The following is a 56,336-nucleotide window of genomic DNA, read 5'->3' as shown; positions in this document are numbered from 1 at the left end:
GGCGTTCGCTGAGTGGCGGGTATTCGGGGCCGTGATTCGAGCGGTGGTGCTCCAGGTAGTTCCGATAGGAATTGTCGCCCATCAGGTCCTGCATGTACCACGCGATGCCGCGGCATCCGCGCTTCAGCAGCCCGAACGCGGCGGGGACGCCCGCTCGAACCGTGATGGTTCGGGCGGGACGCCCTGCAGTGCTGCCGGTCATCAGTGGCGCACCGTCTCCGGCTGCCGTTCGGCGGGGAGTGCGGCCCACTCGCGTTCGACGGCCCGCTCGGCCTTCGTGGCGATCACCCCGGAAGGGGCGAATCGACGGGAGGGTACGGGCGGGTCCTCGTGGTTCTCGCCCCCGCCGTTCCGCAGGGCTCGGCTGGTCGCGGCGAGCGACGTGATCAGCACGATGATCGACAGGGTGACGAACACGATGGACAGCGTGCCCTGCACGAACGTGTTGCGCACGACCGCCTCCATCGCCTCGACGCTGCCTGCCGTGCCCAACGAGGTCTCGCCGGCATCGAGGGCGTTGCGGAATGCGATGTGGTTGGCCCAGTACCCCACCTGCGGCACCGGCGAGAAGATCTTGTACATCGAGGCGGTGATCGTGACGATGGCGGCGAATCCCAACGGCAGGGCGATGATCCAGAGCCACCTGAAGTAGCTCCTGCCGCGCTTGGCGACGATTGCGAGCACGACGGCGAGTGCGATGACCGCCAGCAGCTGGTTGGCGATGCCGAACAGGGGGAAGAAGGTGTTGATCCCCCCGAGCGGATCGGTGACGCCGAGGATCAGGATGAAGCCCCATCCGGCGACCATGATCGCGGTGGTGATCCAGACGCCCGGCCGCCAGGCCGTGTCCTTGAACCTGGGAACGAAGTTGCCGATCGAGTCCTGCAGCATGAAGCGCGCGACACGGGTGCCCGCGTCGACGGCCGTGAGGATGAAGAGCGCCTCGAACATGATCGCGAAGTGGTACCAGAAGCCCGCCATGGCCGCGCCGCCGAAGACCTGCTGCAGGATGTGCGCCAGGCCGAGCGCGAGCGTCGGTGCGCCGCCGGTGCGGGAGATGATCGACTCCTCGCCGACGGCCGCAGCCGTCGAGGTGAGCATGTCGCGCGTGAGGTTGACGCCGGCGAGGCCGAGCGAGTTGACGAACGCGACCGCGCCCTCGACGGTTCCACCGGTCGCGGCGGCCGAGGCGTTCATCGCGAAGTAGATGCCCCGATCGAGGGAGATCGCGGCGACGAGCGCCATGATCGCCACGAACGACTCCATCAGCATGCCGCCGTAGCCGATGAAGCGCGTCTGGCGCTCCTTCTCGATGAGCTTCGGTGTCGTGCCGGATGCGATGAGGGCGTGGAATCCCGAGAGGGCGCCGCACGCGATCGTCACGAACAGGAACGGGAACAGGGGTCCGGAGAACACCGGGCCGAGCTCACCGCCGGCGAACTCGCTGAACGCGGGCACCGTGATCTCGGGGCGCACGAGCACGATCGCGCCGGCGAGCATCACGATGACGCCGATCTTCATGAAGGTCGACAGGTAGTCGCGCGGGGCGAGCAGCAGCCAGACCGGCAGGATCGCGGCGATGAAGCCGTAGATGATGATGCCCCAGGCGATCGTCGTGCGGTCGAGGTGGAAGAACTCGGCGCCCCAAGGGGTGGCGGCGACCCAGCCTCCCGCGACGATCGCGGCGAGGAGCAGGACGAAGCCGATGATCGACACTTCGGTGATCTTCCCCGGACGCAGGTAGCGCAGGTAGACGCCCATGAAGAGCGCGATCGGGATGGTCATCGCCACGCTGAAGACGCCCCATGGGCTCTCGCCGAGCGCGTTGACGACCACGAGCGCGAGGATCGCGATGATGATGAGCATGATCAGCAGCGCGGCGACCATGGCGGCGGTGCCGCCGATCTTGCCGAGCTCGTCGCGGGCCATCTGGCCGAGGGTGCGTCCGCCGCGGCGCATCGAGAAGAACAGCACCAGGTAGTCCTGCACGGCGCCGGCGAGGATGACGCCGACGATGATCCAGATCGTGCCGGGTAGGTAGCCCATCTGCGCGGCGATCACGGGACCGACGAGGGGGCCGGCGCCGGCGATCGCGGCGAAGTGGTGACCGAACAGCACTCGGCGATCGGTGGGCACGAAGTCCTTGCCGTCACCCTTGACCTCGGCCGGCGTCGCGCGACGGTCATCCGGTCGTGTGATGTAACGCTGGATCACCTTCGAATAGAAGCGGTAGCCGATCAGGTAGCTGCAGACGGCGGCGAACACGAACCAGATCGCGTTCACGGTCTCGCCGCGAACGAGGGCGATCATCACCCACGCGACGCCGCCGAGCAGGGCCACGGCCGTCCACAGGAGGACTTTCGGCCAGGTCCACTTGCGCTCGCGCTCGCGCTCGGCCTCTGGCAGTGAGGTCGGTGGAAGGCTCGAATCTGGTTCGCGTTCGTCGCCGGGGGCTTCGATCGTCGTTCGCCGGAGCTCTGAAGTCATGGGGGAACCTCCTGGGGTCGCGTCGTTGCGTACGCTCACGCTACGAAGCGGCCGGTGGCTTCGACGGCCCAGCACGGTCAGCGGCCGCTTGGTGCGGCAGGCGGGCGATTTCTGCGACGAACGGCGGCCCAACGCGACGTTCCGGGCGGCGGTCGGATGCCGCGGCCGTCATGCCCTCGGCACACCTCATCGAGATCCCGATCGGGAGCCGGGCTCGTCGGCTAGGTTTCGTCACTTGGATAAGCATGCTGTATGATTCTGTTTACCGAATCATGAAGCGGCGGGAGGGTGATCTCATGTCAGACGCCGCAACGCTCGTGCGTGCCGCTCGCCGCAGCCGCAACCTCACGCAACGTGAGCTTTCCCGGCGTGCCGAGTTGTCGCAGCCGCGCGTTGCGCTCACCGAGCGGCACCGCACCGATCCGCGCTTCGACACGGTTGCGCGTTTGCTCGCCGGCAGCGGTCACCGTCTGTACGCGGCACCCACGACCCGCGACGATGTCGCAACGGTGGCGGCCGATATCCGCTCCGCGCTCCAGCGCGACGAACCCCGACTCGCGCTCCGTCTTTACATCCAGATGAACGACAACCTCGTCGCCGAACGCGGCCTCGTCCGCGGCGTGCTCGCCGTCACGGAACCGGAACTGACCGGCGTGAAGGTATGGGATGCCGCGATCGCGGCGCTCGTGGCCTATCGACTCAACCAAGAGGCTGTGCCGCTGCCGGCGTGGGTCGACGAGGAGCGACGTTCGTTGCAGCGTGCTGGATCGCTTCGCGTTGATCCTGCCGATCCGGTCCCACAGCCGTCGGAGGTGCCGCAGGAATTCCTCGATCGTGGCGTCTTGGTGTGGCGCGACACCTTGGAGAGCGTATGACGACACTGTTCACGCGAGACGACCTGATCGACGGGCTGCGCGATCTCGTCCGCGAGCTCAGGGTCGCCGGCCAGCCCACCGGCCTGCGCATCATCGGCGGATGTGCGTTGGCGCTGCGGCACTACGAGCGCCAGACGACCGTTGACATCGACGCATTGCGCGTCAATCCCGGCGTGCCAATCGGCCCGGGCGCGACACCGACGACATCCGAAAGCTGCTCGCCATCTGCGAGATCGAGACTGTCGAGGCGGCGGACGACCTCTACAGCGAGTTCTTCCCGGGCGATTCCCTCACCGATCGAGCGTGGGGAATGGTCGAGCGGATACTCGTTGAGGGCCCATAGGTGAAGCCGCATTCGCCAGGTGCGATCTCCATCTGAGTCCGGGGCTCGCCGGGGAGAGCTGGCCCGGCCAGACCGCCAGCTCCCCGCCGGTGCGGTCGGCCCGGCAGGCGCACGCGCGGGGGCTGAGGGAGCGCAGGGCAAGTCAGGTCGGCTGAGCCGAGCCTGCTGACTCCGCCTCTTCCGATGCTGGGACTCGAGCCGACGACCCACTACCGTGAGTCCATCGACACCCCATTCCCCCCGATCCTCGGACGCTCCGGCGAGCTCGACCGCCTGGGCGTCCTCGTCGCGGGCGGCCGCAACGGGCGCGGCGGCGCGCTCCTCATCCGCGGCGATCCGGGCATCGGCAAGACAGCGCTGCTCGACGGGGCCACCAGTGCCGCGCAGGGCGTGCGCGTGATTCGCGCCGACGGTTACGAAGCCGAGTCGGCGATGCCGTACGCGACACTGCAGCGCATCGGTCGGCCGTTCGCCGAGAGCCTCGCGAGCATCCCGCCGCGCCAGGCGGCGGCGCTGCGCATCGCGGCCGGCCTCGACGACGGTCCGCCGCCGGATCGGTACCTCGTCGGCCTCGGGATGCTGTCGCTGCTCGCCGCCGCGGGCGAGGTCGAGCCGGTCGTCTGCGTTATCGACGATGCGCACCTCGTGGATCCCGAGTCGCTCGAGGTGCTCGCGTTCGTCGCCCGCCGACTGGAGGCCGAATCGATCGCGCTGCTGCTGGGGTCGCGTCCCGATCCGCGGGTCGACGTCGTCGTGGCGGGCATGCCGGTGCTCCACCTCGGGGGCCTCGACGCGCTGCCGGCGGTCGAGTTGCTGAATCGGTCGGCGACGTCCACGATCGACCCCTTCCTCGCCACACAGATCGCCGAAGAGACCGGCGGCAACCCGCTCGCCCTCATCGACCTCGCCCGGGAGTTCACGGCCCGCCAGCTCACCGCATCGTCCGTAGCCCAGGCGCCCATGCCGGTCGGGCAGCGGCTCGAGACGCACTACCTCCGCGAAGTCGAGGCGCTCCCTCCCGGGGCCCGGGTGTGGCTGCTCGTCGTCGCCGCCGAGTCCACCGGCGACCCGGTGCTCATCGGCGAGGCGGCCGCCCGGCTGGGTCTGGCGGCGGATGCCGCGGCCGACGCCGAGCGCGCCGGCCTCGCGTCGGTGCGCGACGCCGTGGTGTTCAGGCATCCGCTCGTTCGCGCTGCCGTGTACAACGGCATGCCCGACGCCGACCGCCGGCGCGTGCACGAGACGCTGCGAGAGGTCGCGGCCGATCACGGGCGAGCGGATGCCGCGGCGTGGCATGCCGCTGCGGCGACCCTCGGCACCGATGAAGCCGTCGCGCACGATCTGGAGCGTGTCGCTGATGCCGCAGGCGGGCGGGGCGGAACGGCGTCCCGCGCGCGGCTGCTCACGCGGGCCGCGGAGCTGACGCCCGAAGGGCCCAACCGCGACGCGAGGCTCCTGGCTGCGGCCGAGGCAGCCGCAGCCGCGGGCGCGGCGCAGCTCGCCCTCGACCTGCTCGACCGCATCGACGCCGAGCGCCTCGACCCCGTGTCGCTGGGGCGGGTGCTGTCGTTGCGCACGCTCCTCGCGCTCTTCGTCGCCGATCCGGCCGGCATCATCAGCGGAGCGGCCGTCATGCTGCGCGCGGCCGACCTGTTCCACGGGTTGGTGCCGGAACTCGAGCAGCGCACCCTCGTGCGTGCGTTCGAGTTGGCGCTCACGGCGGAGTGGGCGATGGAGGGAACCTCGCTGACGGAGCTGGGGCATCGGCTTGCCGCGGGCGCCGAGGTTGCCGGCGGTCCCCGGGCGATCGCGCTGCGCGCGCTCGGCGCACACATCCTGCTGCCCTACGAGGAGGCCGTGCCGGTGATGCGCGAGGCGGTCACGATGCTGGGTGAATCGGATGACGCGCAGCTGCTCGACCTCGGCCACTTCGGCATCGCATTGACGATGGCGCTGTGGGACGAAAGGATGTGCGTCGAACTCCTCGAACGCACGGCTCACGCGGCGCGGGATGCGGGCCTGCTGCGTGACCTCGACACGACGCTGTGGTTGCTCGGACTGGTCGAACTCGTACGGGGCGACCCCGCGGCATCCGCTCGGTACATCGAGCAGGTGCGCGAGCTGCGGCGGGCGATCGGCTACGACGCCGAGCAGGTCGTGAACGCGTCGTACCTCGCGTGGGCCGGCGCCCCGACCGAGCTCATCGAGCAGATCGCGCAGGCCGTGCTCGCCACGGGATTCGCCGGGGCGTGGACCGTGGCGATGACCGGGCTCAGCATCAGGGCGATCGCCGGCGGCCACTACCGCGACGCGTTCGATCGGCTGCAGCCGATGATCGATCGGCCGTTCGTGCAGGTGACCTACCAGCAGCTGCCCGACTACGTCGAAGCCGGTGCGCGAAGCGGCAAGCCCGCTGCCGTGCGCGCCGCAGCCGACCGGCTCGCCGGGTTCGCCGCGGCGAGCGGCACGCCGTGGATCCGTGGCGTCTCGGAGCGCAGCATCGCGCTGCTCGCGCCCGACGACGAGGCCGAGCCGCACTACACGGCGGCGATCGAACACCTCGGGGAGTCGACCGCACCGGGGGAGCTCGGTCGTGCACATCTCGTGTACGGCGAGTGGCTGCGTCGTTCGAAGCGGCGACGCGAGGCTCGGGAGCAGCTCAGGCTCGCGCTCGGGATCTTCGAGCGCGTCGGCGCGCCGGCCTTCGCCGACCGCGCGCGACGGGAGCTCGAGGCGACGGGCGAGCGCGTCGCACGGCACGCACCTGGCGAAGCGGATGCCGCGGCGCTCACGCCGCAGGAGGCGACGATCGCGCGCATGGCCGCCGAGGGCCAGACGAACGCCGAGATCGGCGCTGCCCTCTTCATCAGCGTGAACACCGTCGACTACCACCTGCGCAAGGTGTTCCGGAAGCTCGAGGTCACCTCGCGGCGACAGCTCTCGGAGCGGTTCCCCGGGCGCTGACCACGCGCCGCCGTGCCACTCGCCCGCGGCACCGGCCCACCTGGACGTCCACGCCCGCCATCCCCGTCACGACACGACTACGTACCCCACGTGGTTCGAGCACCCCGCGCGCGGCGGGACCATCGAGGCATCCGCGACCCACGCAACGAACGGACGCACCGGGAGGCGCTCATGCCCTACGTCATCGCCGATGACGGCGCGCGCATCTTCTACAAGGACTGGGGGTCGAGCGGCACGCCCGTGATCCTCAGCCACGGCTGGCCCCTGAACGCGGATGCCTGGGACGCCGCCGCGCGGTTCCTCGCCGAGCACGGTCACAGGGTGATCGCCCACGACCGGCGTGGCCACGGCCGATCGAGCCAGACGTGGAACGGCAACGAGATGGACACCTACGCCGACGATCTCGCGCGCCTCATCGAGCACCTCGACCTCACCGACATCACGCTCGTCGGCCACGCGACCGGTGGCGGCGAGATCGTGCGCTACCTCGGCCGGCACGGCAGCAGCCGGGTGGCGAGGCTCGTGCTCGTCTCGGCGGTGCCGCCGCTCATGCTGCGCACCGACGACAACCCCGAGGGCCTGCCGATCGACGTGTTCGACGGGATCAGGGCCGGCGAGGCATCCGACCGCTCGCAGCTGTACCTCGACCTCGCCGACGGGCCGTTCTTCGGCAACAACCGCAACAACGACGTCTCGCAGGGCGTGCGCGACGCGTTCTGGCTCCAGAGCATGGCCAGCGGCCATCGCGGCGCCTACGAGTGCATCGCCGCGTTCTCGGCCACGGACTTCCGCCCCGATCTCGCGATGGTCGACGTGCCGACTCTCGTGATCCACGGATCCGACGACCAGATCGTGCCGTTCGAGGTCGGCGGCAAGCGCTCCGCGGCGGCGATCGCGGGCGCGGCCCTGACCGTGTACGAGGACGGCGCGCACGGACTGCCCGACACGGAACGCGACCGGCTGCACGCCGACCTGCTCGCGTTCATCGATTCCTGAGCACCCCACCCCACCCTGAAAGGACACCGATCATGACCGACCAGACCGACACCACCGCCCCGAACCCCGACGCCCCCGACACGATCGTGCTCGTGCACGGCCTCTGGATGACTCCGCGCAGCTGGGGCAACTGGAAGGAGCGCTTCGAGGCGAAGGGCTTCACCGTACTCACGCCCGGGTACCCGGGCTTCGAGATCGAGGTGGACGCGCTGCGCGAGAACCCCGACCTCATCGCGAAGCTCACCGTGCCCGACACCGTCGACCACATCGCCGCGCAGATCGAGGCGTTGCCGAAGCCGCCCATCATCATGGGGCACTCGTTCGGCGGCACGCTCACCCAGCTGCTGCTCGCGCGTGGGCTCGGGGCATCCGCCGTCGTGGTGGACTCGGCACCGACGGAGGGCGTGCGCGTGAACCCGCTGTCCCAGGTGAAGTCGCTCTTCCCGGCGCTGAAGAACCCCGCGAACCGGCACAAGGCGGTCGGGTTCACGCCCGAGGAGTTCCACTACGCGTTCGCGAACACGCTGTCGCGCGAGGACTCCGACGCCGTGTGGAAGGAGTTCGCCATCCCCGCGCCCGGCAACTGGGTGTGGGCGTACGGGCTCATCGCGAACTTCAAGCCCGGCAGGCAGGAGACCTGGGTCGACTACTCGGCCGATCGCGCGCCGCTGCTCTTCATCGGCGGCAGCGAGGACCACATCATGCCGCCCTCCGTGAACACGTCGAACGCGAAGCACTACGCGAAGTCGCCCGCGCTCACCGAATACCACGAGTTCCCGGGCCGCTCGCACTGGATCTGCGCCGAACCGGGCTGGGAAGAGGTCGCCGACTACGCGCTCGACTGGGGCCTGGCGCACGCGAAGGCGACGGCCGCGGCGACCGCGTAGCCTCGCGACTGACGGCGTTCGGCGCGCCGCTTCCAGCTCGCGCTCGACGGGGCGGGTGCGACCGCTATGTTCGTCCCATGCGCCCGAACGCCGCCGTCGTCGCAACGGCCTCCGTGATCGTGCTGGCCCTCACCGGATGCTCTGTCGCCGCCGCTGAATCGACGCCGACACCGCCGGCATCGGAGACCCCCACGCCCGTGGCATCCGTCCCGCTGACCTGCGACGACCTCGTGCCGGCCGACCTGGTCGCCGACACGCTCGAGGGTGCCGATGGCGTGCCGGTCGAGCCGGTCGTCGCGGCGTACCAGGGCGCCGCCTTCGACAGCATCCTGCTCGAGGGGGTCGGCGGCCTCGCCTGCTCGTGGCGCGTCGGCAGCGGAATGCCTGAGTACAACGCTCCCAGCGACTGGGCGTACCTGAGCGTCGAGGTGCTGCCCGGGGCCGCCGCCCAGTACGCCCCACTACTGGACGGCGAGGGCCTGTCGACCGAGACGCGGCAGATCGCCGGCATCGAGGCATCCTTCTCGTTCGCCGACCCTGGATGGGCCATCTCGGCGCCAGTCGCCGACAGCTGGGTGCGCACCATGATCGTGGCCGCTGCGCGCTCCTCGACCGGCACGCGATTCGGCACGCTCGGGGGCCCCGTCGTGATCGATCGGCTCGCGGATGTCGCCGCGTCGGCGTTCACGGAGCTCGAGCAGGCGGATGCCGCGCAGCTCGCTGGGCCGGCCGTCGAGCTGCGGCAGGGCGACGCGATCTGCGACGGCGGCCTCGATGAGCAGGGGATCGTCGCCGCGATGCAGCTGCCGGCCGGGTCGACGGTGGAGTACGTCATGAGCGAACCGATGGCCGAGGCTCCGAGGTCCTTCGACGAGGCCGTGCACGCCGCCGCTCGCACCTTCACCTGCGAGCTGCAGGTCGACGGGTCGACGTGGGTCACGATCTCGACGGCGCGCGGCTTCGCGCCGCTGTTCGACCGCCTCCTGGCACCCGACGCGGATGCGGGATTCACCGCCTCGGAGCTCGCCGATGCCCCTGCCCACGCTCGGGCCGTCGCCAACTCCGAGGGCGGTCGGGCGTCGAGGGCGTTCCTGACCGACGGCCACACGTTGTACCGGATCCAGGGCTATGGCGCGCAGGCGGTCGCCCAGGCGATCATCCACCAGACGTACTGAATGCCACGGTCGCTCTTCCGATCGATCGACCGGATGAGGTGCGGCATCCGTCAGACAGTGGCAGCCTCGGGGACATGAGCGATACGAACGACTTGGATGAGTTGCGCCGCCGCGCCGAACGCGGCGACACCGACGCGATCGACGAGCTGGTGGAACGGGCGGGAGAACGTGGGGACGTCGCCGAGTTGAGGCGCCTCGCCGATCGGGGGAGCCGTGATGCTGCCGACCAGCTCGTGCAGCTCGCCATCGACGCCGACGATCGAGACGAGCTCCGCCGTCTTGCGGCCGCTGGCAACCGTGACGCCGCCGACGCGCTCGAGGAACTCGAGGAGGAGGACGAGGAGGAGTAGGGCGTGACCATACCACGATTGTCGATGGCGCCCATTGTTCGCAGAGAGGATGCCGGTGGATGCCTCAGAGCCGAGTCGTCACGGGCGAGACGTCGATGAGCACCTTGCCGACGGTGCTCGCCTCCACCGCATCGTGGGCCTCGGCGGTGCGTTCGAGCGAGAAGCGCGTCAGTGGGAGCCCCGCCTCCTCGCCCACGGGGAGGGCACCGTCGGCGAGCGCGCGCTCGATGTCCTCGGCGGCGGCCGCGAGGGGCGCCTCACCGACCGTGTAGAGCAGCAGGAACTGGTACCGCGCGTTGAGCGAGAAGTGCCTCCGCACGTCGAGCGTCATCTCGCTGCCGCCGTCCGTCGCGTACACGGAGATCGTGCCGTGATTGGCGATGACGCTCGCGTTCAGTGAGGCGTTTCGCGCCGGCGACACCTCCACGACGATGTCGACGCCGTCGGGCTCGATGGAGCGGATAACCTTGGCAGCGTCGCCTTCCCGGTAGTTCACGATGTGGTGGGCGCCGGCCGCGGTCGCGAGGGCGGCCTTCTCGGGCGAGCTCACGGTCGTGATGACCCGGGCGCCCGACCACCGCGCGAGCTGGATCGCCGCATGCCCGACGGCACCGGCGCCACCCGCGACGAGCACCGTGCGGCCGTCGAGCGTTCCGGGCCCGAGTCGCGCAGGGCCGCCGTCGGCGACGGTGAGGGCGCGATGTGCCGTTATCGCGGGAACGCCGAGGGATGCGCCGATCTCGAAGCTCGCGGCATCCGGGAGGTGGACGACCCGCTCGGCCGGCAGCACCGTGACCTCCTGCGCCGTGCCCGTGGCACGCTCATGGGCGGCGAGGAACACCCAGACCCGGTCGCCGACCTCGAACCCGGCCACCCCGGCGCCGACCGCGTCGACGATGCCCGCGCCGTCCTGGTCGGGAACCACCTCGGGGAACGGCGTCGGCCTGCCGGGTCGCGCGCCCGCCCGGGCCTTCCAGTCGGTGGGGTTCACCCCGGACACGACGACCTTCACCCTGACTTCACCCGGGCCGGGTTCGGGGATGGCGCGCTCCACCAGGTGCAGGACGGACGAGTCACCGGTCTGCGAGTACACGATTGCTCTCATGCTGGAGGCAACGCCGCGGGGGCGGTCGTTCTTCCGGGCTCACGCCTCGGAGGGCGAGACCGCTCGCTACAGGCCGAGCTCGAGGTCGTCCAGCGTCGGCTTCATGTCCAGGCGCCCGCGGCGGCCGCCTCGGTCAGCACCGCACGTGCGTCGCGCGGAGGGCGTCCGAGCGCTTCCGTCACGCCGTCGGTCGTAGACTCGTTGCGGCCGTCGAACACCTCGCGGCACAGTTCCGTGAGCAGTGTTGCGACCTCCGGTCCCTGCTCCGCGGCGACCGCGGCGTGGAAGTCGTCGAAACCCACTGGGAGGTAGGTGATCTCACGCTCGGTGATCTCGGACAGCATGGTCGCCATCTCAGCGAAGGTCAGCAGCTCGGGGCCGGTCACCTCATACACGCGCCCCTCGTGGCCTTCACCCGTGAGTGCCTCGACGGCGACCGCCGCGATGTCGTCGACGTCGATGAACGGCTCGCGAATGCTCCTCGCAGGAAGCGCCAGCACCCCCGTGAACACCGCGTCGCGCAGCACGCCCTCGGTGAAGTTCTGGGTGAACCAGCTCGCTCGCACGATCGTCGCAGGGACGTGCGCGTCGAGCAGGATGTCCTCGCAGCGGCGCGCGCCATCTTCGCCACGCCCGGACAGCAGGACGATGCGTTGCACCCCGGCCTCGTGTGCGACCTGCGCGAGTCGGGTGATGGCGACATCCGACCCGGGAGCCGCAAGGTCGGGGACGTAGGCCGCGTACAGGCGGTCGACACCGTGCAGCGCGGCGGCCCACTGGTCGGGTCGCTCCCAATCGAAGGCCGGGTTCGTGTCGCGGGCCAGGCGCCGCACGATGTGACCTCGCGAGTCGAGCAGATCTGCGACGCGACGGCCGGTCTTTCCGGTGGAGCCGATCACGGCGATGGTGGGTGACATGGGGTTTCCCTTCGGTTGGTTGTACGTCCACGCTCGCTGCTTTCGAGCGGACGAACAATCGCCGCGAGTGCGGATATCTATGCTGATCGTCCGGATGTCGGGACTTCTGGCAGCACGGCATGGCATCGTGGACGCATGGTCAACCCCCGCATCCCGGTCGCCGACGATCACCTCGGCGGTGGCCTCCATCTGCTGCGGTTCAACGGCGCGCTCTACTGCCGGGCCGACCTCTCCGCGCCGTGGGGCGTGGAGTTTCCCGAGCTCGAGGGCTTCATGATGCTCCCGGTTGTGCTTGCCGGCAGATGCATCCTCGAGATTGGTGGCGAGCGGCACACGCTCGAGGCCGGAAGCGCGGCCCTCATCACCCGGGGCGCACCGCACCGACTGCTCAGCGCGACGCACGCGGCGAGTACTCCGCTATTCGACATCCCGGTGGAGCAGGTCAGCGAGACGTTCGAGCATATGCGCTTCGGTGGTGGCGGTGATCGCACCCAGATCGCCTACGCCGCGATGCGGGTCGACGCGCCGCTCACCGCTCGCCTGATCGCCGAGTTGCCCGGCCTCATTCGCGTCGACGCCTGGGACGATCGGGAAGCGGGCTCCTTCCAGACGGTCCTGCGACTGCTCGCGCGGGAGGCGGAGGACATCCAGCCGGGCGGGGAGGCGGTCATGACACGACTCGCGGATGTGCTCGTCATCCAGGTGCTGCGTTGGTGGTTGCAGAACGCCGAGGTGCCTGCGACCGGATGGCTCGCCGCGCTCCGTGACCCGCACGTCGGGCGCGCCCTCGGTCGCATGCACGCTCGTCCCGACCACGACTGGACCCTGGTCGAGCTCGCGCGGGAGGCGAACATGTCACGATCGGCGTTCGCCGAGCGGTTCACGACGCTCGTCGGCGAGCCCCCGATGCGCTACCTCGCCGGTTGGCGGCTCGAGCAGGCGCATTCGGAGCTCACCCGCACCACCGACCCGATCGCATCGATCTCGAGTCGCGTCGGCTACACCTCGGAGGCTGCGTTCAGTCGCGCATTCAAGCGGCACCACGGTACGACGCCCGGGGCCGTGCGGCGAGCGAGCCCGCCGGTCGGGCCTGGGGCGCTTCGCCCGAGCAGCGCAGTGTTCGGCTGAGCGCCTCGATCAGGATGCCGCGGTCCAGGGAACCTGGTCGCCGCTCGAACGCGGCCCTCCGGCGAGCGTAGGCTGATCGCATCCGTCATCCGCAAAGGCGCGGGATGCCGCGCGAGAGGGCAGGCCTCATGGAACTTACGACCGAGAAGATCGCCCGCGCGTTCTCGAGCCACCGCTTCGAGCTCGCGCTGCCGCACCTCGCCGACGACGTCGTCTGGACGCTCGTCGGCGGCGACCCCCTGATCGGGCGGAAGGCCGTGAAGAAGGCCTGCGAGCGCACCGCCGCGGACCTCGCCGACGTCACGACCGAGTTCCAGCGATTCCGCACGGTGGTGGGCGAGGACAGCGTCGTGGTTGACAGCCTCGCCAGATACACCGAGGCGGGGGGAGACGTGTCGATCGTCGCGTCGTGCGATGTCTACGACTTCGACGACGGACGCATCACCGAGATCGTCTCCTACACCGTCGAACTTCCCAGCTGAGGGGGTCGGAGTCATGGCCGTTGGCCAGGGCTTCGGATGCCGCGACAACTCTGTTGCAATCGCGGATGCTTGACCCATGGGTGCATCGACTCGTGCTCCAGGGCCGCCGCCCAGATGGGTGCGGCAGGTGAGCGCGCCGTCGGCTCTGGCTCTCTCCGGGCGCCGTTGGTTCCCCCTCTGGGCGATCATGCACCACGACGGACGACGGAGCGGAACGCACTATGCCACTCCGGTCGCCGTGATCCCGACGCTGTCGACCGACACCCTCCTCATCGGATTGCCATGGGGCCCGAAGACCAATTGGGCCAGGAACGTCCTGGCGGCCGACGGCGCCACCGTGACGTGGAAGGGGCAGGTCCAACAGGCGACGGAACCTCGCCTGATCGGCCCGGAGGACGCCGCTGCCTTGGCCAAACCGCTCTTCAGGGGGTAGTCGGCCGGTTCCCTGCGGCCATCGTCCTGACGCGGCCGTAGCGTCGGACCGGCGCGCCGGCGTCTACGAAGCGAGCGCACTGCCGCCGGCGGCAAGGCGCATGAGATCGGTGTTGAAGTCGACGTCCGATGCGGCCCGTTCGGCGCGGCTCGCGTTCCCGGCGAACTGATGCTGGTACTCGGCCCAGGCGCTCTCGGCGATGGCAGTGCCGACGCCGCTGCGCAGCAGCAGCACCAACTCGGTGGCGGCGCGTTCGATGCGGTCGCCGAGCGCCGAGGAGCCCCAGTCCTCGGGTGCCGCGAAGAGCGACGTCGGCGTGGGCATTGCGCGCAGGAACGCGAACAGAGGCCGCATCTGCTCGTCGACGACCATCGCATGCCGGGCGCTGCCTGCGGTGGCGGCGAGGATGACGGGCGTGGCGATGAGCAGGTCGTTGTCGAGCACGTCGGCGAACGACTTGAACAGGCCGCTGATCCCGGCCTTGTACACCGGGGTGCTCGCGATGACCGCGTCCGCGGCCGCGAGCCGTTCGATTTCCGTCTGCAGGCGCTCGCCCGGGTATCCCGAGACGATCGCCTGGGCGATGTCCACGGCGAGCGGCCCCAACTCGATGACCCCGACGCTCGCGGGCACGCCGGCATCGCTGAGCAGGTCGATGGCCTTCTGCGCCGTCCGGTCGGCAAGCAGCCGGGTCGAGGAGGGCTCGCTCACGCCCGCGCTCACGATGACGAGTCGCACGGGTGATGCCGGTGCGCTCGCGCCCGCCGAGGCGGTGTCGAACGGGCGGGGTGCTTCGGCGGTCATATGTGGATCCTCTCGGGTGTCGTCTCCGTGGTTGCGCCGTCCCGGTGGGCGCCGTCGAGCAGCGCGAGGCTGAGGTCGCGCAGCACCACGAGCTGTTCGGGGTCGAGTGCGCGGGTCATCGCCCTGGCGACGCGGCGGGCGTGGGCCGCGCCGACCCGGCGCTGGGCCTCGATCCCGGTGGCGGTGAGACGGATGCGGCAGGCCCGCGCGTCGGTGGGGTCGTCACTGCGTTCGACGAGCCCGCGCTGCTCGAGCCGGGCGACCAGCCGGGACATCCCCGGCTGGGTGAGCAGCACGTCGTCGCACAGTTCACTGATCCTCAGGCCGTCCGATGCGGTGGAGAGCGCGTAGAGCACGCCGTACTCCTTGGGCAGCACCTCCACCCAGATGTCGGCCTCGGTGAACTCGCGCTCCATCGTGGCCTGGGCGCGGAAGAGCGCCTCCCATGCCTCGTTCGCAAGTCGGATGTCGCCGGCCACGGTCAGACCGCCAACGGGAAGTGCGCCTCGAACTCGGAGTCGCTGTCCTGGTAGGGCGAGGTTCCAGAGAGGTTGTCGCCCCGGTTCGGGTTCGGACGCGGCTGGCGCGGCGCCTCGTCGCCGTACTTCGCGGTGACGAGCGTGGCGTGCACCGGGGCATCCGGAACTCCGGGCGCGCGACGGGCGGCCATCTCCTTGCGGAGCACGGGGACGACCTCGGTGCCGAGCAACTCCACCTGCTCGAGCGCCATCTCGACGGGCAGCCCCATGCTGTCGAGCGCGAAGAGTTGGCGCTGGTAGTCGCCGAAGCCCTCCTGGAACGTGAGGGTCTTGTCGATGACCTCCTGCGGGCTGCCGACGCTCAACGGCGTGCGCGCAATGAAGTCATCGAGCGAGCTGCCGCGGAACAGCGGGTAGTTCTCGAAGTAGGGGCGGAACGTGTTCACGGCGTCCTGCGAACGATTGGCGATGAACGCCTGGCCGCCGAGGCCGACGATCGCCTGCTCTCTCGTGCCGTGCCCGTAGTGCTCGAAGCGCTCGCGGTAGAAGTCGACGAGCGGCTTGAAGTGGAAATTGGGGGCGAGGATGTGGTTCGCGAAGTAGCCGTTGCCGTAGAACGCCGCCTGCTCCGCGATCTCGGGGGTGCGGATCGACCCGTGCCACACGAACGGCGGCACGTCGTCGAGGGGCCGCGGGGTCGAGGTGAATCCCTGGAGCGGAGTGCGGAACTTGCCCTCCCAGTTGACCACGTCCTCGCGCCACAGCCGATGCAGCAGGTTGTAGTTCTCGAGGGCGAGCGCCACGCCCTGGCGGATGTCCTTTCCGAACCACGGGTACACGGGCACTGTGTTGCCGCGACCCACCATGAGGTCGAGCCGTCCCTTCGCGACGTGCTGGAGCATCGCGTAGTCCTCGGCGACCTTCACGGGGTCGTTCGTGGTCATGAGGGTGACGGATGTGCTCAGGATGATCCGCTTCGTCAGCGCCGAGATGTGGCCGAGCAGCGTGGTGGGCGAGGACGGGATGAACGGGGGGTTGTGGTGCTCGCCGAGCGCGAAGACGTCGAGTCCGACCTCGTCGGCCCGCTGCGCGACGCGCACGATGTTGTCGATGCGCTCCGCCTCGCTCTGCGTGTAGCCCGTGACGGGGTTGGGCGCGATGTCGCCGACGGTGAAGATTCCGAATTGCATCGGGGCCGCCTTTCTGCGGGTGATGTCCGATGCAACAACATGACTGCGCATGTATTCCCCGGCGGCGTCACCCGAACCCGGCGACTCGCTCAGCCGACGATGGCGCCGGCGCTGATGTTGATCTCGGAGCCGGTGATCGCGGCCGCCCGATCGGATGCCGCGAACGCGGCGACGTTCGCGACATCCGCGAGCGTGGCCGTGCGGCCGATCATGGTCGGCTCGGCAAGCGAGGCGATGAGCGCGTCACGTCCCTCGAAGTCGCCGGGGATCGTCTCGGGGATGCCGCCCGTCGTCAGCCCGACCACGCGGATTCCGTGAGGGCCGAGCTCGGCGGCGAGCTGCTTGCGGAGCATCTCGACTGCCGACAGCGCGACCTGGAAGCCGCCGATCGAGTAGTCGCGGATCGGGTCGCCTTGGCCGCCGAACGTCAGGATCACGCCCGATCGCTGCCGGATCATGTGTCGCGCCGCGGCCCGCGACGTCAGGAATGTCGTGCGCACCGCGTTGCGGATCGGCTGCTCGAAGTCGGCGAGTGACATCTCGACGAGCGGCGTTCCCTGCACGTCGTCGATGGAGATGAGGTTGATCGACACGTCGATGCTCCCGGCGCTGGCAGCGACCGCGTCGGCATGCGAGTCGACCGCCGGCTCGTCGAGTGCGTCGACGACCGCGATCTCGACGGCGCCGCCGGCCGCCCGGATCTCGTCGGCGACGGCCTCGAGGTGCGCCGGCGCGCGGCTGGCGAGGTGCACCGTGGCGCCTTCGCGAGCGAATCCGAGGGCGACGGCCCGCCCGATTCCCCCGGCTCCGTACACGATCGCGTTCTTGCCCTGCAGCAGCATCTCGTCACCTCGCAGCTCGAGTCATCCTCAGCGTAGCGATTGGGGGCAGACGCGGTGAACGGACGCGCTACGACGTCTCCCCGCGGACGATGCTGACCAGTGCAGCTGCATCCGGCTGTGCGGTCGGCAGCTCCTGTTCTGGCGCGGCCTTACTCCGTATCGCCTTGAGTTCGGCGACGAACAGTTCCATCAGGGCTGGCATGTCGATGGAGATCGAGCTCAGGCGAGGCGAGACCAGCTGACCCAGGTCCGTACGATCGACGCCGACGATCGCGACGTCCTCAGGGATGTTCCGTCCGAGGCGGCGGACCGCGGCGACCACCGCGATCGCAACGTCGTCGTTGTAGCAGCAGAAGCCGATCGGCCCGCCGTCCGTTCGATCGAGCACCGCGGCGACCGCTGTGATTGCAGCGTCGATGTCGAGTGGAACGCGGATCTCCGTCGGCGCGGGCAACCCTCGCTCGTCTGCCTCTCGCCGTATCCCTTCGCGACGCGGTGGGCCGAACGGATCGAGGCGATGGTCCGCCAGTGCCGCGTAGACGAGCGTGCGCGGTCCCTCACGAACGAGCTCGCGCACCTGGAGCCGACCGATCAGGATGTCGATCGGATCCCTGTCTTCACCCGCTCCCGTCGCCGGAACCTTCGCGGGGATGATGCGGATGCCTGCGGCCTCGAGCCGTGACCTCTGCGACGACGCGAGCACTCCGAGGTCGACGACGGCAGTCGGACGAAGATCCAGCACGGAGGTCAGGGTGCTTTCCTCATCCGGACGTCCGAAGCGCACGACGACGCTCAGGCCCTCCGTCGCCGACGCGTTGGTGATGCGGTCAACCGAGTCCTGCAGGTGAGGACCGAAGGTCGCATTCGGCACGAGCACCACCACGATCTCGCTCAGGCCTGTCGCCAGAGCACGACCAGCTCGAGACGGACGGTAGTCCAGCAGCTCGGCTGCAGCGAGCACCTTCGCTCGCGTCTCCGCTGGGAAGCGGATGTCGCCGTTCAGCACCTGGCTGACGGTTGAGCGCGATACTCCCGCCTCACGAGCGACGTCGAAGCTCGTTGCTCGTCGAACGGGCGAAACCTCGGCACTCATGGATCCATTGTGTCACAACTCCGTTGACACGTGACACTGAATAGCCTACGGTCGGTGTCACGCGTTACTAACACGTGACACTTGGCAGTCCGCTCAGGACGATCATCGACAAAGGAGTCAGCGATGGCGAAGGATTCGACGCGCACGTCAGCAGAACAGGTGAGGGCAGCAGTCGCTCTCGCCAACGAGGATTCATTGACAGCGACGTTGGCCGCCGATGCGGTCGGTGAGGCCGTCGCCGACCACAGCGGCCAGAGGCTCACCGTCCGGGAGCGGCTGGCGTACGGCATCGGCGACGTCGGTGGGAACCTGATCTTCGCGCCGATCTCCGCGTTCCTGCTGTTCTATTTCACCGACACCGTCGGCATCGGCGCTGCCATCGCCGGCACGCTGTTGCTCTTCGGAAGGATCATGGACGGCACGATGGACCTGATCCTCGGCACGTTCATCGATCGCACCACCACGAAGTGGGGCAAGGCTCGCCCGTGGATCCTGTTCAGCACGCCGGTCGTGGTGATCTCGTTCATCCTGCTCTTCAACGTTCCTGCCGGACTCGACGAAACCGGTCGGCAGGTCTACGCGTTCGTCATGTACTTCCTGTGCCTCGGCGTCGGCTTCGTGGGCTCGAACCTCGCGTACCACACCTTGCTTTCGGTCATCACCTCGAACTCCAAGATGCGCGTCTCACTGACGGTCATCCGCACGTTCTTCGCACTCTTCACCACCCTCGTCGTCAACTTCGTCACCATCCCGATCGTGACCTCGGCGGGCGGCGGTCAGGCGGGCTGGACGGTGGTCTCGATCATCTACGGCGCCATCTCCGCCGTGACGTTCCTCATCGTGTTCTTCGGCACCAAGGAGCGGGTGAGGACCACCCTCGAGAAGGACGACGGCCACAAGCTTCCGGTCAGGCAGACCGTGCGGCTGCTGCTTGGCAACCCGTACTTCTTCCTGGCTTTCGGGTTCTTCTTCCTCAACTACCTGCTCGTGGGCACCTCGAGCGTCGGCATCTTCTTCGCCAAGGACGTGCTCGGCGACCCGAACGTCTACAGCTTCCTGGGCCTGGTGCAGATCGCCCCGCTCCTGATCGGAATGTGGTTCATGCCGGCGATCATCGGTCGCGTCGGCAAGCGGAAGGCCATCCTCGTCGGAGTGGCCGTCTCCGTGATCGGCGCCCTCATCACGCTCGTGGATCCGACGAACTTCACCCTCGTCCTCGTCGGCGGGATCATCCGCTCCATCGGCGCCATTCCGGCGGCAGCCGGCCTGTTCGCCCTCGTGGCTGATGTGGTGGACTACGGCGAATGGAAGACGGGCGTCCGCCTGGACGGCATGAACTACGCAGCCGCGACGGCCGGCCAGAACTTCGGAGCCGGCCTGGGCGCCGCGCTGGTGGGCTGGTTGCTGGCCGCCGCCAGCTACGACGGTCTGGCTGCGACGCAGCCTCAATCGGCAGTCGGCATGGAGATCTTCCTCTACCTCTGGCTTCCGCTGATCGTGTCGCTGCTCATGGGCGTCATCATCTACTTCCTGAACATCGACAAGGATCTGCCTCGGATGCAGCGGGACCTCGCGGCACGACGGGCCACCACCGAGACCGTCCGCCCGGCCGCCGGCTGACGGCACCGTCATGCGAGTGGCAGAACACGTCCTGAACTGGGCGATCGTCGGCACCGGCGACGTCTCCCGGTTCATCGCTTCCGATCTCGCGCAGGTCGAGGGAGTGCGCCGCAATGCGGTGCACTCCCGCGACGGTGCACGTGCGAAGGCATTCTGCGAGGAGTTCGGGTTCGACCGAGCTTTCGTCCAGCTGGATGACCTCCTCGGCGACCCCGACGTCGACGTCGTCTACGTCGCCACCCCCCACGCGACCCACGCCGCGATCGCCGTTCGGGCGTTGGAGGCCGGCAAGCACGTCCTCATCGAGAAGCCTCTGGCCGTCGACGCGGTTGAGGGGGAACGCATCGCGGCCGCTGCCCGCGCGACCGACCGGTTCGCGATGGAGGCGATGTGGATGAAGTTCAACCGCGTCTACGGGGCCATGCTGGCCGACGTCCGCCGAAACGCCATCGGTGAGACGCGGAGCGTGCGAGCGTCGTTCGGCCTGCCGTTCGGGCGCGCGAACTCCACCCGGTGGAGCGCCGACCGTTCGAGCAGCACGCTGCTGGACCAGGGCGTCTATCCGGTGACGCTCGCACTCGACGTCCTGGGCGCTCCCGACCGCATCTCGGCCGACGGCACCGTACGACCTGACGGCGTCGACGTGGGAATCCACGTCACCTTCGACTATGCCGACGGCCGGTTCGCACAGCTCGGGGCGTCGATGACGGAGTACGTGGAACCGACCGCCTCGGTCAGCGGCTCCGACGGTTGGATCACGATCGCAGCACCGTTCTGGGCCTCGACCAGCTACGAGACCCGACGAGGTCCCATCGCGAGGGCCCTGTTCGAGCCGAATCGAACGGAGCACGAACGGCGCGGGTTCGGCTACGTCCCGATGCTCGAATCCGTCAACGAGGCGATCCTCGACGGCCACAGGCAGCATCCGCTTCACCCGCTCACATCCAGCATCGCCGCGCTGCAGCTTCTGCAGACGATCAAGCAGACCATGACCGCCGACAACTCTGAAACCCGGGAGATCCGATGAAGCGAACTCGATTCAACGACGGGTGGCAATTCCGCGAGAAGGTCAATCCCTTCGCCGAACTCGCCGGAGCATCCACCCCCTACCAAGACGTCGCACTGCCGCACGACGCGACCATCGGTCGAGACCGCGACCCACAGGGCGAACCCGCGGTCGCGTACTTCCCCGGAGGCGCGTACCAGTATCGGAAGACGTTCCACGCGCCGGCCGACTTCGCGACCAAGCGCGTCGTCCTCGGGTTCGAAGGCGTGTACCGCGACGCGATGGTGTACATCAACGGGGATCTCGCCGGTCGACGCCCGAACGGATACTCGGCGTTCAGCGTGAATGCCGACCAGTTCCTCCGGCCGGGAGAGGAGAACGAGATCATCGTCGAGGCCCGCGCCAACCAGGACTCGCGCTGGTATACCGGCGCGGGAATCTACCGGGACGTGTGGTTGCTCACCGGGGAAGGCGTACACGTCACCGTCGACGGACTCCGTGTGACGACTCCCGACGTCGAGGCCGAGGGGGCCATCGTCGAGGTCGCCACCACCGTCGAGAACGCCGGCATCCGTCCGCAGACGGTGGAGGTCCGCGTCGCACTCACCGACCCGCAGGGTGCAGCGGCTGCGTCGGGCGTGGCCGTGGTCACGGTCCCGGCACGAGCGAGCGCCGTCAGCCGCCAGCGTCTGTACGTGCCGACGCCGGCGCTCTGGAGCGCGGAGTCACCGACCCTCTACACCGCAACCGCTGAGATCATCGCTGATGAACAGGCCACCGACGTGGTGTCGACGCACTTCGGCATCCGACGGCTGCAGCTGGATCCCGTCCATGGTCTGCGCGTGAACGGACGAAGTGTCAAGCTCCGCGGCGCCTGCATCCACCACGACAATGGCATCCTCGGATCGGCGACGTTCGCAGCGGCGGAGGAGCGACGCATCCGCTTGCTCAAGGAAGCGGGATTCAACGCCATCCGTTCCGCGCACAACCCGATGAGCTCGGCGCTGCTCGACGCGTGCGACCGGTTGGGCATGTACGTCATGGACGAGACGTTCGACATGTGGACCTCGACCAAGACCGCTTACGATTACGCGCTCAACTTCGCCGAATGGTGGGAACGTGACGTCGCCGCCATGGTGGCCAAGGACTTCAACCACCCCTGCGTGATCATGTACTCGATCGGCAACGAGATTCCCGAAACGGGCTCACCTACGGGCGGCGTCATCGGCCGCAACCTCGCCGAGAAGGTGCGCGAACTCGACCCGACACGCTTCGTCACCAATGCGGTGAACGGCATGCTCGCCGTCATCGACGACCTCAAGCGGATGAGTGCCGAGCGAGGCGCAGGAGCCGACGACGGCGCCGGCATCAACACGCTGATGTCGGGCCCCGGCGAGTTCATGAACATGATCGGCGCATCGCCCCTCGTCACCGAGCGCACGGCCGAGTCCTTCGGCGTGCTCGACGTGGCCGGCATGAACTACCTCGACAGCCGCTACGTCATGGACCAGGAGCTCTTCCCCAACCGGATCATCGTCGGAACCGAGACGTTCCCAGCCCACATCGACCACAATTGGCGTCTCGTGCGGGAGAACCCACACGTGATCGGTGACTTCACCTGGACGGGCTGGGACTACCTCGGTGAGGTCGGCATCGGTCGCCCCCAGTACCTCACCGGCGAGAGCGACGCCCCGTCATTTGCAGGTCCCTTCCCCTGGATCGCTGCCTGGTGCGGCGACATCGACCTGACAGGCGATCGGAGGCCGGCCTCGTATTACCGCGAAATCGTCTTCGGTCTCAGATCCGCCCCGTACATCGCTGTTCACCGGCCGGGCCATGAGCACGACACCTTCCACGCCGGACCTTGGAGCTGGAGCGACAGCATCGCCAGCTGGACCTGGGCAGGACACGAGGGCCGACCGTTGACCGTCGAGATCTACACCGACGCCGACGAGGTGGAGCTCCGACTGAATGACCGGCCGATCGCCCGAGCAGCCGCCGGCGCCGCGAACCGTTACAAGGCGGAGTTCATCGTGAACTACGAGCCCGGAGAACTGGTCGCGGTTGCCTATCGTGACGGAGCACCTGCCGAACGCCATTCGCTTCGCACCGCGAGCGGTTCGCCGGAACTCACGGTGTCGGCCGAGTCAGGTGCGCCGCGGGGCAACCTCTCGGACCTCGTGTTCGTTCCCGTGTCGCTCAGCGACAGTGATGGGAACGTGTTCACCGATGCAGACGGGATCATCACCGTGGACGTGACTGGTGCCGGCGTCCTGCAGGCTCTCGGAAGTGGGAACCCCGCCCCGGAGCACACGTATCGAACGGCCAGCCATCGAACGTTCGATGGCCGTGCCCTCGCCATCATCCGGCCGACCGGCGCCGGCCCCATCACCGTGCACGTGAGTGCGAGCGGATGCGCCCCGGTCACGCTCACCGTCCAGAGCGAGCCGGCCCGTGGCGACGAGCCGGCGCTGGAGTCCGTCGTCGCCGGGTGATGTCGCGGTGAGCGGATGACGCGGCGCCTGCCGTGGGGCGCCGCGTCATCGCGCTTCCGGATGCCGCAACACATCCTCGGAACGGAGGATGCTGGAACCATGGGTGAGTCGAGTCGTGCTCCAGCACCGCCGCCCCGATGGCTACTGCGGGTGAGCGCTCCGGTGGCTCTGGCGCTCTCCGGGCGACGTTGGTTCCCCCTGTGGGCGATCATGCACCACGACGGACGACGGAGCGGGACGCACTACGACACCCCGGTCGCCGTGATCCCGGCGATGTCGACCGACATCTTCCTCATCGGATTGCCATGGGGCCCGAAGACCAATTGGGCCAGGAACGTACTGGCGGCCGGCGGCGCCACCGTGACCTGGAAGGGGCGGGTCCATCGGGCGACGGAACCTCGCCTGATCGACCCGAAGGATGCCGCGGCCCTGGCGAAGCCGCTCTTCAGGCGGGTGGTCGGCCGGTTCGCTGCATCCATCGTGCTGACGCGGCCGTAGCGTCGGGCGCATCCGCCTCGACTGCTCCTCGCGAGACGGATGTGGTGGCCGGCGCGGCGGCAGGGGTGGTCCCGTTGGCCTTCCGCGGCATCCGTTTGAGAGGCTTCTCGGATGTTCCGCCTGGGCGACGAGTTGCTCGTGCGGCTGCCTCGGACGGCGGGCCCGATGCCGAGCACGCCACGATCTGGGACTTGCCGCCCCAGGCTCGCCGGGCGTACTGGGACGATTCGGGGCTCGACGAACCGACCTGGACGCGCGCCCGGGCGTGGGATCGCGGTGGCGGTGAGCGGCATCTCCTACTACTGGCACACGTATCCCGACTTCGTCGCCGAGTGCCGGGCGCGGCTCGAGGCGATCCTGGCCGCCGACTGAGGCTTCTGCCGACTGCAACTTGGGGGTTGCAGTTTCTTGGTAGATCTGCAACTATCGGGTTGCAGCAAACTGAGGAGCGAAGATGATGACCACCAGAGAGGCGCCGGCACCCACCACCGCTGTGCTGGCCGTACTGTTCGCCGGGGCGTTCGTGATGGGCTGCGCCGAGATGCTCGTGGTCGGCATGATCGACCTGATCGCCGTCGACCTGGCGGTGTCGGTGCCCGCCGCGGGCGCGTTGGTGACCGCCAACGCGCTCGGGCTCGCGATCGGCGGCCCCCTGCTGACGTTCCTGACGACGCGATTCGATCGTCGGCGTGTGCTGCTCGGCGCGACGAGCGTGTTCGTCGTGGCCAACCTGCTGCCGGCGCTGATCGCCGACTATCCGGCCTTCGTCGCCGCTCGGGTCGTCATCGGCGCGGTGCAGGGGTTGTTCATCGCGGCCGCGATGGTGACCGCGACCTCGATCGTGCCCCCCGAGCGCACCGGCCGTGCGATGGCCGTGATCATCTCGGGATTCGCGATGTCGAGCGCGCTGGGGCTGCCGGTGGGCACGCTGCTCGGGCAGGCGGTCGGCTGGCGCGGATCGTTCGTCGCCGTGGTCGCGGCCGGCGCAATCGTCCTGGCGCTCGCGATCGCGGTGCTGCCGTCGGTGCCGACCCCGCGCGAGCACAGCGCGGTGGGCCAGGCCCGGCATGCGTTCGCCCCGCGAGTGCTCGCGGTGCTCGCGGTGAGCTTCCTGACGTTCGCGGCCATGCTGTCGGCCGTCACGTACCTCGTCCCGTTCCTCAACCAGGTGGCGGATGTCACGGGGCCGACCGTCTCGGTGTTCCTGCTCGTGTACGGCGCCGCCACCGCCATCGGGTCGTTCGGCGGCGGCCGCTTCGCCGACGCCAACGCATCCCGCACGCTGATCATCGGGGCGATCGGCGTGACGGCATCGCTCGTCGCGCTACTCGCCTTCGGAGCGAACCCGTGGCTCGCGGGCCTGGCCGTATTCGGCATCGGGCTCTTCGGCATGGGCACCGGTCCGTCGATCCAGTACCGCGTCGTGAGGCTCGCCGGCCCCGGCGCACCGCTCGCATCGTCATTGCCCGCATCCGCGGTGAACGCCGGCATCGCGTTCGGCGCGTTCGCGGGCGGGATGGCGATCGACGGCCGGGAAGTCTCCTTCGCCGTGGTCACGGGGATCGTCATCGCCCTGACGGCCATCGCCGCTGCGTGGGCCACGAGCCTCTTCAGGGCCCCCGTCGCGGCACTCGTGCCCGAGGCCCAACCCGTTGCAACCCGATAACTGCAGAACCCAATGAAAGGAAGCATCATGGAGCACATGACCAGCAACGAGGCATCCGTCATCGACGAGAGCCAGTTCACCGTGCGGCGCACGATCCAGATCGCCGCGCCGATCGAGAAGGTGTGGTCGGCGGTGACCGAGCCCGAGCACATCTCGAAGTGGTTCGGGCAGGCCGTCTTCAACGGCGCCGGCGTCGGCGCGCGGGGCACCCTCACGTTCCCCGACTACGGGGCCGTGCCACTGCGGATCGAGGCGCTCGACGCGCCCCGGATGGTCTCGTACCGCTGGGGGAACGACGACGCCCCCGGGTCGCTGCCCGACGAGGTCGACGAGGCGCACTCGACGGTCTTCACCTTCACCCTCGAGCGGGTGTCGAACGGCACCCGGCTCACGGTGGTGGAGACCGGGTTCGAGACCACCTCCGACCCGAGCGCGAACCTCGAGAGCCACCGCGAGGGCTGGGACGGTGAGCTCGACAAGCTCGTCGCCCTGCTCGAGGGCGGCTCGTGATGACCGCGACGCTGGTCCCCGTGTTCGCCGCACTCGGCGACGAGACCCGGTGGAGCATCCTGGCGGCACTCGGCGAGGGCGATGCTTCGGCGTCTGCGCTCGCCGGGCGCCTTCCGGTCACCCGTCAGGCGATCGCGAAGCACCTCGCCGTGCTGCAGGAGGTCGGCCTGGTCGAACCGGTGCGGGTCGGACGCGAGGTCCGCTACCGCGTGATCGGGTCGCAGCTGAGCGCCACCGCGCACCGGCTCGACGCCATCGGCGCCGAGTGGGACCGCCGTCTCGCCGCGATCAAGCAGATCGCCGAAGGGCTGTAGTCGCGACGGTCGGCGGGCAGGCGCCTACGTCTCTTCCGTCGGGGGAAGGAAGCGGCGGGCGACGTTCTCCGCCGCGTCGGCGGCCACCTCCTCGGCAACCCATGGGCCGGTACCCTCGCTGGCATCGATGATCCCCTGCTCCAGCCAGGTGTAGCGGTCGTCGAGCACCCGGGCGGCGAGGCGTTCATCGGCGGCATCGGTGTTGTTCCACAACGCATCCAGCAGTCTCTCCGTACGATGACGGGACTGCTCGGCGAAGGTGTGCGCCAGCTGGTATGCGGCCTTGCCCTGTTCCGGCTGGTCTGCGGCGATCATCGCCGCGCGCACGCAGGACGCCGACACGGCGAACAGCTCGGCGCCGACGTCGACCACGCGGGCGAGGAACCCCTGCTTGCGTTCCAGGCCGCCCTGCCAGCGGGCCATCCCGTAGAAGGTCGCGCGCGCCAGCTTGCGGCTGGTGCGCTCGACGTAGCGCAGGTGCGGCGCGAGCGCGCCGAACTCGTCGTACGCCGTCGGCAGGTCGCCCCTGCCGGTCACCAGCTGGGGCAGCCAGCGGGCGTAGAACCCGCTGGCGGAGGCTGCGGCCTTCACCTTGCGGGCCAGGTCGAGGTGCGGATCGATCAGGTCTCCCGCGGCCTTGAGGTGCGCGTCGACGGCCTCGCGCGCGATCAGCAGGTGCATGATCTCGGTCGAGCCCTCGAAGATCCGGTTGATCCGCAGGTCGCGCAGCACCTGCTCGGCAGCGACGGCCCGCTCGCCGCGGGCTGCGAGCGACGCCGCCGTCTCGAACCCGCGACCGCCGCGGATCTGCACCAGTTCGTCGGCGACCTGCCACGTCATCTCCGAGGACCACAGTTTGGCGAGCGCCGCCTCGATGCGGATGTCCTTGCGGTTCTCGTCGGCGAGCTGTCCCGACAGGTCGACCACCGCCTCGAGCGCGAACGTCGTCGCGGCGATGAACGCGATCTTGTGTGCGACCGCGGCGTGTTCGCCGATCGGCCGGCCCCATTGCACCCGCTCCCGCGACCACTCGCGTGCGATCTTCAGGCTCCACTTGCCCGCGCCGACGCAGATGGCCGGGATCGCCAGGCGACCGGCGTTGAGGGTGGTCAACGCGATCTTGAGGCCTTCGCCCTCGCGGCCGATCAGGTTCTCCCGCGGCACGCGCACGTTCTGCAAGGTCGTGAGGCCGTTCTCGATTCCACGCAACCCCATGAACGCGTTACGGCGTCGCACGGCGATACCGGGGGAGTCGGCCTCGACGACGAACGCGCTGATCCCTCCGTGGTGCCCGTCCGACTTGGGGACGCGCGCCATCACGACGAGCAGTTCGGCGACCACCCCGTTGGTGGTCCACAGCTTGGTGCCGCTCAGGACGTACGCCGTCTCGTCCTCGGTCGGTGTCGCGCTCGTCAGCAGTCGAGCCGGGTCCGAGCCGACGTCGGGCTCCGTCAGCAGGAATGCGCTGATCGCGCCCTTTGCGCACCGCGGCAGGAACCGATGCTTCTGCTCTTCCGTCCCCGAGAGGACGAGCGGTTCGGGGACGCCGACGGACTGGTGCGCCGACATCATCGCGACGATACTGGGGCTCACCGAGCCGATCAGCGCCAGGGCGTGGTTGTAGTAGTACTGGCCCAGCCCCAGGCCGCCGTACTCGACCGGGATCTTCATCCCGAAGGCCCCGAGGTCTGCGAGCCCCTTGATGTACTCGTCGGGGATGCGCGCATCGCGCTCGATGACCGTGCCGTCCAGGGTTCGCAGGTATGACTCCAGCGCGGCGAGGAACTTCTCACCGCGTTCTCGCCGGTCCGGTTCCGGTCGAGGGTGCGGATGGATCAACGACAGGTCGAACTGCCCCAGGTAGAGGCCCTTGGCGAAGCTGGGCTTGCGCCAGTCCTGCTCACGGGCGGCCTCGGCGACGGCCCGTGACTCCTGCTCATCGACGCGGGAGACGGTGGACTCACGTGTGCTACTCACGCAGACCTCCTCGGTGCGGCCCAATCTACGCCGTACCGGCGGCTGAGCGCCACGACGCACCAGGTGTCAGTCCGATCGAGCCTCGCGGCGGGGCGAACCGGTCGGATGTCACACCCGGCGTTCGGCCGGTGTCTCCATGTCGAAGGCACGAAACGGTGCACGAAGCCCTTGGAGGAGACATGACCGGCACGACCCGCGTTCCCCCGACCGAGATCACCGGCCTGTACGGCGGGTTGGTGAAGATGATGAGCAGGAAGATGCTCGGTCAGGTTCCGGACTCGCTCGGGGTCATGTGGCACAACCCTGTCGTGCTCAAGGACATGATGACGCTCGGTCGCAAGGTGGAGAAGTGGGATCGGCTCGACCCGAACCTCGCCTCGCTCGCGAACATGGCGGCAGCGGCAACGGTCGGCTGCAGCTTCTGCCTCGACCTGCACTACTTCATGGCGCACAATGACGGCCTCGATGAGGAGAAGGCCCGCGAGGTGCCGCGGTGGCGTGAGTCGTCGCTGTACACGCCCCTCGAGCGCCGAGTCATGGAATTCGCCGAGGCGATGAGCCAGACCCCACCGGCCGTCACCGACGAACTGTGCGCCGTGCTGCTCGCGGAGCTCGGCGCCCCGGCGCTCCTGGAGCTGGGCGCGAAGGTCGGGTTCATGAACGCGTCGGCGCGCACGAACATCGCCCTGGGCATCCACTCAGCGGAGTTCTCGACGGCCTGCGGGTTGCCGCCGCTCGCGACTCCCGCACCGGCGGGCGTAGCCTCGCAGGTATGAGCGGATCTCCCGTCATGAACGAAGACCCGTTCGTCATCCACCGCAACCTGCTCTTCACGGTCGCGTACGAGATGCTCGGCTCCGCCGCCGACGCGGAGGACGTGCTGCAGGAGTCCTGGCTGCGGTGGGCGGGCGTCGACCACGAGCAGGTGCGCGATCCGCGTGCGTACCTCGTGCGGATCGTGACCCGGCAGGCGCTGAACCAGTTGCGCACCGTGTCGCGACGTCGCGAGGAGTACGTGGGCGAGTGGCTGCCCGAGCCGCTGCTCACGAGTCCGGATGTCGCCGACGACGTCGAGCTCGCCGAGAGCGTCTCGATGGCGATGCTCACCGTGCTCGAGACGCTCGGGCCGACCGAGCGTGTGGTGTTCGTGCTGCGCGAGGTCTTCGACGTGCCGTATGACGAGATCGCCGAGGCCGTCGACAAGTCACCCGCCGCTGTGCGGCAGATCGCCCACCGAGCGAAGGACCACGTGGCCGCGCGGCGCCCGCGCACGCGGGTCGAGCCCGCCGAGCAGGCGCAGGTCGTGGAGCGCTTCCTCCTCGCCGTCAACACTGGCGACGTGCAGGGGCTCATGGACGTGCTCGCGCCCGACGCCGTCCTCATCGCCGACGGCGGCGGGATCGTACAGGCCGCACGGAGGCCGATCACGGGAGCGGAGCGCGTGGCGACCCTCATCATGCAGGGCATCGCGACGGTGCACCTCGCGGCGTCGTCGATGTGGGTGAACGGAGCTCCGGGCATCCGCATCGACGTCGACGGCGAGCTTGCCGCGGCGGGCGGCGTGGTCGTGGAGAACGGGCGGATCACCCGGATCTACTCGATCGTCAACCCGAACAAGCTAGGGTGGCTCGACGCTGAGGCGGCGCTCGCTCGGTAGTCGCACCGGCGCCGACAGCCGTGGCCGGAGCTCATCGAGGCGAACTCCGGCCACGTCGGCTTCTCAGGCGGCTTCGGATGCAGCGACCTTCGCCGCGGCCGCGCGGATCAGGTCGGCGACGACCTTCGGCTGCGACACGTAGATCGCGTGGCTGCCCGGCGTCTGCACGACGGTCGCGCCGGTGCGCTCGGCCATCGAGGCCTGCGCGGCGGGCGGGATCATCCTGTCATCGCTGACGTGGAGGTACCAGCTCGGCTTCACGCGCCACGCGGCCTCGGTGATGGTGCCGCCGAGGGCGTCGAGGCCCCACGGCACCTGCGAGTCGGCCATGAAGGCAGCCTCTTCGGCGGTGACATCGCCGGCGAACGAGTCGTGGAACTTCGTCCGGTCGAGGAAGAGGTAGCCGTTGACGGGGGGCAGGATCGGCGGCTGGGGTCCCTCGGGCGGGAACGTCCCGATGAGCGAGTTGACCGACTCGCCCTGGTCGGGCGCGAACGCCGTGATGTACACCAGGGCGGCGACCGCGTCGTGCGTGCCGGCCTCGGTGATCACGGCCCCGCCGTAGGAATGGCCGACGAGGACGACCGGGCCGTCGACGGCGTCGAGTACGTCGCGGGTCGTGGCGGCGTCGTCCGCGAGGGACTTCGTGGGGTTCTGCACGACGCGCACGTCGTAGCCGTCTGCTCGCAGCTCGTCGTACACGCCGCGCCATCCGGCTCCGTCGACGAATCCGCCGTGGACAAGGACGATGGTGGCACTCATGGTGACTCCTTCTCGTGTTTTGTGAACACGAGCGAATCTACGGAGCGGGTGAGTAAAGGGAATCCGTCAGATGACGTAGGTCAGTGACGCAATTCCGACTCCCGACGTTCGAGGGCGTCCCGGAGCGCGCCGCGAGACATGATGCCGAGTTTCGGGAAGACCCTCGACAGGTGCGTCGACACGGTCCGAGGGGAGAGGAACAGCTGAGCGGCGATCTCCTTGTTCGTGAGCCCGGTCGCCGCGAGGCGGGCCACGGCGGCCTCCTGCGGGGTGAGGGCGTCGGCTCCGGAATCGGTGCCCCCTGCGGCGCGCAGTTCTCGCAGTGCCCGGTCGACCCACGGCCGCGCCCGGAGGTCGCGGAAGGTATCGAGCGCCGAGGCGAGCTGGATGCGTGCCTCCGCCGGCGATTGCGCCCGCCGGAGTTGCTCGCCGTACACCAGGTGCACACGTGCGCGGTCGAAGATCCACCGCTCGCTCTCGGGTGTGGTGAGCGCTTGCTCGAAGCGTTCGCGCCAGTGCTGGGGATCGGTGAGCGCACCGACGGCCGTGACGAGCATCTCCTGACGCGACGAGCGTTCGCCGAGCCCAGCCTCTTCGGCGGCTCGCACATGCGCGGCGGCCTCAGTGCTCCGACCCGATCGCGTGGCCGCTTCGACCAGGTCGAACACGAGCCACACGGCGTGCGGGAGGAAAGGTTGGAGCGTGCCTGCAGGGCTGACGGATGCCGCGTGCCGATACGCCGACTCGAACCGGCCGGCGGAGAGCTGCAGCATGCAGCGGATGTGCGAGGCGTAGGCGGCGAGGGTGTACAGGCGTCGTGGGGCCGCCCAGATCAGCAGCTCCTCGGCAGCATCGTCGGCGGCAGCATCCTGCCCCCTCGCGGCGTCGACCAGCGCGCGAAGGAAGCGCCCGGGTGCCGCGGTCAGCGCGTACCCGAGCTCGTCGCACAGGCGCAGGCCGTCGTCCGTGACCTCCTCGAGTTCGTCCCACTGGCCCGAGAAGTAGTCGTCGTTCGCGATGAGGAAGAGGGATTCGATCTCCTTGGCGACGGCGCCGCCGCGACGACCGTCGTCGACGACCCGCCAGAGCGGGTCGCGGGCGAGTCGAACCCGATCAAGGTAGGCACCGGCCGCCGCGATCCTGGTGATCCGCACCGGGTCAGACGTGAACTGCAGGCTGTCGAGCGCGGCATCGAGGTCGCGGACGACCGCTGGATCAGCCCGAGCGGGATCGCCGAATGCCCCGTCGAGGAGCGCGAGCGTCTCAGGGAGCTCCGGTGAGACACGTGCGAACTGCCGCCGTGCGTCGTCCCAGAACTCGGCCCTGCCGGCGTAGAACCCGACGAACACGAGCGTCTGCAACGCCTCCATGTCGGCTTCGTCCGCCGCGTCGAGGGGGCCGGGATGCGCATCGAGGGCCGCGATCAGCAATCGCTGCGCGCTCGAGGCGTCTCCCTCGCCGTTGAGCAGGTGGTAGGCCGCGGCGGTCGCAGCCGCGAGCGACGGGGCATCCGTCGGATCGGGCTGCGCTTCGACGAGGAGGCGAGGGCTCGCCTGCAGCTCGCCGGTCACGAGCGACCCGAGGTACGCGGCACGGGCCACCCGCCGGGCTCGATCCTCGCGCGCCGGACTCAGCTCCGCCGCCCGGAGCATCGCGGCCGTGGCCCTGGCGCTGTTGCCCTCGTGCAGCAGGTCGTCCGACACGACCTCGAGGAGACAGGCGATGTCCTCATCCGGCGCTGAGGCCGATTGCCCGAGATGCCAGGCCCGCCGTTGCGGGTCGTCTGTGAACGCCTGCGCGAGGAGGGCGTGCGTGCGCCGGCGTTCCTCGCTCGTCGAGAGTTCGAAGACGGCCGAGCGGATCAGCGGATGGCGGAACTCCATACGTCCTGTACGCGGGTTGGGACGTACGATGCCGGCTCGTTCGGCCGGTGGCAGGTCGGCTCGCCCCTCGGGCGTCGGCAGGCAGTTCTCGATCGTCATGCTGTTCTCCCCGCCGGCGAGCACGACGAACAGCAGCAGATCCCGCGTCCCGGCAGGAAGACCGCCGAGTCTCCGGGCATAGAGCTCTGTCAGGCGGTCGGTGAGAGGGAGCGTGTCGGTGAGCGACCTCGGCTCGGCGTTGAGCGCGGCGGGCAGGTCGAGCAGCGCGAGGGGATTGCCGAGCGCTTCGTCGCGGATCCGTCGGCGCACGTTCGGGGCGAGCGCCGGGAATCGGTCGACGAGCAGCGAGTCGGCGCTCGCATCGTCGAGGGGCGTCAGGATGTGCCCGTCGAACCCACTGCGCACGAACACGTTCTCGAGCTCGGATCGCGCGGCGATGAGGAGCCGGACGTCGGCGTCACGAATACGGCGGGCCACGTAGGCGAACACCATCCCGCTCGCGAGGTCGAGCCACGGCACGTCGTCGACGATGACGAGCAGTGGCATCGTCTTCGCGACGTGGGTGATGAGCGCGAGTGCCGCAGCGCCGGCGATGAGTTGTGTCGGCGGCGGTCCGGGCTCGAGCCCGCAGATCACCGCGATCGCATGGCGATGGACCTCGTCGATCGCTGGGAGCGCGTCGAGCAGCGGATGCAGCACCTCGTTGAGCGCGCAGTACGTGAGCTCCGCCTCAAATTCGAACGCGGTGGCACGCACCACCGTGCGTCCCGCCTGCACGGCGATCTCGGATGCCGCGTCGAGCAGCGCAGTCTTTCCCACGCCCGGCTCGCCGCAGAAAAGCAGCACCGGCGACGCGGACTGCGGCTCACCCCGCACAAAGGCCCCGATCACGTCGAGTTCGGCGTCCCGCCCGAACAGCATGCCTCACCGCCAACTCGCCCCGGCACGTCCGGGTCCTGCCCCTGCGAGGCTACGAGCCGCTCGTCGGTGCCGCAACTGTCACAAATCAGACGGCTACGGCGTCATATGTATAGGAGGTCTGAGAGGAGACAAGGGTGCCGGTTGAGCATGGAGCACGTACGGACTTCACAGGTCGGCTGTCTGACTACCTGCTACGACGCACGGCGGTCGGGAGGCGGGGCGTTGCCGTGCTCCAGGATCTGCGTCGTCGCGTCGTACCCCTGCATTGGTCGAACATGTTCGGGGTGATCGCACTCGCATGCCTCGCGGTCATCACCCTGACCGGCGTGATCCTGATGTTCTTCTACACGCCCTCCGGTACGACCGTCGAGTACGACGGGCGGTACCCGGCGCTTCAGGGCGTGCAGGTGTCGAAAGCGTTCGAATCGACCCTGTATGCCTCGTTCGAGGTTCCCGGCGGCCTGCTCCTCCGGCAGGCCCATCACTGGGCCGCACTGCTGCTGCCCGCGGCCCTGATCGCCCAGCTCTTGGTCACCTTCTTCACCGGGGCCTTCCGCAAGCCGCGACGCGCGGGCTGGGTGCTGCTGTTCCTGATCCTGATCACCGCCCTCGCGGGCGGGTGGAGCGGGTATGCCCTGCCCGACGACATGCTCTCCGGCACAGGGCTGCGCATCTTCGAAGGAATTCTCCTCGGCATTCCAGTCGTCGGAACTTGGCTGAAAGAGCTGCTCTTCGGAGGTCAGTTCCCGGGCGAGATCATCGAGCATCTCTACCCACTGCATCTTGCCGTCGTGCCCGTGATGCTCGCGCTCATCGTCGTTCGCATCGCGATCATGCACCGGCTGAAGCCACCCCAGTTCGCGGGCCCCGGACGAACTGAGGCCAACGTCGTCGGCGTGCCGCTCTTCCCCGACGCGGCGGCACGCGCCGGCGGGCTCTTCCTCATCGTGACCGGCCTGCTGCTGCTGATCTCCGCGACCGTCACCATCAACCCGATCTGGCTGTACGGACCCGCCTCACCGGGCAACGCCGGCGCCGGCAGCCAGCCGGACTGGTACACCGGCTTCCTCGACGGGGCGCTCCGACTCGTGCCATCCGGCTGGGAGATCGTCGCGCTCGATCGCACGTGGACGCTCGCCCTGCTCGTCCCACTGGCGGTGATCACGGTCTTCCTCCTCCTCGTCGCCGCGTATCCGTTCATCGAGGGCTGGATCGCCGCTGACCATCGAGAACACCATGTCCTGGACCGCCCACGGAACACACCGACCAGGACGGGAATCGGCGTCGCGGGCATCGTGTTCTACGGCGTTCTCTGGGTTGCCGGAAGCGCGGACCTCATCGCGGTCGCCTTCAGCCTCACGATCGAAGGGGTCGTGCTCGCCCTGCAGATCCTCCTGCTGGCCGGGCCTGTCATCGCCTTCACGATTGCACGACGGGTCTGCCTCGGCCTCCAGCGCAAGGACCGGGAGCTCCTCCTCCACGGGTTCGAGACGGGGCGGATCGTACGTCTCCCTGGGGGCGAATACATCGAGGTCCACCAGCAGCTCAGCAGGTACGAGCGCTGGCGGCTGCTCGACACCGGTGAACACGCCCCGCTCACCTTGGAACCCCACAGCGGTCGGACGCTCTGGACACTTCGCCTGCGAGTGCGCCTGTCCCGATTCTTCTTCGAGGACCGGCTCGAACCGCTCTCGCCTCACGATGCCCTTCCGCCGCCGTTCGGCGCGCCGGCCGCGAGCCAATCCTCGAACCGCGTCGGGGCGATCGTCGCGTCGGGGCCGGGAAGCAACTCGCGCTCATCGAGGTCGGTGCCGAAGTAGCGGGCGAGCGGGTCCACGACCACTTCGCGGGAATCCCCGCGGACCTCCAGTTCCCGTCGTACGAGCTCCTCGAGCCGGAACCGCTCGGGGCCGGCGAACTCGACCACGCCGTTCAGCGGTGAGCCGACGGCTACCTCGGCGGTCGCCGAACCGACGTCGTCGGCAGATATCGGCTGGATGAGGGCATTCGAGAGGCGGACGAGGTGCTGTCTGGTCGCGGCATCGCGATTCTCGAGATGAACTCGAAGAACTGGGTGGCATGCACGATGGTGAAGGGGCGACCCGATCGGCGGATGAGGTGCTCCTGGGCTTCCTTCGCGGCGAAGTAGCCACCCTCCGTCTGGGCGAGCCGATCCGTGCCGACCACGGAGAGTGCGACGTGATGACGCACGCCCGCCGCAGCGCCGTGGGTCAGCAGGTTGAGCGTCGAGCCGTAGAAGAAGTCATTCGCGCCCCGCTCGTCGAGGTACCCCGAGTTGGTGACGTCGATGAGGATCTCCGCCCCGGCGAGGGCCTCCGCGAGACCCTCGCCCGTGTAGGAGTTGACCCCGGTCGCGCGGGACGCGGAGACGACGTCGTGGCCGTCGGCGGTGAGCCGGGCGACGAGTCGTGTGCGATGAGCCCGGTGCCGCCGATGACCGCGATGCGCATGGCGGCCTACTTCGCCGGCGCCGACCGGGCGGCGAGCCAGTCCGCGAACGTGGTCGTCGACAGTTGCGCGTCGGGGCCCGGCACGAGTTCGGTGCCGGAGAGCCGGGTGCCGAAGTACCGAGCGTCCGGATCCGAGATGACGGTGCGCGTGTCCCCCTTCGCCGTGAGCGCGATGCGAACGAGCTCGTCCTGACCGATGCGCTCCGGTCCGCCGATCTCGAGCGTGCCGTTGATGGGGTCGCCGGCGGCGACTCGGGCGACGGCGGCCGAGACCTCCGCTGCGGCGATCGGCTGCATCATCCCGGTCGACACGCGTGCGGTGCCGTCGATGGTCGCCTCATCGGCGATGCGTCCGACGAACTCGTAGAACTGGGTCGCCCGCACGATCGAGTACGGCCGGCCGGATGCCTCGATGAGCTGCTCCTGCGCGACCTTCGCGCGGAGGTAGCCGCTGTCGGGAAGGCGACCACTTCCGACGATGGAGAGCGCGACGTGGTGCGTCACGCCGGCCTCGCGCTCGGCCGCGAGCAGGTTGGTGGTGGAGGTGGTGAAGAACTCGAGCACGTCCGCATCTGCGAATGACGGCGAGTTCGACACGTCGACGACCACGTTCGCGCCCACGAGCACGTCGGCCAGTCCCTCGCCGGTGATGGTGTTCACGCCCGAGTTCGGCGAGGCGGCGACCGCCTCGTGCCCGCGCTGGGCGAGTTCCGACACGACCTTCGATCCGATGAGGCCGGTGCCTCCGATGACGACGATCTTCATGAGTGTGGTTCCTTTCGCTACTCGTCTGGTTACTCCTTCATGGCCCCGGCGGCAACCGAGATCGAGCGGACGCGACGCGCGCGATGACGCGCGTAGCCCCACGTGGCAAGGGCGAGCATCGGGCCCCAGAGCCAGAACGGCAGCACAAACACGATCTCGAGCGGCAACGATGCCGAAGCCGCGAGGACCAGCGACTGCACGCCCCCTGCCGTGAACAGCACGGCGACCACGGACGCCGGCACCACCGCGAGCGGCACCGGCACCGGCTTCCCACCCACGCGCGGAACCCAGCGCGGCAGGCGCGTTCCCCACGGCAGCACGAGCCCGAGGGTGAGGACGGCGCCGACGAGCATCGCCCCGCCGAGCATAAGACCGACGACGCGTACCTCGGGATGCTCAGAGAACATGTCCGTGCTGCCTCCGAAGAGCGGCCACGGCGTGAGCCACGACGCGCGGGCCACGACGTAGGGGGCGGCGCACGCCGCCGCCGCGACGGTGATGACGACGCGGTGGCGCTCGGCGAACGCGCCCACGCGCCCGAAGCGACGCGCCAGCGGTGTCGCTGCCCAGAGCGTCCACACCCCCACGAACGCGATCAGGCCGAGTGAGGTGCCGAAGCGAACTGGGTCGTCGGCGATCGCCGCCGCAAATCGCGTGGAGAACTCCACCAGCGGGAAGATCCCGAGGTGCGAGAGCACGACGACCCCCACGACGGGGATCGCGAGCGCCGCCGCCACGAGTGGGCGCCGTACCGCGAGCACGACGATCACCGCGACGATGCCGAGCGGGACGAGGAATGCGAGCGAGTAGCCGGCGATCACGATTCCGTCGAAGCCGAGGAGGCCGAGAGCGACCGCGCCCACCATGAGCAGCGCGAGCACCGAGGCAGTGCCGACGGCCTTCAACCACCCGGCCAGCACGCTGACACCGATGGCCGCAGTGACCACGCCGGCGACGGCCTGCACTCCGGCCGCGACGAACGCGGCCGTCGCGCTCGGACTGCCGAGCAGCTGTTCGAGAGGTGAGCGGCCCGCGGCATACGGGCCGGCGTGCGGGGCGACGAGCCACACCAGCGCGGCCGCGAGCACGGCCGTCGCGATGACGGTGCCGGTCCAGGCGAGCCGACGCGACGCGGGCGATCGCACGATCAGCGGGGGGATCATGTGCTGCGTGGTGGTATCCATGCCTCCACACTCGCCGAGCGGCGCTCGCGCACGCTTCACCCGGATGGGCGTCCTCGCCTCACCCGTGCGAGTGAGCCTCGCCGGGCTGGACGATGCCCTGCTCGTACGCCCAGATGACGACCTGGATCCGGTCGGACAGTCCGAGCTTGGCGAGGATCGCCTTCACGTGGGTCTTCACGGTGTTGCCGGTGAGGAACAGCGAGCGGCCGATCTCGTCGTTCGAGGCGCCGCGCGCGAGGAGCATCGCGACCTCGCGCTCGCGGGGGCTGAGGACCGCGAGCGGGTCGCCCGCGGGTGGAGTCGCGTGCCGACGCACGTACCGCAGCAGGGTCGCTGCGGCACGTGGGGCCAAGGCCGCGTCGCCCGCGGCGACCCGGCAGATCGCGTCGATGAGCTCGGCGGGCCGGGCGTCCTTCGTCAGGAATCCGCTGGCGCCCGCGCGGATGGCAGCGAACACGTACTCGTCGAGGTCGAACGTCGTCAACACGAGCACGCGTGTATCCGACCGCGCACGCAGCACCTCCTCCGTCGCGCGGATGCCGTCCATCCCGGGCATCCGCACATCCATGAGGACGACGTCGACGTCATGCGCACGCACGTGGGCGACCGCCGCGGCTCCGTCCGCCGCCGTGCCCGAGACGTCGATCCGCGGATCGGCGTCGAGGATCGTCGCGAGCGCATCGCGAAGGAGTTCCTGATCGTCGGCCAGCAGCACAGTGACCGGTCGCGTCATGCGTCCTCCTCGATCGGCATCGACACCCGCACGGTCCAGCCGCTGCCCTGCTGCACGTCCAGCGCACCGCCGGCCTGGCGCACACGCTCCGCCATGCCGATGAGCCCGACGCCCACGCCGGCGCTTCCCTGAATCGTTCCCTCGCCGCCGTCATCCGTCACGCTCAGCACCACCTCGTCGGCGCTCCACCCGAGCTCGACGCGCACCTGGACGAGCGGTCGCACATGGCGGACCACGTTCGTCAGCGCCTCCTGCGCAGCACGGAAGACCGCGAGCTCGGCATCCGGGCGCATGGTGCGCGGCTCACCGCGCTCGACGAAGCTCGTACGGTGCTCGGGCGTGCTCGTGCCCTCGACGAGTCGAGCGAGCCCGCGGAGGTCGGGTGACGGAGAGAGGCCCGGGTCGCTCTCGCCGTCGTCGAGCACGTGGAGCATGCGGCGGAGCCCGTGCATCGCCGACCGGCCGGTCTCGGCAACCCGCTCGAGCGCATGCGACGCCTGTGGTTCGCGTGCGAGCACGCGCGCCGCCTCCGCCTGGGCGATCATGATCGTGAGCGAGTGCGAGACGACATCGTGCAGGTCGCGACCGATGCGCGTGCGCTCTGCGGCGAGCGCATCGTGCACGCGTTGCTCGGCGCGCGCGGCGGATGCAGCCCGACGCTGGCGAGACCATACGCCGAAGGCCCATCCCGCCGCCACGACCGCAACGAGTGCCATCGCCTCGAACGCGATCAGTATCGGATCACGCAGGTCGTGAGAGATGGCGTCGACCGCCGTGATGATGCCGGCGCCGACGATGCCCACGCCCAGCGCAGCGCCCGCCACGCCACGGCGCTGCGTCGACCCCATCTGCCATTCCAACAGGATGAAGGTGGTTGCCGAAGGAAGAAGGGCCGCGCTCGACGAGCCTGGCGCCGCGGTGAGGGCGAGGCTCAGCATCGCCGCAGCGCCGATTCCGAAGGCGATGCGCGGCAGACGGTAGCAGGCGAAGCCCGTGATGTGCAGGACGATGACCAGGGCGAGGATCCAGGTCGACACGGCCGTGCCGAACTCGGGCAACACGATCTGGATCAACATCGCGATCGTCATCGGCAGCGTCACCGCGCAGATGAGGGTCGCCGCCACCAGTGGCGTGCGACCCCCATCGACGAGAGGCGCGGACGTCCGTGGCTCCTGCGCGTTCTTCACGCCTTCCAGTCTGTTGTACCGCCCACGTCAGGGCCTCACCCGCGAGGGCGATGCCGGCTCTAGAGTTTCCATATGTCGGAACCGCAACGCACGCGTTCGGACCTCGCAGTCGCCGCCCTCTTGGGGCGTGGTGCGATCCTTGGGACGATCTCGATCTCGCTTCTGGTGCTCGTCGGCAGCATCGGAGGCCTGGCCAGCAGCGCGCCGTATGCGAACGAGACAGCCGATTGGGCGCTTCAGGCGCGCGGCCAGGACCTCGGCAACCTCATTGTCGTGGCCGTGTTGATCGTCAGCACGATTGCTGCGGTGCGTGGGTCGGCGGCGGGCCTCTTCGTCTGGATGGGCGCGTTGGTGTACGTGACGTACGTCTACGTCATCTATGCCTTCGCGCTGCACGTCGGAGTCTTCTACCTGCTCTACCTCGCGATCCTCGGCCTGACGTTCTTCCCCCTCGGCCGGCGCTTGGTCGCCGCTCTCGATCCAGCACTGCCGCCGGTGCGGTCGGGTCAACGCGCCACTCGATTCGCCGGCATCACCCTGATCACCATCGCTGTGCTCTTCGGCATCCTGTGGCTGTCCGAACTTGTGCCGGCGTTGCTCGCGGGCACGACACCGCCCAGCGTCGCGTCGGCGGGACTGATGGTCAATCCCGTCCACTCGATCGACCTTTCGATCGTGCTGCCGTCGATGATCGTCACCGGCATCGGCGCCCTCCGCGGTCGGAGTGCGGGCCTCCTTCTGATCGCCCCATGGCTGTCGTTCTCCGTGCTCATGGGAACGAGCCTCCTCGTCCTCCTCGGCCTTCAAGCAGCGGATGCCGCAGGTGCAGTCCTGCCCGTGCTCATCGCGGTCTCGATCGTGGTCGTCGTGAGCGCAGCCGCGTTCGTGGTGCTTCGCCGGAATTCGGTCTCTGCAGGCCCGGTCGCCTGACCGCCTGCCATGCTGGTCAGCTCGCCCATGTGTTCGCGGGGATGATGTGCCAGCTCACGCCGAACCGGTCCCTGCACCAGCCGCACTGCTCCGACTCGGGCACGTTCGAGAGCTCGACCAATAGCAGTCGATCTCATCCTGGCCCTTGCGGGACTCGACGAACGAGATCGACTCGTTGAAGGTGAAGGGTGGCACGCCGTCGAGGCAGACGGAATCCGCGCCGTTCAGGGTGAACTGCCCGTTGAGCACTCTGCACCCGCCGTTACGCCGACACGTTCCGAAAGTTTTCAGGCGCGAGGGGCCTTTCTTGGGCCCTTGCAGTTCGCGACGATATTCTCGGCCTTGGGACAACCGGAAAGTTTTTCGTTTATGCCTAGGTGTTAGAGCAACGATTTTTCGTTTACGTTTCTTGAGCCCCCAGGGGCGGCTCCATCCCCCAAGAGCAGCCGCGAGGAAGCGGCATGAGAACGAGAGGCGTTCAACGATGAACCTGAAGAAGCACAGCGCACGAACTGCGGCGGCTGCCGCGATCGCGATCACCGCGTTCGCCGTGGCCGGTTGCGCTTCGGCGAGTGGAGGCACCAACGAGAGTCGGCCGGAGGGCGAGATCCACGTCGCGGTGTACGGCGACGCGGCCGCGACGGCCGAGGAAGCCGCCGCCGAGCGATTCAACGAGACCTCGGAGATCAAGGTCGTGGTCGACAAGTTGGCAGGTGACGGGAACTATCCGACCGCGGTTCGGACCTCGCTCGGTACCGCGAATGCGCCCGACATCTTCATGAGCTGGGGCGCCGCCGACATCCAGCAGCTCGTCGACGCTGGGGCTGTCATGCCGCTCGACGAGTTCATCGACGAGGACCCGGCGCTCCGCGACGCCTTCATCCCCTCGGTCTTCGATGAGGAGGTCATCAACGGCGAGGCCTACGGCATCCCGATGCGCGGCGTCGCGCCGACCTTCCTCTTCTACAACAAGCAGGTGCTCGCCGACGCCGGCCTTGAGCCCGCACAGACATGGGACGATCTCCTCAGCCAGACCGAGACCCTTACGCAGGCCGGGGTCATCCCGGTGGCCCTCGCGGGAGCGGACAAGTGGCCGACCCAGATGTGGTACCAGTACGCGTTCGCCCGTGAGATCGGGAACGACGAGGTGTCGGCGGGCCTTGCCGGTGAGGGCGAGGTCTGGGCGAGCGAGGGGAGCCGCTCGGCCCTCGACCGTCTGAAGGAGCTCGTCGACGCCGGCACGTTCGGGTCGACCTTCGATTCGGTGGGGTACTCGAACCAGGGCACCACGGGACTGCTCAGCCAGGGTAAGGCGGCCTACGAACTCATGGGCACGTGGAACTACGCAACCCTCGAGGGCGCCGCACCGGACTTCGTGGCCGACAACCTGGGCTGGGTGGCCTTCCCGAGCCTCGAGGATGGCGCGGGGGAGTCGGGTGAGATCGCGGGCAACCTGAGCAACTTCTACAACGTCGCGGCGGACACGCGCTACCCCGAGGCTGCCCGCGACTTCCTCAAGGAGCTGTACAGCGATGCGTTCGTCGCCGATCAGATCGCCCTCGGCAATCTCCCGCCCACGCTGAACGCAGGCGAGTTCATCGCTGCCGACGAGAGCATCGACGCCAACAAGAAGTCCTACCTCGACTTCGTGTTCAACCTTGTGCAGGACGCTCCGACCTTCCAGCTCTCCTGGGACCAGGTCGTCCCGACGGCGAGCAAGGAGCGACTGACGGACGCGATCGCGGACTACTTCAACGGCACGATCGATGCAGACGGCTGGGTCTCTCAGATGCAGTCCATCACTGCCACCGGCTGAGTCGACCTCGTTCCCGCACCATTCGAAAGGCATACGACATGACCCGTCTCGCCATCAGTGAGCGGACCTCCGGGTTCGCGATGCGCGAGGCCCAGAACACCGATCGGGGCGGCCTGCATGCTGCAGGCCGCCCCGGAGGCCTGCAGCATGCAGGCCGACCTGGCATCCTCTGGGCGCTCCCGGCGATTCTCTACTTCGCGCTCTTCGCTCTCCTGCCGTTGGGCTTCGCCTTCTACCTGTCATTCACCTACTACAACGGCATCCGGATCTCTCCGCCGACATTCATCGGCCTCGACAACTGGACCAGGTTGTCCTCGGATGCCGCAGTGGGGAAGAGCGTCACGATCACCCTGCTTCTGGTGGTTCTGGCCGTGGTCACCCAAGTTCCTCTGGGCGTGATCACCGGTGTGTGGGCGGCGGGCCCTCAGCGGTTCCGTGCCATCGTGGTCGCGCTCTACTTCATCCCGCTGTTGATGTCGACTGCGGCCGTCAGCGTTCTTTGGGGATCCTTGCTCGATCCGAACTTCGGGATTCCCGACGCGCTGCCGTGGCTTTTCGGGGACGGCAACCTGCTCGGTCGGCAATGGTCGGCGGTTGCGGTGATCGTGTTCATCTACCTGTGGGGTGCGACGCCGCTGTACACCCTCATCTTCCAGGGAGCGGCGCGGCAGATCCCCGTCACCATCTACCAGGCCGCGCAGATCGATGGGGCCGGCATCATCCGCCAGTTCTTCTCCATCACGATTCCGCAGTTGCGGAACACGATCATCACCGTGACGATTCTCATCGTCGTCGGTACGTTCACCGCGTTCGACATCATCCTCATCCTGACCCGGGGCGGACCGAGCAACGGCACGGCGATCCTGCCGTACTTCATGTACGAGCAGGCGTTCGTCGCGTTCGATCTCGGCTACGGCAGCGCGATCGCAGTCGTCCTCGTCGTCCTGGCTGCCGCGGTCTCCCTGGTCATGGTCCGGGTCACGGGGTACGACAAGATGACCGGAAGCCAGGAGGGCATCTGATGGGTACCCGCCCCAATTGGTTCGCCGGCACGTTCGCGGTCGGCTGGCTGTTCGTCATCCTGTTGCCCGTGTACCTCATGCTGCGCGCGTCGTTCGAGAGCCAGAGCGCGTACACCAGGAATGGCCCGCTTGCTCCGCCGACGGAGTTCGTGCTCGACAACTTCATCGCATCGTTCGAGATGGGCTTCGGGCGTTACCTGCTCAATGCCGGGATCATCACCGTCGGAACCGTCGCCATCGTCCTGGTTCTCGTTCCGCCGCTCGCGTTCGCGATCGTCCGGAGCAGGAACCGTGGCGTATCCGCCGCGTTCCGGCTCCTGCTGGTGGGATTGGCGATTCCGGCTCAGGTGGTGGTCATTCCGCTGTACTACCTGATCGATTCGCTCGGACTCTACGACTCCCTGCTCGGCGTGATCCTTCCGACCGCGGCGTTCGTCATCCCGCTGACCACGCTGATCCTCTGCGGCAGCATGCGGGAGATCAGCGGCGAGTTGTACGAGGCCATGGCCATCGACGGTGCCACCCCGCTGAGATCGTTCTTCTCCATGGTGCTGCCGCTCGCCAAGGGTGGGATCGCAACGGTCGTCGTCTACACGGCGCTGAACGCGTGGAACGGATTCCTCCTCCCGCTGATTCTCACGCGGTCGCCCGAGGTCACGGTGGCCACCGTCGGTCTCAGCCAGTTCCGTCAGCAGTTCAGCGTGAACATCCCGGGACTGTTGTCGGCCGTGGTACTGACGATCATCCCGATCTTCATCGTCTACCTGTTCGCGCGGCGGGCCCTCATCGCCGGACTGATGGGAGTCGGCGGAAAGTGACGTACTCGGAATCACGCCAAGTGACGTACTCGGAATCAAGGGGAGTGATGACATGGACGACATGACCGACTCAGGTGCAGCGGTGTCCAGACGGACGACGATCACCGATGTTGCTCGAAGCGCCAACGTGTCCATCGCGACGGTGTCGAAGGTCATCAACGGGCGCGGGGGTGTCGGTGAGGAGACTCGAGCGCGGGTCGAGGGCGCGGTCGAATCGCTCGGATATGTGAGCATCGTCGAGCGACACAGTACGGTCCGATCGATCGGTGAAGGGACGATCGAACTCGTCGTGGAGCCCGGCGACGTCGCCAACCCCTACCTCTCGACCTTCCTCGGTGGAGCCATGGAGACTGCGGGCCAGATGAACTGCGCCTTGCTGCTGCGATCCATCGACAGCATCTCAGAAGTCTCGAGCAAGGCTTGGGCGCAGAGTCTTGCTCGCGCGGGACGCATCGGCGTGATCGAGGTGACCAGCGCATACTCAGCCCAGCGGGAGAATGCCCTCCGCGCAATCGGCTTGCCGATGATCCTGGTCGATCCGATCGATCGACCGCGGCCGTCGACGCCGAGTATCGGCGCGACGAACTGGGCGGGCGCATACGACGCGACGACATACCTGACCTCGCTCGGCCACCGGCGAATCGCGTACATCGGCGGGCCGCCCCGTGCAAGCTGTGACATCGTGCGGGCTCACGGCTGGGCCGCTGCCATGGCTGACGCCGGCCTCACCGTCGACCTCGACGCCGTTCCCCGCCACTCCTTCACGTTCGAACACGGGCTGCGATCGGCGGAGATGCTCCTGCAGTCCGCGGAGCCGCCCACCGCGATCTTCGCCGGTAGCGATGTCTCAGCCATGGGAGTCCTCGAAGCGGCACGCCGCCAGGGAATCTCCGTGCCCTCGGAACTGAGTGTCGTCGGGTTCGACGACACCTATCTCGCCCGGACCTCGACACCGCCGCTCACGACGGTTCATCAGCCGATCGCCGATATCGGACGCACGGCCGTGGCCTCGATCATGCGGCTCGCCAACGGGGAGCAGATCCCCACCAAGCGGATCGAGGTATCGACTCACCTCGTCATCCGGGACTCGACCGCCCCGCTGGAACGCTGACTTGATCACTCGAACGGATACGACTCCATGACCGACACCCTCCCGCGGAGCCAGACCTGGCATGACACCGCCCGCTCGCCTGCCGAACGCGCGTCGGCTCTCCTCCGCGAGATGACGCCGCTCGAGAAGCTGCAGCAGCTGGGCTCCACGTGGCCCGATGCGGCGGGTGCGAGTGGGGACGTCGCACCGATGCAGGACACTCAGTTGCAGGCGATCCCGTTCGCCGAGGCGATCCGTGACGGGATCGGCCACCTCACTCGACCGTTCGGGACGTTGCCGGTGGAACCTGCCCGGGGCATGAGGCGGTTGGCAGAGCTGCAACGCGCTGTGATGGCGGCGAACCGGTTCTCGATCCCGGCCATCGCACACGAGGAGTGCTTGACCGGCTTCACCGCGTGGAAGGCGACGGTGTACCCGACGTCCCTGGCGTGGGCGGCCACCTTCGACCCCGACGTGATCCAGGAGATGGGGTCCGCGATCGGTCGCGACATGGTGCAGCTCGGCGTGCATCAGGGCCTGGCCCCGGTCCTCGACGTCGTGCGCGACTACCGATGGGGGCGCGTCGAGGAGACGCTCGGAGAGGATCCGTACCTCGTCGGCGAGATGGCTGCTGCGTATGTCCGGGGTCTTCAGTCGTCCGGCATCATCGCGACATTGAAGCACTTCGCCGGATATTCGGCGTCCCGCGGTGCTCGCAACCACGCCCCGGCTTCGGTCGGGCCCCGTGAACTCGCAGACATCGTCCTGGTGCCGTTCGAGAAGGCGGTCGTGCACGCCGGCGTGCGCTCGGTCATGAACGCCTACAACGAAATCGACGGAGTCCCGGCCGCCGTCGATGCATCGCTGCTCACCGGCATCCTTCGGACGCAGTGGGGCTTCGAGGGGACCGTCGTGTCCGACTACTGGGCGATCCCTTTCGTCCAGAGCATGCACCGGCTCGCCATCGACAACGCCGACGCCGGCGCGCAGGCGCTCACCGCGGGCATCGACGTCGAGCTTCCGCACACCCTCGCGTTCGGTCCAGAGCTCCTCGACACCGTCGGCGCGGACGTGATCGATCGTGCCGCGCTCCGGGTGCTCACGCAGAAGGCGGAACTCGGCCTCCTCGACCCCGGATGGATGCCCGCCGAGCCGGAGTGTGAGGTGATCGACCTGGATCCGCCGGGGAACCGCCGCATTGCCGGGACGATCGCCGAGCGGTCCATCGTGCTGCTCTCGAACGACGAGGATGTGCTGCCGCTCGAACACGCGCCGCAGCGCATTGCGGTCATCGGCCCAGCTGCGCACGACTCGGGATGCCTGTTCGGCTGCTACTCCTTTCCCAACCATGTCGTTCCCAGCCACCCCGGTCTGGACCTCGGGGTCGACGCCCCCACCGTGCTCGAGTCGATCAGAGCCGAGTTTCCCGGCAGTGAGGTCGAATTCGAGTTGGGCGTTCCGGTGCTGGGCGGCGGGGCCGAGGGCATCGCCGCGGCGGTGCGCGCAGCGGAGCGCGCCGACCTTGCCGTGCTGGTCGTGGGCGATCGCTCCGGCATGTTCGGTCAGGGCACCTCAGGAGAAGGGTGCGACGCGCTCGACCTTCAGCTGCCCGGGAAGCAGGCGGAGCTCGTGAGCGCGGTGCTCGAGGCCGCTCGTCAGGTCGTGCTCGTGGTGGTCTCAGGCCGTCCGTATGCGGTCGGCCGCTTCGCCTCGCGCGCCGCGGCGACGATCCAGGCCTTCTTCCCCGGGGAGGAGGGCGGTCAGGCCATCGCCGGAGTGCTCTCGGGGCGGGTGAATCCATCTGGACGGCTGCCGGTACAGATTCCGGGGGAGGCTTCGGCTCAACCCGGGACGTACCTCGCGCCCCCGCTTGCGCTCAAAAGCGACGGAGTGAGCAATCTCGACCCGACGCCGGCGTTCCGGTTCGGACACGGGCTCTCCTACACGCATTTTCACGTTCACGACGCGAGCATCTCGAAGACGGAGATTCCCACGGACGGCACCGTCTCCGTTGAAGCGACCGTGCGGAATGTCGGCGACCGCGCCGGTGCGCACGTCGTGCAGTTGTACTTGAGCGACCCGGTCGCCACGGTCACCCGGCCGGTACGGCAACTCGTCGGTTTCGCCCGAGTCCATCTGGAGCCGGGGGCGAGCGCCGAGATCCTGTTCGATGTGCATGCCGACCTTGCGAGCTTCACCGGCCGAGACCTGCGACGTCGCGTCGAACCAGGCGAGATCGTGCTGACGATCGCCGATTCGGAAGGACATCCCGGGACGGCGCTCTCTGTCGAGTTGGTCGGCCCAGTCAGGCATGTCGATCACACCCGGCGCATGTCGGCATTCGCCACCGTGCTTCCGGGCTGAGGACCCGCCATATGACCGAGAAGCACGGGCGGCCACAGAGTGCCTGGAGCACGACCATCGCCGAGACCTGGGACCTCGGGGTCGTCGCGGGCACTGGCGTGGTGGGCGCCGTGGCGTTCGGACGACCGACGCAGCACACCATCACGCTCGCACACGAGCGCTTTCTGCTCCCGGCGAACAGCCGTCGCCCGGCCCCCGACCTCGCACCCGCTCTGCCCGCCATGCACGAGGCGCTCCGGAATCGAGACGCGAAGTCGGCAGCCGACATCGTAGAGGATCGCCTGCGAGAACTCGGTCTGGACCCGGATGAGCTCGTCTGGACGGACCCGCTGGCGCCGGTTGGAGAGCTCAGATGGGAAGTGGATGAACCCTGGTCGGAGTACCGACGCGAGGTCATGCTCGACTCCGGCGACGCCGCGCTGTCTTGGCGGCTGGAGTCCGCAGACGATGGGGATGATGCGGGCGCCGGTCTCAAGCTCAGGACCGAGCATGGGACCGAGGAACTGTCCCTGGAGCTGTGGTCGGAACGCGATGTCGTGGGGCGCCTCTCCCTCGGTCCCGTCGAAGAGCGCAGCGCCGGCGCCAGTACGGTCGAGGTCATCGATTACCGCCGGCATGTGACGACGCGCGTCGAAGCGAACCCCTTCGAGCTTTCGATGTCCGTGGTTGCCGCCGGTCGCGAAGAGGGCACCGACCGGATGGCTCGCATCGTGGTCCATGCCGACGAGCCGATGGCGGTGACGGGGGCGAACGAGTGGCAAGTGGTCGTCGCGCGCGGGCGTCCGGTTCGATTCAGAATCCGCGTCACGACGGATGTCGAACCAACGGCTCCACGACTCGACGCGGGAGAGGTCCTCTCTCGTTCCTCCCTACAGCTCAGCGACGGAGGCCTGGGACCGGGCACGACCGAGGAATGGTGGGCCCGAGCGAGATCCGGCGATCCCGAAGCCGAGCGGGTGGTGGTCGAGACTGCCTATGCCGCTGGCCGCCGCAACATCCTGGCATCGACCGGGACGCTGCCACCCACGTTGCAGGGCGTGTGGCAGGGAACGTGGTCGCCCGCTTGGTCAGCGGATTACACGATGAACGGCAATCTCCAGCTCGGTGCTCTTTGCGGAGTCCTCTGGACGTCGATGCCCGAGCTCATGCCCTCGCTGTTCCGACTGGTCCTGCCCTACATCGAGGACTACCGGCACAACGCGAAGGCGATCTTCGGGGTGGACGGCATGCTGCTGCCGGCGCGACTCACGTCACATGGCCACGCCAATCACTTCAATCGCGACTATCCCCATCAGTACTGGCTCGGCAACGGACCATGGCTCCTGCGGATGGCGGCCGACTATATCCAGACGACCGGGGACCGCTCGCTCCTGGACGAGGATCTCTGGACGCTCACCGTCGAGGTGCTCGAGTTCTCTCTGGCGGTGCTCGACGGCGGCGGCGGAGCCCTGTCGCCCTCCTTCTCGCCTGAGAACACCCCTGCGGGGAGTGACAATCCGCTTGCAACGAACGCGACGAGCGATGTCGCGGCGATCCGAGACGGGCTCCGGGTCGGGGCATGGCTCGCTGAGCTCCGCGGCGACGCCGAACGACGCCGACGCTGGCTCGCCGCCCGCGCGGCCCTGCCTGCCTACTCCGTCGCAACCGACGGCAGTCTCGCCGAGTGGTCGGGTGATTGGCCGGAGCATCTGGAGCACCGACACGTCTCGCACCTCCACGGCCTCTGGTACGAGGCGGATGAGGCGTTCGAAACTGCGGCGCTGCGCGCGGCAGCGAGCGAGACCGTACGCGCGAAGATCGCCTGGCGAGCAGAAGCGCCATTCGGGCCCCCAGGGCGAATGGAGATGGCCTTCGGGCTCGCCTCGATCGGCTTGGCTGCGGCGGCGCTCGGCGACGCCGATTCCGCCTACAGGTGCGTGCTCTGGCTGGCGAGGGACCACTTCACTCCCGCGCTCGTTTCGACTCACGACGCCGGAGCGATTTTCAACCTCGACGCGTCTGGTGCCTTGCCCGGCGTGGTCGTGGCGATGCTCGCGCAGTCCTCCCCCGGTGCGCTTTCGCTCCTGCCCGCGTTGCCCGAGCAGTGGCCCAGCGGTCGGGTGACAGGACTGACGGCTCGCGGAAACGTCGTCATCGACGAACTGGAGTGGGGCCCGCAGGTCGTCCGCTCGGCCATGACGCTGCCGGCAAGCGGAAGGTGGCTCCGGCGGGAAGGTGTGACGGTCCGCCTGCCCTGGGACATCCGTATCGCAAGCGGCAAGAACATCGAGCAGCGCGATAGCCGGACGATCGTGATTCCCGCGGATGCAATGTCGGCGAGTTTCGACGCGGTGCGGGTCTGACAGGACCCGGTCGTCGCGCAGGGGAGCGGCCGACCCTGCGGCATCCGCTCTATGGCCAGAGCTCGGTGAGTGCCCAGCCGCCGTCGGCGCCACGCTCGTAGGCGAAGCACAGCGGCTCGCCGTGCCCGCGAAGCTGCAGCACATCGGCATGGCGGGGGGAGAGGACGTACGCCTGCCAGTCACGCGAGGTGAGCTGGGGTTGCCGCTCGAGCGCGTGCCGTGCGGCCTCGAGTCGCGCCTCCGCCGCCGAGGCGTCACCGCGCGGCGAACCCTGCCGACCGGCGAGGACGCCGGCTCGCGCCGGCATCCCGCGTGCCCGGAAGTCCTCGTCGGAGATCGTACGATCGCCGGGGACGACCGGCCCTGCGAACCGCAGCTGCCGGCCGAACTCACGCCAGTGGAACACCAGTTCCGCCCACGGCCGGTCGCTCAACTCCAGCCCCTTGCGACTGCTCGCGACCGACGCGAACCAGAGGCCGCGGTCGTCCACGTCCTTCAGCAGGAGCGTGCGCGCCGAGGGGGTTCCCGAGGCATCCGCCGTCGCAATGGTCGCTGCGTGCGGCACGGCGAGACCCGCCTCGACCGCCTCTTCGATCCACCTGAGGAGCAGGGCGGTCGGCTCGTGGGGAAGCTGTTCCCTCATCAACGGTTCGACATCCGCGATGATCGGCGGCAGGGATCGGAGAAACTCACGAACCGAGGGCTCAGCTGGTCTCGACACACGTCGAGCCTATTCGCTGGCCATGGGCGCGGAGTGCGACGGGGCGCCCGTCGATCGGCGTGACGGGGTCGACGGATGCCGCGCCGCGGCTCACGCCTCGGGAATGGTGAGCGCGAACACCTCCGGCGTGATGGATGCCGGTTCGGGGCCGCCGCGCTCGCCGGTGTCGAGCGCGTCGATGGCCTCGAGCTCCGCAGCGGTGAGTTCGAAGTCGAAGACGTCGAAGTTCTCGGCGATGCGCTCGGCGCGGACGGACTTCGGGATGGCCGATCGGCCCTCCTGCAGGTGCCACCGCAGCATGACCTGCGCGGGGGTCTTGCCGTGCGCGTCGGCGATGCCGCCGATCACCGGGTCGGCCAGCGTGCCTGCGCTCTCGCCGCGGTAGAAGGTGATGCCGCCGATCGGCGACCACGCCTGCGTCAGGACGCCGTGCGCGGCATCCGCTGCACGCACCTCGGGCTGCGAGAAGTACGGGTGCACCTCGACCTGGTTGACGGCCGGCACGACGCTCGTCTGCTCGAGCAGCGTTTCGAGATGGTCGGGCATGAAGTTGCTGACGCCGATCGCACGCACCTTGCCGTCGGCGAGCAGCGTCTCGAGGGCGCGGTACGCCTCGATGGTGCGGTCGAAGTGCGCGGGCATCGGCTGGTGCAGGATCAGCAGGTCGAGCGTGTCGACGCCGAGCTTGCCGGTGCTCTTCTCCCACGCGTGCAGGGTCTCGTCGTAGCCGTAGTCGCTGATCCACACCTTCGTCTCGATGAAGATCTCGTCACGGTCGAGGCCCGACTGGCGGATCGCCTCGCCGACCTCCCGCTCGTTCAGGTACGCGGCGGCGGTGTCGATGTGGCGGTATCCGACCTGGAGAGCGGATGCCACGGCGCTCACGGTCTCGGCCGGGGGAGTCTGGAAGACGCCGAAGCCGAGCGCCGGTATCGTCACGCCGTTGTTGAGTTCGAGTGTTTCGTTCACCCGTTCGACGCTAGATCGGGTTCCGTCAGCGAGGGAGGCCCTGTCAGTTCGTGGTTGGCCAGTGCCTGTCGCTGGATACCGAACGGGGGGACCATGAATGTGGTCGCTAGCTCGATGCGCTCCTGAGCGAAGACTTCACGCTCACGCACATGACCGGCTACGTGCAGCCGAAGCGGCCAACCCACCAGTCCATCACGTCGTAGGCGAGCCGCCCCGCCACCACTGATGGGTCGCCGTCCGAGAGCCGTGCGGCCTCGGCAGGGGTCGCAGGCGAAGATCGACATCCCGCGATACGACGGGGTCGCTCTGCTGGTCGAACGGCCCGTTCACGACCACCACGCCCTGCCGCCACAGGTCGGCCCGGTAGGCGAGGTGGCGTGCCTGGAGCGCGTCGAGCTCCTCGTCCGACATCTCCGGCGCATCGTCCGGCCGCCGCAGGACCACGACCGTGTAGACGTCGAACGCGTCGGGGATGTCGGGATTGCGCGCCATTCGCTGAGTCTTGAACTCGGTGGCATCACCGCCATTGCGCGGTCGCTGCGGTTGCACAATACTTAGCCATATGGAAAAGTATTCGGACGAACTGGACGAGGTCTTCCTCGCCCTCGCTGATCCGACCCGACGAGCGGTTCTCGCCCGACTGGGCGCAGGAGCAGCGAGTGTGACCGTGCTGGCAGAGCAGTCGACGATGACCCTCCCCTCGTTCATGAAGCACCTCGCGGTGCTCGAGCGTGGGGGACTCATACGCACGGCGAAGACCGGACGGGTACGGCGCTGCGAGCTCAACCGCGAGCGGCTCGACCTGCTCGACGACTGGCTCGCCGAACAGCGCCGCACGTGGGAGCAGCGCACCGACCGCCTGGACGCCTTCGTCACCACGCAGCCTGGCATCACGCAGAAGGAGACCTCGTGAACCCCGACCTCGACCTGACGATCGAGCGCGTCATCCGCGCACCCCGCGCATCCGTCTGGAGGGCCTGGACCGAGCCGGCGAGCTTCGAGAAGTGGTGGCTCCCGGCGCCCACCGTGTGCCGGGTGGAACGATTCGAAGCCCGGGCGGGCGGGCCGCTGGTCACGAGTATGAGCGAGGACGGCGTGAGCTTCCAGCCGCACATGGATGCGTGCTTCCTGCTGGTCGAGGACGGCGAGCGCATCGTGTTCACCAACGCCATCGACAGTGCTTGGCGGCCGACCTCCCCGTCGCCCGTGCCGATGACCGCCGAGATCACCTTCGCCGACCACCCCGAGGGTACGGACTACCGCGTCATCGTGCGGCACGGCGATGCGGCCGCACGATCCGTCCACGAGAAGCTCGGCTTCGCCGCCGGATGGGGGTCGGTCACCGCGCAGCTCGCCGCGCTCGCCGAGGGTCGAAACGTCGGTGCCTGAACGCGGTCAGGCGTTCTCGAGTTCGGCGATCACGATCTTCTTCTGGCGCATCATCACCTGGATCTGCTCGGGCCGGCGCGTGAGCTCGCCCATGTTCGCGGGAATGATCTGCCAGCTCACGCCGAACCTGTCCTTGCACCAGCCGCATTGCTCCGACTCGGGCACGTGCGAGAGCTTCGACCAGTAGTCGTCGATCTCGGCTTGATCCTTGCAGGACACGACGAAAGAGATCGATTCGTTGAAGGGGAAGAGCGGTCCGCCGTCGAGGCAGGTGAAGTCCACGCCGTTCAGGGTGAACTGCCCGTTGAGCACCTTGCCCGACATCCCGACGAAGTGCGCGTCGAGCGATTCATCGGGATACTCGTCGATCCGGGTGATGCGGGAGTTCGGGAAGACGTCGACGTAATAGGCCATCGCCTCGCGTGCCTGGTCGTCGAACCACAGGCACGGCTGGATGAATGAGAGCTCGGCCATCAGTGACCCCCTTGTTCGGCCCGTCGCTTCGCCGCCCACGCTACGCGGATGTCGCGGTGCCGGCGAGGGCGGGGTCGGGACGGATCCACGGCGCCGCTCGTCAGTCGTCGGGCATCGAGCGGCGGTCGCCGACTGCGTGCTCGGCGAGTGGGAAGGCGAGCGAGTTGGCGCCGACCCACCACTCCATCACGTCGTACGCGAGCCGCCCTGCCACCACGGATGGGTCGCCGTCCGACAGCCGTGCGGCCTCTGCGGGGTCGCAGGCGAAGATCGACATCCCGCGATACGACGGGTCGCTCTGCTCGTCGAACGGCCCGTTCACGACCACCAGGCCCCGTCGCCGCAGCTCGGAGCGATAGGCGAGGTGGCGTGCCTGGAGCGCGTCGAGCTCCGCATCCGACATCTCCGGCGCATCCGCCGGTCGCCGCAGGACCACGACCGTGTAGACGTCGAACGCGTCGGGGATGTCGGGATTGCGCGGCATGCGATGATCCTAGGTCTCAACGCCGCTCGAACTGCGAGTCTGACCGCCGACCGATGGTGATCAAGGAGGTCGCCGAGGGGCCGTAGATGTGCTTCGCGATCCTCAGGCGAACCGCCGCGGGTCGAGGAACCCGGCATCCGTGAACGCCTGTTCGCCGACGACCGACTGGGCGACGAGCTCGCCGAGCGCGGAGGCGTGCTTGAACGAGTGGCCGGAGCATCCGCCGCCGACGACGACGCGGGGGTGTGCGGTCGGGCCGACGACGAACTGCCTGTCGGGCGAGTGGGTCATGATGCAGGTCGTCACGCCAGATGGCTCTGGATCGACGTCGGGGAACGTCGCCGCGACGAGGTCGCGGATCTCGTCGGTCTCGCCTGGGTGGATGTCGCGGTCGATCGCATCGGGGTCGTCGTCGGCGAAGGGTCCGTCGAAGTCGGGCCCCACCTTCACGTCGAAGCCGTCCAGGTCGTCGAAGCCATCGGAATCGCCTGCGTGGATGCCCGGCATCGCGCCGTGGCCCCAGATCCAGGTGTCGCGTCCGGGCACGCTGCGGATGAAGACCGGCAGCACGTCGAGGTTGGCGTTTCGCCCGTCGCGGGCGCGGAACCAGGTCATCACGACGCGATGCGGCGTGAGCGGCAACTCGGGAACGAAGCGCGTGATCCACGGGCCGGATGTCACGGCGACGTGACGCACGCGGTACTCGGCGTCGTCGGTGCGGATCGTGACGCCGTCGTCGTCCGGCTCGACCTCGATGACGTGCGTGTTCGTGTGGATGCGGGCGCCGGCCGCGCGGGCGGCGTCGACCGCAGCGACGATCGCGGCTTCGGGGCGGACGAGGCCGGCCTCCGGATCCCAGACTCCGACGTCGCCCGGGTCCAGACGCGCACGCGCCGGGAAGCGCCGCGCGATCTCGTCGGCGTCGAGTCGCTCGACGGGCAGATCGTGGGCGTCGGCGGCGCGCAGCGTGCCCTCGATGATGTGCGAGTCGGGCGGGCCGATCATCAGGCCGCCCGTCTCGAAGAACAGCCGCTCCCCGCTCGACGTCTCGAGCTCGCGCCACAGCTCGCGCGCGCGACGCGCGATCGGCGTGAGGCCGGGGTGCTCGAGGCAGGCGACCCGGAACAGGCGAGTCTTGCCGGTCGAACCACCCCACGCGTGCCCCGGCTCGAACTGCTCGAACCCGAGCACGTCGAGGCCGCGCGCGGCGAGCCGCCACGCGGCGCTCGAGCCGATCGCGCCGAGGCCGATCACCGCGACGTCTGCGTCGTAGTCGTTGCCTCGATCCGTGCTGCTCATCCTTCGATTCTCGTCGAGCCGCGCTCGCACGTCGTCAGGGCGTCGACCAGAGGGACCACCGAGTTGACTCGGGAGCAGGCGATGAACGCCGCCGACTGGGCGGCGCGCAACCGGCACGTGGGCTGAGGTCGCGACGCGACAGGCCACCCTCATCTTCTGAATCGCGCCATGATTGAGAGGATGATCGTCGTCTGGAGGGGACGAGGCCATGGCATTCGATACTCCGAACGGGACCCGAGGCGCCCGCCAGCCCGGCCACAATCGGCTCGAGCGGTGGGGCAACCAGCGGATGGCCGACCGCATCCGCCGGAAAGGCACCAGGCCTGGCGACAAGCTGGTGCTCGTCACGGTCGGGAAGAAGACGGGCCTCGAGCGGATGACTCCGGTGAGATGGTTCCCCGCCGAGGGCGACACGAAGC

Annotated in this window: 54 protein-coding genes (2 of these 54 running past the window's edge); 30 read left to right on the top strand and 24 right to left on the bottom strand. The window is 68.7% G+C overall.

All coding sequences use genetic code 11. From position 1 onward, the window contains the following. Both ASG80_RS24380 and ASG80_RS05310 read right to left on the bottom strand, forming a co-directional pair. Window positions 1-202: the 5' portion of a YbdD/YjiX family protein gene (locus ASG80_RS24380; protein ID WP_056729121.1), read on the bottom strand. The gene continues 59 nt to the left of window position 1, outside the view; only the first 202 of its 261 coding nucleotides appear in the window; its start codon is at window positions 200-202; its stop codon lies beyond the left edge, outside the window. Continuing rightward, complete coding sequence (locus ASG80_RS05310) at window positions 202-2,487, bottom strand: carbon starvation CstA family protein (RefSeq protein WP_056729120.1); 2,286 nt, start codon at window positions 2,485-2,487, stop codon at window positions 202-204. Before ASG80_RS05310 ends, ASG80_RS24380 begins: the two co-directional genes overlap by 1 nt. 296 nt (window positions 2,488-2,783) lie before the next feature. Here ASG80_RS05310 and ASG80_RS05305 point away from each other — a divergent pair, with 296 nt between their 5' ends. The 7 genes from ASG80_RS05305 (at window position 2,784) to ASG80_RS05275 (ending at window position 10,077) form a co-directional block, all read left to right on the top strand. After that, window positions 2,784-3,362 (top strand): helix-turn-helix domain-containing protein, encoded by a 579-nt coding sequence (locus ASG80_RS05305; protein ID WP_235508181.1) that lies wholly within the window; start codon window positions 2,784-2,786, stop codon window positions 3,360-3,362. Beyond that, window positions 3,359-3,709 carry a hypothetical protein gene (locus ASG80_RS23410; RefSeq protein ID WP_156401664.1) on the top strand — a complete coding sequence of 117 codons (351 nt, stop codon included), beginning with the start codon at window positions 3,359-3,361 and terminating at the stop codon, window positions 3,707-3,709. Before ASG80_RS05305 ends, ASG80_RS23410 begins: the two co-directional genes overlap by 4 nt. Window positions 3,710-3,888: 179 nt before the next feature. Then, window positions 3,889-6,669, top strand: coding sequence for a LuxR family transcriptional regulator (locus tag ASG80_RS05295; RefSeq protein WP_082589778.1), 2,781 nt, complete (start codon window positions 3,889-3,891; stop codon window positions 6,667-6,669). A gap of 171 nt (window positions 6,670-6,840) precedes the next feature. Beyond that, complete coding sequence (locus ASG80_RS05290) at window positions 6,841-7,665, top strand: alpha/beta fold hydrolase (RefSeq protein ID WP_056729117.1); 825 nt, start codon at window positions 6,841-6,843, stop codon at window positions 7,663-7,665. Window positions 7,666-7,697: 32 nt separating this feature from the next. Beyond that, window positions 7,698-8,552, top strand: coding sequence for an alpha/beta hydrolase (locus ASG80_RS05285; RefSeq protein WP_056729116.1), 855 nt, complete (start codon window positions 7,698-7,700; stop codon window positions 8,550-8,552). Between the two features lie 77 nt (window positions 8,553-8,629). Then, window positions 8,630-9,727, top strand: a complete 1,098-nt coding sequence (locus ASG80_RS05280) for a hypothetical protein (protein WP_056729115.1) — start codon at window positions 8,630-8,632, stop codon at window positions 9,725-9,727. Window positions 9,728-9,801: 74 nt separating this feature from the next. Then, complete coding sequence (locus ASG80_RS05275; RefSeq protein WP_056729114.1) at window positions 9,802-10,077, top strand: hypothetical protein; 276 nt, start codon at window positions 9,802-9,804, stop codon at window positions 10,075-10,077. Window positions 10,078-10,141: 64 nt separating this feature from the next. On the opposite strand, the gene ASG80_RS05270 is transcribed toward ASG80_RS05275, so the two are convergent. Together ASG80_RS05270 and ASG80_RS05265 are read right to left on the bottom strand one after the other, a co-directional pair. Then, window positions 10,142-11,182 (bottom strand): NADPH:quinone reductase, encoded by a 1,041-nt coding sequence (locus ASG80_RS05270; protein ID WP_056729113.1) that lies wholly within the window; start codon window positions 11,180-11,182, stop codon window positions 10,142-10,144. A gap of 101 nt (window positions 11,183-11,283) precedes the next feature. Further along, window positions 11,284-12,099 carry an SDR family oxidoreductase gene (locus tag ASG80_RS05265; protein ID WP_056729112.1) on the bottom strand — a complete coding sequence of 272 codons (816 nt, stop codon included), beginning with the start codon at window positions 12,097-12,099 and terminating at the stop codon, window positions 11,284-11,286. 135 nt (window positions 12,100-12,234) lie between these two features. Here ASG80_RS05265 and ASG80_RS05260 point away from each other — a divergent pair, with 135 nt between their 5' ends. The 3 genes from ASG80_RS05260 to ASG80_RS05250 all read left to right on the top strand — a co-directional run bounded on the left by ASG80_RS05260 (window position 12,235) and on the right by ASG80_RS05250 (window position 14,142). Beyond that, window positions 12,235-13,227, top strand: a complete 993-nt coding sequence (locus ASG80_RS05260; RefSeq protein ID WP_056729111.1) for an AraC family transcriptional regulator — start codon at window positions 12,235-12,237, stop codon at window positions 13,225-13,227. A gap of 128 nt (window positions 13,228-13,355) precedes the next feature. After that, the gene (locus ASG80_RS05255; protein ID WP_056729110.1) at window positions 13,356-13,709 is read left to right on the top strand and encodes a nuclear transport factor 2 family protein; all 354 of its coding nucleotides are present in this window, start codon (window positions 13,356-13,358) and stop codon (window positions 13,707-13,709) included. A gap of 127 nt (window positions 13,710-13,836) precedes the next feature. Next, entirely contained in the window at window positions 13,837-14,142 is a 306-nt protein-coding gene (locus tag ASG80_RS05250; protein ID WP_235508180.1) for a nitroreductase family deazaflavin-dependent oxidoreductase, read from the top strand. A 63-nt stretch (window positions 14,143-14,205) separates the two neighbouring features. Here the strand turns inward: ASG80_RS05250 and ASG80_RS05245 are convergent, their stop codons facing one another. From ASG80_RS05245 to ASG80_RS05225, 5 genes are all read right to left on the bottom strand, one after another. Beyond that, entirely contained in the window at window positions 14,206-14,946 is a 741-nt protein-coding gene (locus ASG80_RS05245) for a CE1759 family FMN reductase (RefSeq protein ID WP_082589777.1), read from the bottom strand. Next, a complete protein-coding gene (locus ASG80_RS05240) occupies window positions 14,943-15,425 on the bottom strand; it encodes a MarR family winged helix-turn-helix transcriptional regulator (RefSeq protein WP_056729108.1) in 483 nt (160 codons plus the stop codon). The genes ASG80_RS05245 and ASG80_RS05240 overlap by 4 nt, the downstream gene beginning before the upstream one ends. A gap of 2 nt (window positions 15,426-15,427) precedes the next feature. Further along, entirely contained in the window at window positions 15,428-16,615 is a 1,188-nt protein-coding gene (locus ASG80_RS05235; RefSeq protein WP_056729107.1) for a CE1758 family FMN-dependent luciferase-like monooxygenase, read from the bottom strand. Window positions 16,616-16,704: 89 nt separating this feature from the next. Then, complete coding sequence (locus ASG80_RS05230; RefSeq protein WP_056729106.1) at window positions 16,705-17,457, bottom strand: SDR family NAD(P)-dependent oxidoreductase; 753 nt, start codon at window positions 17,455-17,457, stop codon at window positions 16,705-16,707. 67 nt (window positions 17,458-17,524) lie between these two features. Continuing rightward, window positions 17,525-18,550, bottom strand: a complete 1,026-nt coding sequence (locus ASG80_RS05225; RefSeq protein ID WP_056729105.1) for a LacI family DNA-binding transcriptional regulator — start codon at window positions 18,548-18,550, stop codon at window positions 17,525-17,527. A gap of 195 nt (window positions 18,551-18,745) precedes the next feature. Here ASG80_RS05225 and ASG80_RS05220 point away from each other — a divergent pair, with 195 nt between their 5' ends. The 7 genes from ASG80_RS05220 to ASG80_RS05190 all read left to right on the top strand — a co-directional run bounded on the left by ASG80_RS05220 (window position 18,746) and on the right by ASG80_RS05190 (window position 26,659). Further along, window positions 18,746-20,170 carry an MFS transporter gene (locus tag ASG80_RS05220; RefSeq protein WP_162256600.1) on the top strand — a complete coding sequence of 475 codons (1,425 nt, stop codon included), beginning with the start codon at window positions 18,746-18,748 and terminating at the stop codon, window positions 20,168-20,170. Between the two features lie 16 nt (window positions 20,171-20,186). Further along, window positions 20,187-21,197 carry a Gfo/Idh/MocA family protein gene (locus ASG80_RS05215; protein WP_162256599.1) on the top strand — a complete coding sequence of 337 codons (1,011 nt, stop codon included), beginning with the start codon at window positions 20,187-20,189 and terminating at the stop codon, window positions 21,195-21,197. Next, the gene (locus ASG80_RS05210) at window positions 21,194-23,671 is read left to right on the top strand and encodes a glycoside hydrolase family 2 TIM barrel-domain containing protein (RefSeq protein ID WP_056729102.1); all 2,478 of its coding nucleotides are present in this window, start codon (window positions 21,194-21,196) and stop codon (window positions 23,669-23,671) included. The genes ASG80_RS05215 and ASG80_RS05210 overlap by 4 nt, the downstream gene beginning before the upstream one ends. Window positions 23,672-23,821: 150 nt before the next feature. Continuing rightward, window positions 23,822-24,169: a nitroreductase family deazaflavin-dependent oxidoreductase gene (locus tag ASG80_RS05205; protein WP_162256598.1), complete on the top strand. Its 348-nt coding sequence runs from the start codon at window positions 23,822-23,824 to the stop codon at window positions 24,167-24,169. A 454-nt stretch (window positions 24,170-24,623) separates the two neighbouring features. After that, window positions 24,624-25,835, top strand: a complete 1,212-nt coding sequence (locus tag ASG80_RS05200; RefSeq protein WP_156401662.1) for an MFS transporter — start codon at window positions 24,624-24,626, stop codon at window positions 25,833-25,835. Window positions 25,836-25,862: 27 nt separating this feature from the next. Continuing rightward, a complete protein-coding gene (locus tag ASG80_RS05195) occupies window positions 25,863-26,345 on the top strand; it encodes an SRPBCC family protein (protein WP_056729100.1) in 483 nt (160 codons plus the stop codon). Continuing rightward, window positions 26,345-26,659, top strand: coding sequence for a helix-turn-helix transcriptional regulator (locus ASG80_RS05190; protein WP_056729099.1), 315 nt, complete (start codon window positions 26,345-26,347; stop codon window positions 26,657-26,659). The genes ASG80_RS05195 and ASG80_RS05190 overlap by 1 nt, the downstream gene beginning before the upstream one ends. A 24-nt stretch (window positions 26,660-26,683) precedes the next feature. Here the strand turns inward: ASG80_RS05190 and ASG80_RS05185 are convergent, their stop codons facing one another. Continuing rightward, on the bottom strand, window positions 26,684-28,636 hold the full coding sequence (locus ASG80_RS05185; protein WP_056729098.1) for an acyl-CoA dehydrogenase family protein: 1,953 nt from the start codon (window positions 28,634-28,636) through the stop codon (window positions 26,684-26,686). 179 nt (window positions 28,637-28,815) lie between these two features. Here ASG80_RS05185 and ASG80_RS05180 point away from each other — a divergent pair, with 179 nt between their 5' ends. Beyond that, entirely contained in the window at window positions 28,816-29,412 is a 597-nt protein-coding gene (locus ASG80_RS05180; RefSeq protein ID WP_056729097.1) for a carboxymuconolactone decarboxylase family protein, read from the top strand. Further along, window positions 29,409-30,293 (top strand): RNA polymerase sigma-70 factor, encoded by an 885-nt coding sequence (locus ASG80_RS05175; protein ID WP_235508179.1) that lies wholly within the window; start codon window positions 29,409-29,411, stop codon window positions 30,291-30,293. Before ASG80_RS05180 ends, ASG80_RS05175 begins: the two co-directional genes overlap by 4 nt. Window positions 30,294-30,356: 63 nt before the next feature. On the opposite strand, the gene ASG80_RS05170 is transcribed toward ASG80_RS05175, so the two are convergent. Both ASG80_RS05170 and ASG80_RS05165 read right to left on the bottom strand, forming a co-directional pair. After that, window positions 30,357-31,055, bottom strand: coding sequence for an alpha/beta fold hydrolase (locus tag ASG80_RS05170; RefSeq protein ID WP_056729095.1), 699 nt, complete (start codon window positions 31,053-31,055; stop codon window positions 30,357-30,359). An 80-nt stretch (window positions 31,056-31,135) separates the two neighbouring features. Further along, window positions 31,136-33,859, bottom strand: coding sequence for a helix-turn-helix transcriptional regulator (locus ASG80_RS05165; RefSeq protein WP_056729094.1), 2,724 nt, complete (start codon window positions 33,857-33,859; stop codon window positions 31,136-31,138). A gap of 275 nt (window positions 33,860-34,134) precedes the next feature. Between ASG80_RS05165 and ASG80_RS05160 the strand changes: the two genes are divergently transcribed. Beyond that, complete coding sequence (locus tag ASG80_RS05160) at window positions 34,135-35,679, top strand: cytochrome b N-terminal domain-containing protein (protein ID WP_235508194.1); 1,545 nt, start codon at window positions 34,135-34,137, stop codon at window positions 35,677-35,679. A gap of 130 nt (window positions 35,680-35,809) precedes the next feature. Here ASG80_RS05160 and ASG80_RS24375 read toward each other — a convergent pair whose 3' ends face one another. Genes ASG80_RS24375 through ASG80_RS05135 form a run of 5 tightly spaced genes read right to left on the bottom strand, consistent with a single transcriptional unit; the run spans window position 35,810 to window position 40,199 of the window. Further along, on the bottom strand, window positions 35,810-36,370 hold the full coding sequence (locus ASG80_RS24375; RefSeq protein WP_235508193.1) for an SDR family oxidoreductase: 561 nt from the start codon (window positions 36,368-36,370) through the stop codon (window positions 35,810-35,812). Beyond that, on the bottom strand, window positions 36,337-37,095 hold the full coding sequence (locus tag ASG80_RS05150) for an SDR family oxidoreductase (RefSeq protein ID WP_056729093.1): 759 nt from the start codon (window positions 37,093-37,095) through the stop codon (window positions 36,337-36,339). The genes ASG80_RS24375 and ASG80_RS05150 overlap by 34 nt, the downstream gene beginning before the upstream one ends. Before the next feature lie 29 nt (window positions 37,096-37,124). Beyond that, window positions 37,125-38,279, bottom strand: coding sequence for a hypothetical protein (locus ASG80_RS05145; protein WP_056729092.1), 1,155 nt, complete (start codon window positions 38,277-38,279; stop codon window positions 37,125-37,127). A 58-nt stretch (window positions 38,280-38,337) separates the two neighbouring features. Beyond that, a complete protein-coding gene (locus ASG80_RS05140) occupies window positions 38,338-39,012 on the bottom strand; it encodes a response regulator transcription factor (protein ID WP_056729091.1) in 675 nt (224 codons plus the stop codon). Beyond that, window positions 39,009-40,199 (bottom strand): sensor histidine kinase, encoded by a 1,191-nt coding sequence (locus ASG80_RS05135; RefSeq protein WP_156401661.1) that lies wholly within the window; start codon window positions 40,197-40,199, stop codon window positions 39,009-39,011. The genes ASG80_RS05140 and ASG80_RS05135 overlap by 4 nt, the downstream gene beginning before the upstream one ends. Window positions 40,200-40,271: 72 nt before the next feature. On the opposite strand from ASG80_RS05135, the gene ASG80_RS05130 reads away from it, so the two are divergent. Next, on the top strand, window positions 40,272-41,129 hold the full coding sequence (locus tag ASG80_RS05130; RefSeq protein ID WP_056729089.1) for a hypothetical protein: 858 nt from the start codon (window positions 40,272-40,274) through the stop codon (window positions 41,127-41,129). A 16-nt stretch (window positions 41,130-41,145) separates the two neighbouring features. On the opposite strand, the gene ASG80_RS24710 is transcribed toward ASG80_RS05130, so the two are convergent. After that, entirely contained in the window at window positions 41,146-41,232 is an 87-nt protein-coding gene (locus tag ASG80_RS24710; protein WP_255355575.1) for a VOC family protein, read from the bottom strand. Window positions 41,233-41,613: 381 nt separating this feature from the next. Here ASG80_RS24710 and ASG80_RS05120 point away from each other — a divergent pair, with 381 nt between their 5' ends. The 6 genes from ASG80_RS05120 to ASG80_RS05095 are packed head-to-tail and all read left to right on the top strand — an operon-like array spanning window position 41,614 to window position 50,581. After that, on the top strand, window positions 41,614-42,945 hold the full coding sequence (locus ASG80_RS05120) for an ABC transporter substrate-binding protein (RefSeq protein WP_056729087.1): 1,332 nt from the start codon (window positions 41,614-41,616) through the stop codon (window positions 42,943-42,945). Window positions 42,946-42,983: 38 nt separating this feature from the next. After that, a complete protein-coding gene (locus ASG80_RS05115) occupies window positions 42,984-43,967 on the top strand; it encodes a carbohydrate ABC transporter permease (protein ID WP_200952500.1) in 984 nt (327 codons plus the stop codon). Continuing rightward, window positions 43,967-44,785: a carbohydrate ABC transporter permease gene (locus ASG80_RS05110; RefSeq protein ID WP_056729086.1), complete on the top strand. Its 819-nt coding sequence runs from the start codon at window positions 43,967-43,969 to the stop codon at window positions 44,783-44,785. The genes ASG80_RS05115 and ASG80_RS05110 overlap by 1 nt, the downstream gene beginning before the upstream one ends. 52 nt (window positions 44,786-44,837) lie before the next feature. Next, window positions 44,838-45,896, top strand: a complete 1,059-nt coding sequence (locus tag ASG80_RS05105; RefSeq protein ID WP_056729085.1) for a LacI family DNA-binding transcriptional regulator — start codon at window positions 44,838-44,840, stop codon at window positions 45,894-45,896. Window positions 45,897-45,923: 27 nt separating this feature from the next. Further along, window positions 45,924-48,239, top strand: coding sequence for a glycoside hydrolase family 3 N-terminal domain-containing protein (locus ASG80_RS05100; protein WP_056729084.1), 2,316 nt, complete (start codon window positions 45,924-45,926; stop codon window positions 48,237-48,239). Window positions 48,240-48,250: 11 nt separating this feature from the next. Further along, on the top strand, window positions 48,251-50,581 hold the full coding sequence (locus tag ASG80_RS05095; protein WP_056729083.1) for a glycoside hydrolase family 95-like protein: 2,331 nt from the start codon (window positions 48,251-48,253) through the stop codon (window positions 50,579-50,581). Window positions 50,582-50,630: 49 nt separating this feature from the next. On the opposite strand, the gene ASG80_RS05090 is transcribed toward ASG80_RS05095, so the two are convergent. From ASG80_RS05090 to ASG80_RS05080, 3 genes are all read right to left on the bottom strand, one after another. Beyond that, window positions 50,631-51,224: a pyridoxal 5'-phosphate synthase gene (locus ASG80_RS05090; protein WP_056729082.1), complete on the bottom strand. Its 594-nt coding sequence runs from the start codon at window positions 51,222-51,224 to the stop codon at window positions 50,631-50,633. A 168-nt stretch (window positions 51,225-51,392) separates the two neighbouring features. Further along, the gene (locus tag ASG80_RS05085; protein WP_056729081.1) at window positions 51,393-52,271 is read right to left on the bottom strand and encodes an aldo/keto reductase; all 879 of its coding nucleotides are present in this window, start codon (window positions 52,269-52,271) and stop codon (window positions 51,393-51,395) included. 192 nt (window positions 52,272-52,463) lie between these two features. Further along, window positions 52,464-52,763, bottom strand: coding sequence for a hypothetical protein (locus ASG80_RS05080; RefSeq protein ID WP_056729080.1), 300 nt, complete (start codon window positions 52,761-52,763; stop codon window positions 52,464-52,466). A 70-nt stretch (window positions 52,764-52,833) separates the two neighbouring features. Between ASG80_RS05080 and ASG80_RS05075 the strand changes: the two genes are divergently transcribed. Further along, window positions 52,834-53,184, top strand: coding sequence for a helix-turn-helix transcriptional regulator (locus ASG80_RS05075; protein ID WP_056729079.1), 351 nt, complete (start codon window positions 52,834-52,836; stop codon window positions 53,182-53,184). Next, window positions 53,181-53,660, top strand: coding sequence for an SRPBCC domain-containing protein (locus tag ASG80_RS05070; RefSeq protein WP_056729078.1), 480 nt, complete (start codon window positions 53,181-53,183; stop codon window positions 53,658-53,660). The genes ASG80_RS05075 and ASG80_RS05070 overlap by 4 nt, the downstream gene beginning before the upstream one ends. A 6-nt stretch (window positions 53,661-53,666) precedes the next feature. Here the strand turns inward: ASG80_RS05070 and ASG80_RS05065 are convergent, their stop codons facing one another. The 3 genes from ASG80_RS05065 to solA form a co-directional block, all read right to left on the bottom strand. Continuing rightward, window positions 53,667-54,134: a VOC family protein gene (locus tag ASG80_RS05065; protein WP_056729077.1), complete on the bottom strand. Its 468-nt coding sequence runs from the start codon at window positions 54,132-54,134 to the stop codon at window positions 53,667-53,669. 100 nt (window positions 54,135-54,234) lie between these two features. Next, a complete protein-coding gene (locus ASG80_RS05060; protein WP_056729076.1) occupies window positions 54,235-54,618 on the bottom strand; it encodes a YciI family protein in 384 nt (127 codons plus the stop codon). A gap of 102 nt (window positions 54,619-54,720) precedes the next feature. Further along, window positions 54,721-55,917, bottom strand: a complete 1,197-nt coding sequence (solA, locus tag ASG80_RS05055; protein ID WP_056729075.1) for an N-methyl-L-tryptophan oxidase — start codon at window positions 55,915-55,917, stop codon at window positions 54,721-54,723. Between the two features lie 208 nt (window positions 55,918-56,125). Between solA and ASG80_RS05050 the strand changes: the two genes are divergently transcribed. Then, a protein-coding gene (locus tag ASG80_RS05050; RefSeq protein ID WP_082589796.1) for a nitroreductase/quinone reductase family protein crosses the window boundary here: on the top strand, window positions 56,126-56,336 show its 5' portion. 263 nt of this gene lie beyond the right edge of the window; only the first 211 of its 474 coding nucleotides appear in the window; its start codon is at window positions 56,126-56,128; its stop codon lies off the right edge, out of view.

The organism is Agromyces sp. Soil535, assembly GCF_001428255.1.
GTDB lineage: Bacteria > Actinomycetota > Actinomycetes > Actinomycetales > Microbacteriaceae > Agromyces.
Note: the sequence above shows the minus strand (reverse complement) of the source record. Positions and strands in the feature narration are given on the sequence as shown.

Bases quoted from the DNA above. Each gene is read 5' to 3' on its own strand.
- ASG80_RS05140 (WP_056729091.1), bottom strand. From the start codon at position 39,012: ATGACGCGACCGGTCACTGTGCTGCTGGCCGACGATCAGGAACTCCTT.
- ASG80_RS05210 (WP_056729102.1), top strand. From the start codon at position 21,194: ATGAAGCGAACTCGATTCAACGACGGGTGGCAATTCCGCGAGAAGGTC.
- ASG80_RS05245 (WP_082589777.1), bottom strand. From the start codon at position 14,946: ATGACCGCCGAAGCACCCCGCCCGTTCGACACCGCCTCGGCGGGCGCG.
- ASG80_RS05145 (WP_056729092.1), bottom strand. From the start codon at position 38,279: ATGGATACCACCACGCAGCACATGATCCCCCCGCTGATCGTGCGATCG.
- ASG80_RS05065 (WP_056729077.1), bottom strand. From the start codon at position 54,134: ATGGCCGAGCTCTCATTCATCCAGCCGTGCCTGTGGTTCGACGACCAG.
- ASG80_RS05310 (WP_056729120.1), bottom strand. From the start codon at position 2,487: ATGACTTCAGAGCTCCGGCGAACGACGATCGAAGCCCCCGGCGACGAA.
- ASG80_RS05095 (WP_056729083.1), top strand. From the start codon at position 48,251: ATGACCGAGAAGCACGGGCGGCCACAGAGTGCCTGGAGCACGACCATC.
- ASG80_RS05170 (WP_056729095.1), bottom strand. From the start codon at position 31,055: ATGAGTGCCACCATCGTCCTTGTCCACGGCGGATTCGTCGACGGAGCC.
- ASG80_RS05190 (WP_056729099.1), top strand. From the start codon at position 26,345: ATGACCGCGACGCTGGTCCCCGTGTTCGCCGCACTCGGCGACGAGACC.
- ASG80_RS05270 (WP_056729113.1), bottom strand. From the start codon at position 11,182: ATGAGAGCAATCGTGTACTCGCAGACCGGTGACTCGTCCGTCCTGCAC.
- ASG80_RS05175 (WP_235508179.1), top strand. From the start codon at position 29,409: ATGAGCGGATCTCCCGTCATGAACGAAGACCCGTTCGTCATCCACCGC.
- ASG80_RS05075 (WP_056729079.1), top strand. From the start codon at position 52,834: ATGGAAAAGTATTCGGACGAACTGGACGAGGTCTTCCTCGCCCTCGCT.
- ASG80_RS05115 (WP_200952500.1), top strand. From the start codon at position 42,984: ATGACCCGTCTCGCCATCAGTGAGCGGACCTCCGGGTTCGCGATGCGC.
- ASG80_RS05260 (WP_056729111.1), top strand. From the start codon at position 12,235: ATGGTCAACCCCCGCATCCCGGTCGCCGACGATCACCTCGGCGGTGGC.
- ASG80_RS05105 (WP_056729085.1), top strand. From the start codon at position 44,838: ATGGACGACATGACCGACTCAGGTGCAGCGGTGTCCAGACGGACGACG.
- ASG80_RS05235 (WP_056729107.1), bottom strand. From the start codon at position 16,615: ATGCAATTCGGAATCTTCACCGTCGGCGACATCGCGCCCAACCCCGTC.
- ASG80_RS05160 (WP_235508194.1), top strand. From the start codon at position 34,135: ATGTTCGGGGTGATCGCACTCGCATGCCTCGCGGTCATCACCCTGACC.
- solA (WP_056729075.1), bottom strand. From the start codon at position 55,917: ATGAGCAGCACGGATCGAGGCAACGACTACGACGCAGACGTCGCGGTG.
- ASG80_RS05280 (WP_056729115.1), top strand. From the start codon at position 8,630: ATGCGCCCGAACGCCGCCGTCGTCGCAACGGCCTCCGTGATCGTGCTG.
- ASG80_RS05275 (WP_056729114.1), top strand. From the start codon at position 9,802: ATGAGCGATACGAACGACTTGGATGAGTTGCGCCGCCGCGCCGAACGC.
- ASG80_RS05080 (WP_056729080.1), bottom strand. From the start codon at position 52,763: ATGGCGCGCAATCCCGACATCCCCGACGCGTTCGACGTCTACACGGTC.
- ASG80_RS05100 (WP_056729084.1), top strand. From the start codon at position 45,924: ATGACCGACACCCTCCCGCGGAGCCAGACCTGGCATGACACCGCCCGC.
- ASG80_RS05165 (WP_056729094.1), bottom strand. From the start codon at position 33,859: ATGCTGTTCGGGCGGGACGCCGAACTCGACGTGATCGGGGCCTTTGTG.
- ASG80_RS05290 (WP_056729117.1), top strand. From the start codon at position 6,841: ATGCCCTACGTCATCGCCGATGACGGCGCGCGCATCTTCTACAAGGAC.
- ASG80_RS05295 (WP_082589778.1), top strand. From the start codon at position 3,889: ATGCTGGGACTCGAGCCGACGACCCACTACCGTGAGTCCATCGACACC.
- ASG80_RS05305 (WP_235508181.1), top strand. From the start codon at position 2,784: ATGTCAGACGCCGCAACGCTCGTGCGTGCCGCTCGCCGCAGCCGCAAC.
- ASG80_RS05120 (WP_056729087.1), top strand. From the start codon at position 41,614: ATGAACCTGAAGAAGCACAGCGCACGAACTGCGGCGGCTGCCGCGATC.
- ASG80_RS05225 (WP_056729105.1), bottom strand. From the start codon at position 18,550: ATGAGTGCCGAGGTTTCGCCCGTTCGACGAGCAACGAGCTTCGACGTC.
- ASG80_RS05255 (WP_056729110.1), top strand. From the start codon at position 13,356: ATGGAACTTACGACCGAGAAGATCGCCCGCGCGTTCTCGAGCCACCGC.
- ASG80_RS05180 (WP_056729097.1), top strand. From the start codon at position 28,816: ATGACCGGCACGACCCGCGTTCCCCCGACCGAGATCACCGGCCTGTAC.
- ASG80_RS05200 (WP_156401662.1), top strand. From the start codon at position 24,624: ATGATGACCACCAGAGAGGCGCCGGCACCCACCACCGCTGTGCTGGCC.
- ASG80_RS05130 (WP_056729089.1), top strand. From the start codon at position 40,272: ATGTCGGAACCGCAACGCACGCGTTCGGACCTCGCAGTCGCCGCCCTC.
- ASG80_RS05195 (WP_056729100.1), top strand. From the start codon at position 25,863: ATGGAGCACATGACCAGCAACGAGGCATCCGTCATCGACGAGAGCCAG.
- ASG80_RS05265 (WP_056729112.1), bottom strand. From the start codon at position 12,099: ATGTCACCCACCATCGCCGTGATCGGCTCCACCGGAAAGACCGGCCGT.
- ASG80_RS05060 (WP_056729076.1), bottom strand. From the start codon at position 54,618: ATGCCGCGCAATCCCGACATCCCCGACGCGTTCGACGTCTACACGGTC.
- ASG80_RS05285 (WP_056729116.1), top strand. From the start codon at position 7,698: ATGACCGACCAGACCGACACCACCGCCCCGAACCCCGACGCCCCCGAC.
- ASG80_RS23410 (WP_156401664.1), top strand. From the start codon at position 3,359: ATGACGACACTGTTCACGCGAGACGACCTGATCGACGGGCTGCGCGAT.
- ASG80_RS05230 (WP_056729106.1), bottom strand. From the start codon at position 17,457: ATGCTGCTGCAGGGCAAGAACGCGATCGTGTACGGAGCCGGGGGAATC.
- ASG80_RS05090 (WP_056729082.1), bottom strand. From the start codon at position 51,224: ATGAGGGAACAGCTTCCCCACGAGCCGACCGCCCTGCTCCTCAGGTGG.
- ASG80_RS05110 (WP_056729086.1), top strand. From the start codon at position 43,967: ATGGGTACCCGCCCCAATTGGTTCGCCGGCACGTTCGCGGTCGGCTGG.
- ASG80_RS05150 (WP_056729093.1), bottom strand. From the start codon at position 37,095: ATGAAGATCGTCGTCATCGGAGGCACCGGCCTCATCGGATCGAAGGTC.